52 protein-coding genes and 1 pseudogene (1 of these 53 cut by a window edge) are annotated in these 57,069 nt (G+C 64.0%); 13 read left to right on the top strand and 40 right to left on the bottom strand.

Annotation, left to right across the window (positions count from 1 at the left end):
• Positions 1-6: 6 nt before the first annotated feature.
• The 5 genes from prmA to LPW39_RS00515 form a co-directional block, all read right to left on the bottom strand.
• Positions 7-927, bottom strand: coding sequence for a 50S ribosomal protein L11 methyltransferase (gene prmA, locus LPW39_RS00535; protein WP_230770472.1), 921 nt, complete (start codon positions 925-927; stop codon positions 7-9).
• A gap of 75 nt (positions 928-1,002) precedes the next feature.
• Positions 1,003-2,358: an acetyl-CoA carboxylase biotin carboxylase subunit gene (gene accC, locus LPW39_RS00530; protein WP_230770471.1), complete on the bottom strand. Its 1,356-nt coding sequence runs from the start codon at positions 2,356-2,358 to the stop codon at positions 1,003-1,005.
• Positions 2,359-2,368: 10 nt separating this feature from the next.
• Positions 2,369-2,824: an acetyl-CoA carboxylase biotin carboxyl carrier protein gene (gene accB / locus LPW39_RS00525; RefSeq protein ID WP_230770470.1), complete on the bottom strand. Its 456-nt coding sequence runs from the start codon at positions 2,822-2,824 to the stop codon at positions 2,369-2,371.
• Between the two features lie 118 nt (positions 2,825-2,942).
• Complete coding sequence (locus LPW39_RS00520) at positions 2,943-3,521, bottom strand: TlpA family protein disulfide reductase (RefSeq protein ID WP_230770469.1); 579 nt, start codon at positions 3,519-3,521, stop codon at positions 2,943-2,945.
• A gap of 6 nt (positions 3,522-3,527) precedes the next feature.
• Positions 3,528-4,124, bottom strand: coding sequence for a hypothetical protein (locus tag LPW39_RS00515; protein WP_230770468.1), 597 nt, complete (start codon positions 4,122-4,124; stop codon positions 3,528-3,530).
• A 103-nt stretch (positions 4,125-4,227) separates the two neighbouring features.
• Here LPW39_RS00515 and mpl point away from each other — a divergent pair, with 103 nt between their 5' ends.
• Positions 4,228-5,631 carry a UDP-N-acetylmuramate:L-alanyl-gamma-D-glutamyl-meso-diaminopimelate ligase gene (mpl, locus tag LPW39_RS00510; protein WP_230770467.1) on the top strand — a complete coding sequence of 468 codons (1,404 nt, stop codon included), beginning with the start codon at positions 4,228-4,230 and terminating at the stop codon, positions 5,629-5,631.
• An 82-nt stretch (positions 5,632-5,713) separates the two neighbouring features.
• Here mpl and LPW39_RS00505 read toward each other — a convergent pair whose 3' ends face one another.
• From LPW39_RS00505 to rodA, 9 genes are all read right to left on the bottom strand, one after another.
• Entirely contained in the window at positions 5,714-7,240 is a 1,527-nt protein-coding gene (locus tag LPW39_RS00505; RefSeq protein ID WP_230770465.1) for a tripartite tricarboxylate transporter permease, read from the bottom strand.
• Positions 7,237-7,674, bottom strand: a complete 438-nt coding sequence (locus tag LPW39_RS00500; RefSeq protein WP_230770774.1) for a tripartite tricarboxylate transporter TctB family protein — start codon at positions 7,672-7,674, stop codon at positions 7,237-7,239. Before LPW39_RS00500 ends, LPW39_RS00505 begins: the two co-directional genes overlap by 4 nt.
• A 74-nt stretch (positions 7,675-7,748) precedes the next feature.
• Entirely contained in the window at positions 7,749-8,669 is a 921-nt protein-coding gene (locus LPW39_RS00495) for a tripartite tricarboxylate transporter substrate binding protein (protein WP_230770772.1), read from the bottom strand.
• Positions 8,670-8,905: 236 nt separating this feature from the next.
• Positions 8,906-10,393 carry a sensor histidine kinase gene (locus LPW39_RS00490; protein WP_230770463.1) on the bottom strand — a complete coding sequence of 496 codons (1,488 nt, stop codon included), beginning with the start codon at positions 10,391-10,393 and terminating at the stop codon, positions 8,906-8,908.
• Positions 10,390-11,097 (bottom strand): response regulator, encoded by a 708-nt coding sequence (locus tag LPW39_RS00485; protein ID WP_230770461.1) that lies wholly within the window; start codon positions 11,095-11,097, stop codon positions 10,390-10,392. The genes LPW39_RS00490 and LPW39_RS00485 overlap by 4 nt, the downstream gene beginning before the upstream one ends.
• A gap of 193 nt (positions 11,098-11,290) precedes the next feature.
• Positions 11,291-11,602, bottom strand: coding sequence for a hypothetical protein (locus LPW39_RS00480; protein ID WP_230770459.1), 312 nt, complete (start codon positions 11,600-11,602; stop codon positions 11,291-11,293).
• 59 nt (positions 11,603-11,661) lie between these two features.
• Positions 11,662-12,816, bottom strand: a complete 1,155-nt coding sequence (locus tag LPW39_RS00475; protein ID WP_230770458.1) for a 3-deoxy-7-phosphoheptulonate synthase — start codon at positions 12,814-12,816, stop codon at positions 11,662-11,664.
• A gap of 423 nt (positions 12,817-13,239) precedes the next feature.
• A complete protein-coding gene (gene tldD / locus LPW39_RS00470) occupies positions 13,240-14,730 on the bottom strand; it encodes a metalloprotease TldD (RefSeq protein WP_133856947.1) in 1,491 nt (496 codons plus the stop codon).
• Between the two features lie 146 nt (positions 14,731-14,876).
• The gene (gene rodA / locus LPW39_RS00465) at positions 14,877-16,049 is read right to left on the bottom strand and encodes a rod shape-determining protein RodA (protein WP_230770457.1); all 1,173 of its coding nucleotides are present in this window, start codon (positions 16,047-16,049) and stop codon (positions 14,877-14,879) included.
• A 151-nt stretch (positions 16,050-16,200) separates the two neighbouring features.
• On the opposite strand from rodA, the gene LPW39_RS00460 reads away from it, so the two are divergent.
• The 6 genes from LPW39_RS00460 (at position 16,201) to ruvC (ending at position 22,242) form a co-directional block, all read left to right on the top strand.
• Positions 16,201-16,791 carry a YqiA/YcfP family alpha/beta fold hydrolase gene (locus LPW39_RS00460; RefSeq protein WP_230770456.1) on the top strand — a complete coding sequence of 197 codons (591 nt, stop codon included), beginning with the start codon at positions 16,201-16,203 and terminating at the stop codon, positions 16,789-16,791.
• Between the two features lie 104 nt (positions 16,792-16,895).
• Positions 16,896-18,962, top strand: a complete 2,067-nt coding sequence (locus LPW39_RS00455; RefSeq protein ID WP_230770455.1) for a ribonuclease catalytic domain-containing protein — start codon at positions 16,896-16,898, stop codon at positions 18,960-18,962.
• A gap of 9 nt (positions 18,963-18,971) precedes the next feature.
• Entirely contained in the window at positions 18,972-19,844 is an 873-nt protein-coding gene (locus LPW39_RS00450; protein ID WP_133856951.1) for an energy transducer TonB, read from the top strand.
• Positions 19,845-19,978: 134 nt separating this feature from the next.
• Positions 19,979-20,824: a shikimate dehydrogenase gene (gene aroE, locus LPW39_RS00445; protein ID WP_230770454.1), complete on the top strand. Its 846-nt coding sequence runs from the start codon at positions 19,979-19,981 to the stop codon at positions 20,822-20,824.
• A gap of 47 nt (positions 20,825-20,871) precedes the next feature.
• Positions 20,872-21,660 carry a transglycosylase domain-containing protein gene (locus LPW39_RS00440; RefSeq protein WP_230770452.1) on the top strand — a complete coding sequence of 263 codons (789 nt, stop codon included), beginning with the start codon at positions 20,872-20,874 and terminating at the stop codon, positions 21,658-21,660.
• Positions 21,661-21,693: 33 nt separating this feature from the next.
• Positions 21,694-22,242 (top strand): crossover junction endodeoxyribonuclease RuvC, encoded by a 549-nt coding sequence (ruvC, locus tag LPW39_RS00435; RefSeq protein WP_230770451.1) that lies wholly within the window; start codon positions 21,694-21,696, stop codon positions 22,240-22,242.
• A gap of 259 nt (positions 22,243-22,501) precedes the next feature.
• On the opposite strand, the gene LPW39_RS00430 is transcribed toward ruvC, so the two are convergent.
• From LPW39_RS00430 to LPW39_RS00305, 26 genes and pseudogenes are all read right to left on the bottom strand, one after another.
• The gene (locus LPW39_RS00430) at positions 22,502-22,987 is read right to left on the bottom strand and encodes an RcnB family protein (protein WP_230770450.1); all 486 of its coding nucleotides are present in this window, start codon (positions 22,985-22,987) and stop codon (positions 22,502-22,504) included.
• A gap of 257 nt (positions 22,988-23,244) precedes the next feature.
• Complete coding sequence (locus tag LPW39_RS00425) at positions 23,245-23,421, bottom strand: hypothetical protein (RefSeq protein ID WP_021026173.1); 177 nt, start codon at positions 23,419-23,421, stop codon at positions 23,245-23,247.
• A gap of 14 nt (positions 23,422-23,435) precedes the next feature.
• The gene (lpxC, locus tag LPW39_RS00420; RefSeq protein WP_133856956.1) at positions 23,436-24,359 is read right to left on the bottom strand and encodes a UDP-3-O-acyl-N-acetylglucosamine deacetylase; all 924 of its coding nucleotides are present in this window, start codon (positions 24,357-24,359) and stop codon (positions 23,436-23,438) included.
• Positions 24,360-24,636: 277 nt separating this feature from the next.
• Positions 24,637-25,884, bottom strand: coding sequence for a cell division protein FtsZ (gene ftsZ / locus LPW39_RS00415; protein WP_021026171.1), 1,248 nt, complete (start codon positions 25,882-25,884; stop codon positions 24,637-24,639).
• Positions 25,885-26,049: 165 nt separating this feature from the next.
• Positions 26,050-27,279, bottom strand: a complete 1,230-nt coding sequence (gene ftsA / locus LPW39_RS00410; RefSeq protein WP_230770449.1) for a cell division protein FtsA — start codon at positions 27,277-27,279, stop codon at positions 26,050-26,052.
• A 59-nt stretch (positions 27,280-27,338) separates the two neighbouring features.
• On the bottom strand, positions 27,339-28,124 hold the full coding sequence (locus LPW39_RS00405; protein WP_230770447.1) for a cell division protein FtsQ/DivIB: 786 nt from the start codon (positions 28,122-28,124) through the stop codon (positions 27,339-27,341).
• Positions 28,125-28,154: 30 nt separating this feature from the next.
• Positions 28,155-29,129, bottom strand: a complete 975-nt coding sequence (locus LPW39_RS00400) for a D-alanine--D-alanine ligase (RefSeq protein WP_230770445.1) — start codon at positions 29,127-29,129, stop codon at positions 28,155-28,157.
• On the bottom strand, positions 29,126-30,559 hold the full coding sequence (gene murC, locus LPW39_RS00395; RefSeq protein ID WP_230770443.1) for a UDP-N-acetylmuramate--L-alanine ligase: 1,434 nt from the start codon (positions 30,557-30,559) through the stop codon (positions 29,126-29,128). Before murC ends, LPW39_RS00400 begins: the two co-directional genes overlap by 4 nt.
• Positions 30,556-31,620: an undecaprenyldiphospho-muramoylpentapeptide beta-N-acetylglucosaminyltransferase gene (murG, locus tag LPW39_RS00390; protein ID WP_230770441.1), complete on the bottom strand. Its 1,065-nt coding sequence runs from the start codon at positions 31,618-31,620 to the stop codon at positions 30,556-30,558. Before murG ends, murC begins: the two co-directional genes overlap by 4 nt.
• Positions 31,617-32,885 (bottom strand): putative lipid II flippase FtsW, encoded by a 1,269-nt coding sequence (ftsW, locus tag LPW39_RS00385; protein ID WP_021026165.1) that lies wholly within the window; start codon positions 32,883-32,885, stop codon positions 31,617-31,619. Before ftsW ends, murG begins: the two co-directional genes overlap by 4 nt.
• Positions 32,882-34,858 carry a UDP-N-acetylmuramoyl-L-alanine--D-glutamate ligase gene (gene murD / locus LPW39_RS00380; RefSeq protein ID WP_407928761.1) on the bottom strand — a complete coding sequence of 659 codons (1,977 nt, stop codon included), beginning with the start codon at positions 34,856-34,858 and terminating at the stop codon, positions 32,882-32,884. The genes ftsW and murD overlap by 4 nt, the downstream gene beginning before the upstream one ends.
• Positions 34,859-34,863: 5 nt before the next feature.
• Positions 34,864-36,042 carry a phospho-N-acetylmuramoyl-pentapeptide-transferase gene (gene mraY, locus LPW39_RS00375; RefSeq protein WP_230770440.1) on the bottom strand — a complete coding sequence of 393 codons (1,179 nt, stop codon included), beginning with the start codon at positions 36,040-36,042 and terminating at the stop codon, positions 34,864-34,866.
• Positions 36,036-37,451 carry a UDP-N-acetylmuramoyl-tripeptide--D-alanyl-D-alanine ligase gene (locus LPW39_RS00370; protein WP_230770768.1) on the bottom strand — a complete coding sequence of 472 codons (1,416 nt, stop codon included), beginning with the start codon at positions 37,449-37,451 and terminating at the stop codon, positions 36,036-36,038. Before LPW39_RS00370 ends, mraY begins: the two co-directional genes overlap by 7 nt.
• Before the next feature lie 2 nt (positions 37,452-37,453).
• The gene (locus LPW39_RS00365) at positions 37,454-38,989 is read right to left on the bottom strand and encodes a UDP-N-acetylmuramoyl-L-alanyl-D-glutamate--2,6-diaminopimelate ligase (protein ID WP_230770439.1); all 1,536 of its coding nucleotides are present in this window, start codon (positions 38,987-38,989) and stop codon (positions 37,454-37,456) included.
• Positions 38,986-40,731: a peptidoglycan D,D-transpeptidase FtsI family protein gene (locus LPW39_RS00360; RefSeq protein WP_230770438.1), complete on the bottom strand. Its 1,746-nt coding sequence runs from the start codon at positions 40,729-40,731 to the stop codon at positions 38,986-38,988. Before LPW39_RS00360 ends, LPW39_RS00365 begins: the two co-directional genes overlap by 4 nt.
• Positions 40,728-41,012 (bottom strand): cell division protein FtsL, encoded by a 285-nt coding sequence (ftsL, locus tag LPW39_RS00355; protein ID WP_133857029.1) that lies wholly within the window; start codon positions 41,010-41,012, stop codon positions 40,728-40,730. Before ftsL ends, LPW39_RS00360 begins: the two co-directional genes overlap by 4 nt.
• A 43-nt stretch (positions 41,013-41,055) precedes the next feature.
• Positions 41,056-41,985, bottom strand: a complete 930-nt coding sequence (gene rsmH / locus LPW39_RS00350; protein WP_407928768.1) for a 16S rRNA (cytosine(1402)-N(4))-methyltransferase RsmH — start codon at positions 41,983-41,985, stop codon at positions 41,056-41,058.
• Positions 41,986-41,992: 7 nt separating this feature from the next.
• A complete protein-coding gene (gene mraZ / locus LPW39_RS00345; RefSeq protein ID WP_230770437.1) occupies positions 41,993-42,418 on the bottom strand; it encodes a division/cell wall cluster transcriptional repressor MraZ in 426 nt (141 codons plus the stop codon).
• A gap of 388 nt (positions 42,419-42,806) precedes the next feature.
• The gene (hslU, locus tag LPW39_RS00340; RefSeq protein WP_230770436.1) at positions 42,807-44,123 is read right to left on the bottom strand and encodes an ATP-dependent protease ATPase subunit HslU; all 1,317 of its coding nucleotides are present in this window, start codon (positions 44,121-44,123) and stop codon (positions 42,807-42,809) included.
• A gap of 84 nt (positions 44,124-44,207) precedes the next feature.
• Positions 44,208-44,753, bottom strand: a complete 546-nt coding sequence (gene hslV, locus LPW39_RS00335) for an ATP-dependent protease subunit HslV (protein WP_116926500.1) — start codon at positions 44,751-44,753, stop codon at positions 44,208-44,210.
• Positions 44,754-44,861: 108 nt separating this feature from the next.
• Positions 44,862-46,529, bottom strand: coding sequence for a hypothetical protein (locus LPW39_RS00330; protein ID WP_230770435.1), 1,668 nt, complete (start codon positions 46,527-46,529; stop codon positions 44,862-44,864).
• A gap of 42 nt (positions 46,530-46,571) precedes the next feature.
• Positions 46,572-47,057 (bottom strand): annotated as a pseudogene (gene dksA, locus LPW39_RS00325) (RNA polymerase-binding protein DksA); the annotation flags it as partial.
• Positions 47,058-47,500: 443 nt separating this feature from the next.
• Positions 47,501-48,610, bottom strand: a complete 1,110-nt coding sequence (locus LPW39_RS00320) for a CobW family GTP-binding protein (RefSeq protein ID WP_133856971.1) — start codon at positions 48,608-48,610, stop codon at positions 47,501-47,503.
• Between the two features lie 320 nt (positions 48,611-48,930).
• The gene (locus tag LPW39_RS00315) at positions 48,931-49,686 is read right to left on the bottom strand and encodes an RNA pseudouridine synthase (protein WP_230770433.1); all 756 of its coding nucleotides are present in this window, start codon (positions 49,684-49,686) and stop codon (positions 48,931-48,933) included.
• Between the two features lie 140 nt (positions 49,687-49,826).
• Entirely contained in the window at positions 49,827-50,996 is a 1,170-nt protein-coding gene (locus tag LPW39_RS00310) for a HAMP domain-containing sensor histidine kinase (protein ID WP_230770432.1), read from the bottom strand.
• Positions 50,981-51,706 carry a response regulator gene (locus LPW39_RS00305; RefSeq protein ID WP_230770431.1) on the bottom strand — a complete coding sequence of 242 codons (726 nt, stop codon included), beginning with the start codon at positions 51,704-51,706 and terminating at the stop codon, positions 50,981-50,983. Before LPW39_RS00305 ends, LPW39_RS00310 begins: the two co-directional genes overlap by 16 nt.
• A 238-nt stretch (positions 51,707-51,944) precedes the next feature.
• Between LPW39_RS00305 and LPW39_RS00300 the strand changes: the two genes are divergently transcribed.
• The 6 genes in view from LPW39_RS00300 to LPW39_RS00275 are tightly spaced (at most 11 nt apart) and all read left to right on the top strand, a layout consistent with a single transcriptional unit that may run on beyond the window.
• The gene (locus LPW39_RS00300; protein WP_407928759.1) at positions 51,945-53,369 is read left to right on the top strand and encodes a TolC family protein; all 1,425 of its coding nucleotides are present in this window, start codon (positions 51,945-51,947) and stop codon (positions 53,367-53,369) included.
• Positions 53,366-54,511, top strand: coding sequence for an FtsX-like permease family protein (locus LPW39_RS00295; RefSeq protein ID WP_230770429.1), 1,146 nt, complete (start codon positions 53,366-53,368; stop codon positions 54,509-54,511). Before LPW39_RS00300 ends, LPW39_RS00295 begins: the two co-directional genes overlap by 4 nt.
• An 11-nt stretch (positions 54,512-54,522) precedes the next feature.
• Positions 54,523-55,251 carry an ABC transporter ATP-binding protein gene (locus tag LPW39_RS00290; RefSeq protein WP_230770428.1) on the top strand — a complete coding sequence of 243 codons (729 nt, stop codon included), beginning with the start codon at positions 54,523-54,525 and terminating at the stop codon, positions 55,249-55,251.
• Complete coding sequence (locus tag LPW39_RS00285; protein WP_230770427.1) at positions 55,248-56,177, top strand: efflux RND transporter periplasmic adaptor subunit; 930 nt, start codon at positions 55,248-55,250, stop codon at positions 56,175-56,177. The genes LPW39_RS00290 and LPW39_RS00285 overlap by 4 nt, the downstream gene beginning before the upstream one ends.
• Positions 56,170-56,880 (top strand): MtnX-like HAD-IB family phosphatase, encoded by a 711-nt coding sequence (locus LPW39_RS00280; RefSeq protein ID WP_230770426.1) that lies wholly within the window; start codon positions 56,170-56,172, stop codon positions 56,878-56,880. Before LPW39_RS00285 ends, LPW39_RS00280 begins: the two co-directional genes overlap by 8 nt.
• Positions 56,877-57,069 carry the start of an alpha/beta hydrolase gene (locus tag LPW39_RS00275; protein ID WP_407928758.1) on the top strand. Its footprint extends 743 nt past the window's final position, so only the first 193 of its 936 coding nucleotides appear in the window; it begins with the start codon at positions 56,877-56,879; the stop codon falls past the right edge of the window. Before LPW39_RS00280 ends, LPW39_RS00275 begins: the two co-directional genes overlap by 4 nt.

The following is a 57,069-nucleotide window of genomic DNA, read 5'->3' as shown; positions in this document are numbered from 1 at the left end:
AGAAGTTCAGCGGCCTGTCCCGGTGGCGGAATCTGCTGCGCGCCGTGCTGTCATCAGCACCCAACCGTCTTCGCTATCGGCCACGTCCAGTTGCAGATAAGGCGCATAGGCGGCCTTGAGCTCATCGGTCTGGCGCTCCAGAATACCGGCCAGCACCAGGTGACCGCCTTTGGCCACATGGGCGCACAGCAAGGGGGCCAGCACCTTCAGCGGCGTCGCCAGGATGTTGGCCAGCACCGTCTGGTATACGCCCTGTGCAGCATCGGGCAAGCCGGCGCGCAACTGCACATGGTTGGCCTGGGCGTTGTACTCGGTCGATTCCACCGCAGCGGTGTCAATGTCCACCGCGTCGATGTCCAGCGCGCCAAACTTGGCGGCGCCAATGGCCAGAATGCCGGAGCCGCAGCCGTAATCCAGCACGCGGCCCAGGTCCTGTCCCTCTGCACCGCGCTGCGCAATCCAGCGCAGGCACATGCGGGTGGTAGGGTGGGTGCCGGTGCCAAAGGCCAGGCCAGGGTCCAGGCGGATGCTGCGGGTAGCGGCCGCTGGCAGCTCATGCCAGGTGGGCACAATCCAGAAATCCGGGGTGATGTCCACCGGCGCGAACTGCGACTGCGTCAGACGCACCCAGTCCTGCTCGGCCACTTCGCGGATGCCCAGCAGGCTGCAGCCTGCAAAGAAATCCTGCAGCTGCAGCAGGCTCTGCGCCTCTTCGGCCGCAGCGCGCTGCGGGAACAGCGCCACAATGCGGCTGCGCTGCCAACCATCCTTGGGCGGCGGCATGCCGGGCTCGCCAAACAGTGCCTGCTCGGCATCGGTCTGGGCATCGGCATCTTCGACCGAGACGCTGAGCGCATCGAGCGCATCCAGCGCTTCGCTCACGCTCTCGACCCGGTCTTCCGGGCACATCAGGCACAGTTCGTACATGACAGGGTTTCCTTAATGCAAAAAGCTGGCATTCCCTTGGAAATGCCAGCATCTATCACGATGAAAGGGGACGCATCAACGCTTGCGCGCAGCCAGCCACTCTTCCAGATAGTGGATATTGGTGCCGCCAGCATTGAACTTGGCATCCACCATCAGCTCAGCGTGCAGCGGGATATTGGTCGAAATCCCTTCAACAGCCGTTTCCAGCAGCGCGGTGCGCATGCGGGCGATGGCTTGCTCGCGGGTGTCGCCGTAGACGATCAGCTTGCCAATCATCGAGTCGTAGTTCGGTGGCACGAAGTAGTTCGCATACACGTGCGAGTCCACGCGCACACCAGGGCCGCCAGGCATGTGCCAGGTGGTGACCCGGCCAGGCGACGGGGTGAACTTGTAGGCATCTTCGGCGTTGATCCGGCATTCGATCGCATGACCGCGCATCTGTGCGTTGATCTGGCGCTGCGTGAACGGCAGTTTCTCACCAGCGGCCACCATGATCTGGGTACCAACGATGTCCACACCAGTGATCCATTCGGTCACCGGGTGCTCGACCTGCACACGGGTGTTCATCTCGATGAAGTAGAACTCGCCGTTTTCGTACAGGAACTCGAAAGTACCCGCACCACGGTAGCCGATCTTCTTGCAGGCGGCCACGCAGCGGTCGCCGATCTTCTCGATCAGGCGGCGTGGAATGCCAGGGGCCGGCGCCTCTTCAATCACCTTCTGGTGGCGGCGCTGCATGGAGCAATCGCGCTCGCCCAGGTAGACGGCGTTCTTGAACTTGTCAGCCAGCACCTGGATTTCAATGTGGCGTGGGTTCTGCAGGTACTTTTCCATGTACACCGCAGGATTGCCGAACGCAGCACCGGCTTCGGCCTTGGTCATCTGCACCGCATTGACCAGTGCAGCCTCGGTGTGCACCACGCGCATGCCACGGCCACCGCCGCCGCCAGCGGCCTTGATGATCACCGGGTAGCCAATGGCCTTGGCAATGCGTCGGATCAGCGCCGGGTCGTCCGGCAGTTCACCGTCCGAACCAGGCACGCAGGGCACGCCAGCCTTGATCATTGCCTGCTTGGCAGACACCTTGTCACCCATGATGCGGATGGACTCGGGCGTCGGGCCGATGAACTGGAAGCCGCTCTTTTCCACGCGCTCGGCAAAGTCAGCGTTCTCGGAGAGGAAGCCGTAGCCAGGGTGGATCGCCTCGGCGTCGGTCACCTCGGCAGCCGAGATGATCGCAGGCATGTTCAGGTAGCTTTGGGCCGACGGAGCCGGGCCAATGCAGACGGCCTCGTCGGCCAGCTTCACATACTTGGCGTCGCGGTCTGCTTCGGAGTAGACCATCACGGCCTTGATGCCCAGCTCGCGGCAAGCGCGCTGCACACGCAGTGCGATCTCTCCGCGGTTGGCAACCAGAATTTTCTTGAACATGGGCGAGGCCTTATTCAATGATGAACAAAGGCTGACCAAACTCCACGGCCTGGCCGTTTTCGCCCAGGATCTGCTTGATCGTGCCGGACTTGTCGGCTTCGATCTCATTGAGGATCTTCATCGCTTCAATGATGCACACGGTGTCGCCTTCCTTGACCTGGCTGCCGACCTCGACAAAGGCCTTGGCGCCAGGTGCTGACGAGCGGTAGAACGTGCCCACCATCGGCGACTTGACCGTGTGGCCTTGCACCGCAGCGGGTGCAGCTTCTGCCGGCGCAGCGGCAGCAGCGGGTGCAGCTGCCACGGGGGCTGCAGCGGGCAACACAGGTGCAGCCATCACTTGCTGCACCACAGCGCCGCCACCCTTCACAATGCGAACCTTGCCTTCTGCTTCGGTGATTTCCAACTCCGAGACATTCGATTCGGACACGAGATCGATCAGGGTTTTCAGCTTGCGTAAATCCATGGGAGCTCCAACGGCTAGAAAATCAAACAGGGCGCAAATTTACTCCAATTTCGCCCTATTCGACTCAATATCTTTGATTTTTGATCAACGGCAACACTGCCGCCCCGGCTTGCACACCTTATAGACTTGCCCAATTTTGCAAGTCAGATGCAAGAAGTTGCCCCATTTTACGATGTTGAACGTCACCTTGCCTACCAAATACCACTGTGAACGGTAGGCCGCCCACAGAATTGCCCAGATCACGCGTCAGCTGCGTACCACTCATGCCCGCAATGCCAACCGGGAAGGCCAAGGGGCTGCGCTGCAGAAAACGCTGCACCGCAGCATCCTGGTCGACCGCCAGGCCGACCACCTGCCAACCCTTGGTGCGCTGCGCTTCGTAGAACTGGTTGAGCATGGGCAGCTCTTCGACACAAGGCGGGCACCAGGTGGCCCAAAAGTTCAGCAGCAGGGGCTTGCCCCGGAAGGCCTGCATGCGCACTTCGGCCTGCCCGCCGGGCGCGGCAAAGGCCTGGCTCCACAGCCCGTCCAACGCGGGGCTGCTGGGTTCGGCCAGGCGGTGGCGCCACCAGGCCCAACCCGCACCGGCGGCCAACGCGGCAGCCGCCACGCCACCGGTCAGTAAGCGACGGCGGCTGGCGTTCTGCGCTGGCAAGGTTTGCGCTGCATCAACAGGCGCGCGTTCAGGTGTCGGCATGGGGCATCACTCCGTGGGTTGGGTCAGGAGGCGGCGTACTGCCTCCAGCGAGCCGCGCGGGGTGCGGCCCTGGGCATCGGGCTTCAAGGCGCCTCGCAGGTCGTCCAGGTCATAAACCAGGTAGTGCACACCAATGCTTTCATGGAGCGGCTTGCACAAGCTGCTGATCGACAAGGCATCCACCGTCTCACCGTGGAAACCGTTGATTGACGATACCTCATAGCGCACGCCATGGTCAATCAGCGCAATCTCAGCCGATTTGGAGTCATCGCAGAACAACTGTATGTATATATCAGAGAGGCGCGTGGCCGTGCCATTCCAGACCGCCCCGGCCAGATAGGGCCGGAAGGCCTGCATGCGCTCCATCCACAGCACCGCCATCTCGCGCAAGGCGCGCAGCTCGGCGGGCTGGGTGTCGCCACAGAACAGCTCCAGGTACTCGCGCACCGCCGCTTCGAGCACGTCGTTGTCGGGCAGCGCCGTGCGGCCTGGCAGCCCCAGCTGCTTGACGGCGCGCTTCTTGGCCGGACCCCACTCCAGGCCTTCCTCCACCACCATGCGTGCGGCGGTATTCGCGATTTCCCAGCTTGCATCAGTCTTCATGCGTTCCATTGTGTCGGATTTACCCGGACCTCGCGGCACTTGCTTGCAATTACGGCCGCCAGGAGCGCGGGTTCTGCCTGGGCGCGCCGTAGAATCGACCTCCATGCACATTCATATTCTGGGTATCTGTGGCACCTTCATGGGTGGCGTGGCAGCACTGGCACGTGAGGCCGGGCACAAGGTGACGGGCTGCGACAGCGGCGTCTACCCCCCCATGAGCGACCAGCTCCGCGCGCTGGGTATCGAGCTGATAGAAGGCTTTGGCGCCGACCAGCTCGCGCTGCAGCCGGATATGTATGTGGTGGGCAATGTGGTCAGCCGCGCGCGCCTGGATGACGGCTCACCCAAGTTTCCGCTGATGGAAGCCATCCTCGACACGGGCGCCCCCTACACCAGCGGCCCCCAGTGGCTGGCCGAGCATGTGCTGCAGGGCCGCCATGTGCTGGCCGTGGCCGGCACCCATGGCAAGACCACCACTACCTCGATGCTGACCTGGATTCTGGAAGCCGCTGGCCTGCAGCCAGGCTTTCTGGTCGGCGGCGTACCGCTGGATTTTGGCGTCTCCGCCCGTCTGGGCGCCCCCACCCGGCCCGGCGATGGTGATCCGCGCCCCGTGTTTGTGATCGAAGCCGACGAATACGACACCGCCTTTTTCGACAAGCGCAGCAAGTTTGTGCACTACCGCCCCCGCACGGCGGTGCTGAACAATCTGGAGTTCGACCACGCCGACATCTTTGATGACCTGGCTGCCATTGAGCGCCAGTTCCACCATCTGGTGCGCACCGTGCCCGCCAGCGGCCGCGTGGTGGCCAATGGTGTTGAAGAGAGCCTCACCCGCGTGCTGCACCAAGGCTGCTGGAGCGAGGTCGTGCGCTTTGGCGCCGCCATCGACGATATGCGCGCCGAAGGCGACCCATCCAACTTTGAGGTGTTTTATAAAGATGCGCCCGCCGGCAGGGTGCATTGGGGCCTGAGCGGCGTGCACAACCAGATGAATGCGCTGGCCGCCATTGCCGCCGCCCAGCATGTGGGCGTGGCGCCCGCAGAGGCAGCCCAAGCCCTGTCGCGCTTCCAGAACGTCAAGCGCCGCATGGAATTGCGTGGCACCGCTGCCGGCATCCAGGTGTATGACGATTTTGCCCACCACCCCACGGCGATCCGCACCACCCTGGATGGCCTGCGCCAGCAGGTTGGCAAGCAAACCCGCATTCTTGCGGTGTTCGAGCCGCGCAGCAATACGATGAAGCTGGGCACGATGAAGTCGCAGCTGCCCTGGTCGCTGGAATCGGCCGACCTGGCCTTTTGCCACACCGCCGGCCTGGACTGGGACGCTGCGCAGGCGCTGGCCCCGATGGGCGCACGCGCGCAGACTGCGGGCGACATCGACAGCCTGATCGCCCAGGTGCTGCAGGCGGCCAAGGCCGGAGACGTCATTGTCTGCATGAGCAATGGCGGCTTTGGCGGTATCCACGACAAATTGCTGAAAGCGCTCGCCGCTCGCAACTGATCGGTCTGCACGACCGCCCTCCCCCAACAAAAAGGCGAGCCTCAGGTGCTCGCCTTTCTACTAATCGCGCACTGCGCAGCCATCAAGCGGCAGATGGCTCAGCCTGCTTGCGCTTGACCCACCAACGGTAGCCCATGGGCCCCAGCACCACAGCGGCAGCCAGCACCCAGAGGATGGTGCAGACCGTGCTGGCCCAGAGGATGGACACATCGCCATTGGTGATGGACAGCGCGCGCCGCAGGTTTTGCTCCATCATGGTGCCCAGCACAACACCCAACACCATCGGCGCCATCGGCACCTGGAGCTTGCGCAGCAGGTAGCCGATCACCCCGATGACTACCACCGCCACCAAATCAAAGGTAGTGGCACTGATGGCATAGACGCCAATGAAGCTGATGGCCAGAATGCCTGGGACCAGCAGCCAGCCCGGGATGGACAGCATCGCGGCAAACACCCGCACCATGGGGATGTTCATCACCAGCAGCATCACATTGGCAATCAGCAGCGAGGCTATCAACCCCCAGACCAGCGCGGGCTGCTGCTCAAACAGCACCGGGCCGGGCGTGATGTTGTAGAGCGTGAGCGCGCCCATCATCACGGCCGTCGTCCCCGAGCCGGGCACGCCCAAGGTGAGCATGGGGATGAAGGAGCCGGTAGCCGCACTGTTGTTGGCCGCCTCCGGTGCGGCCAGACCACGCATGTCCCCTTGGCCAAACTTGGCGTCCGGGTCTTTGTCTTCTATATAGCGCTTCTCATTGGCATAGGCCACGGCCGATGCCACACTGGCACCTGCGCCGGGCAGCACGCCCAGCACAAAACCGAGCAGGCTGCCACGCGCGGTGCTGCCCGAGGTAAAACGCAGCTCGCGCAGGTTGAAGAGCTTGCGCTGGCTGGGCGGCACTTCCACGCTTTGGCCCGACAGCTTGTTTTCCAGCATTTGCAGCATTTCAGCGACGGCAAACAAGCCAATGACTACCACGACAAAATCCAGGCCATCGGTCAGGTGCGGAATATCAAAGGTGTAGCGGTAAACGCCGGAATTGGCATCCACCCCGATGGTCGCAATCGACAGCCCGATGGCCGCCGCCAATAGCCCTTTGATCGGCTGCTCGCCCAGCAAGCTGGTGAGCGCACAGAAGGCGAACACCATCAGCACAAAGTACTCCGCCGGGCCAAATGCCAAGGCCCACTGCGCCAGAAAGGGCGCAAACGCGGCGATGCCGACAATTGCGATCAGCGAGCCGACAAAGGACGACCAGGCCGACAAGGACAAGGCCACACTCCCCAGACCCTGGCGTGCCAGCGGGTAGCCGTCCAGGGTGGTCATCACCGCAGCGGCTTCGCCGGGCACATTGATCAGAATCGAGGTGATCCGCCCCCCGTACTCGGCGCCGACATAGACGGCAGCCAGCAAGATCAAGGCGGTATCGGGCGGCAAGCCCATTGCAAAGGCGATTGGCACCAGCATGGCCACGCCATTGGTTGGGCCCAGGCCCGGCAATACACCGACGATGGTGCCAAAAAACGAGCCAATCAGCGCCACCAGCAGATTGGTGCCCGAGAAGGCAACGCCAAAACCCAGGGAGAGGTTATCCAGCATCGAACTCATAACAGGCCCTCCAGCCAGCCCAGCGGCAGCACCACGTCCAGCAAACGGTCAAACAGAACATAGAACAGCAGGCTCAGGCTGGCCCCGCCAATGCTGCATTGCAGCCAACTGCCACCAAAGAGGCGCCCCACGCAGGCAGCAACCACTGCCGTGGCCAAGACAAAACCAACAACCTGGAACAGCCAGGCATACACCAGCACCAGCAGCACCATCAGCGCAATGCGGCTGTTGGCGCCCGGAGGGTTGGGCGCTGCCGGGTTGCCGCCCTTCACGATCAGGCGCAGGCCGCACAGGCCAATCACAGCGGCCAGCAACAACGGAAAGGCGCGCGGGCCCACAGGCTCGTAGGCAAACGCTGCCTCCAAGCCGTGTCCAAACCACGCCAGAAAGGCCGCGAGCAGCAGTGCCGCAATGCCCAGGGTGCGATCATTCAGAACCATAGATATCTTTCTGCAAGAGTGGGAGGCGCAGCAGGCCAGGCCCGCCTGCGCCATGGCCGCTGCGGGCCCTACTTGATCAGGTCAAACGATGTGGCCAGCTCGGAGTAGTGCTGGGTGCGGGCCTTCACATAACTTTCAAGCTCGGCGCCGGTCTTGTTGAACGGCATGAGGCCCAGTTGCGCCTGCGCCTTGCTGAACTCAGGCGTTGCCATGGCTTTGTCAAAAGCCTGCTTCCACCACTGGTAGTCGGCATCCGATACCTTGGGCCCAACGTAGAAGCCCCGGATGATCGGCCATTCGATGTTGAAGCCCTGCTCAGCAGCGGTAGGCACATCGGCCAGCTTGCCGGGCAAGCGCTCGGAATGGAACACCGCCAGCACGCGAATGGGGGCACCGCCATCCAACATGGTCACGGCCTCGGCCGCATCGCCCATAAAGGCCTGAACATGGCCACCTCGCAGCGCAGTCACCGCTTCACCACCACCTTCAAAAGCGACAAAGCGCATTTTCTTGTAGTCCACACCGGCGGCGCGCGCCGTCAGCGCCGCCTTCATCCAGTCCTGGCTGCCAATGGAGCCGCCAGCGCCCAGCACAATCTTGCTGGGGTCTTCCTTGAAAGCAGCCATCAAGCCCTTCAGATCCTGGTGGGGAGAATCTGCCCGCACCACCGCCACGCCGTAATCCGCACCGACGGTCGCAAGCCAGCGCACATCATCGACGCTGTACTTGCCAAATTTGCCCTGGGCCAGGTTGAGCAGCGAGCCGCTGGAGAAGGCGGCAATCGCGCTGCCATCGGCTGGCCGCTGGGTAATGATGCTGTTGTAGGCCACCGCGCCAATGCCGCCGGGCATGTAGACAATGCGCATCGGCCGCTGCAGTGCTTTGGACTCGCGCATGAACGTCTGGGCCAGGCGGCAAGTCAGATCAAAGCCGCCACCGGGCTGGGCGGGGGCAATGCATTCCGGGCGGCGCGGCTCTGCCTGCGCCATCGCTGGCAACAGGGTGCTTGCAGCCAGGGCGGCGCTGATGAGGAGGCGCGCTGCCCGGCTTGATGAACGGCTTGAAAACATAGGCTTTGTCTCCTGTTATGGGGTGGGCGCTGGGATCAAAAGGTGGCTCAACCGAGACGGGGTGGGCACCTTTCACCAAACGCGAAACTTGGTCGGCTGAAAAGCTCAGCACCAAGGTAGACAAAGACTAAACACCTATCGCTTTCAATAGCCTTTCAATCCAGGGTTATTCCCAGGTCAGCATTCGTCCGCCGCATCCTGAAGCGGCAATGCAAACCCAGTTGCCCCTGTGCGTCGCAGCCATTGCTCAGCGTCAACTCAGCGCCATGCATCTGGGCAATGGTCTGCACAATGGCCAAGCCCAGGCCGGCGCCCTGCTGGCTCCTTCCCGCAGTGCCGCGCCGAAACCGGCTGCCCGCCTGTGCCCTGTCGTGGTCGCTCATGCCTCCACCGCTGTCGATGACCACCAAGTCCACAGAGGCCGCATCGCCCAGCACCTGCAAGGTGACCTGGCCGCCCGCCGGTGTGTAGCGAATGGCGTTATCCACCAAGTTGCTGATGGCCTCGCGCAGCAGCCACTCCAGTGCCTTCACGTGGCAGAGTTGGTGGTCTGCCGCTGCCCTCACATCCAGCCCCAGGTCAATCTGCTTGGCACGTGCCAGCGGCCACAGCGTTTTAACAACCTGCTCGGCCAGCGCCACCACATCGACATCGGCAAACTGCGACCGGATGCTGGCGGCCGCCCCGGCATCCCGCGCGCGAGCCAGTGCCAGCATTTGCTGGGTCAGGCGCTCGGCCCGGCCAAGCCCCTCCTGCATCGCATGCAAAGCAGCGCGCATCTGGGCCGGATCGCGTTCGCGCAGTGCATAGCCCATCTGGGTGCGCAACAAAGCCAGAGGCGTGCGCAGCTGGTGAGAGGCGTCATCCAGAAACTGCCGCTGGACAGCGGCACTGTGGGCATAGCGCTCCACCAAGTGGTTCAGCGACTGCACCAGAGGCCGCACCTCTGCAGGCAGGCTGACCGCATCGATGGGAGACAGGTCATCCCAGGCCCGCGCATCCAGGCGCTGACGCAGGCGCTTCAATGGCTTGAGCGCGCGCACCACTCCGGCGACCAGAAGCACCACGCTGATGCCGACCAAAAGCACATCACGCAGGATGGCGTGCGCCACCATGCGCCTTTCCACCAACGCGCGCTCCCGAAGGTTCTCGGCCACCTGCACGACGATGCGGCTCTGCGGATGGCCCGAGATCGCCGGCTGTGCAAGGCGGGCCCACGCGGCCACACGAATCGGCTCATTCAGGTACACCGCGTCATAGAACTGCGGCATATCGAGCTCCAGCTCACCATCGGGCAAAGGAAGTGCCGGGTTGCCGATCTCGACCAGGCCGTCCTCGGACGCGACCCGAAAGTAAACGCGGCCGTTGACCGTCAACTCGAAAAACTCCAGCAGCAAATATGGCTGCTCCACACTCAAGCCGCCGCTGGCCGTGGAGATGTTGTAGTTGATCGCGCGCAATGCGCCCGCCAGTGCGCGGTCGTAGGCCTCATCGACCTGGGTGCGCAAGCTGTAGGTGGACCAGAGCAGGCTGCCACCCATGCCCACCAGCAAACCCGGCACCAGCCACACCAGCAGCGCAGCTTTCAGCGAACGGCTGCCCCATTGTGCGAGCTCGCTGAGGTCGATCTTCGGCCAGCTCACGGAGACTGCAGTGCAAGGTCGGTGGTCACCTCGCTCGGCACTTCTTCGAGGCAGTAGCCCAGGCCGCGCAAGGTGACAATCTGAACGCCACGGCCAACCAGCTTCTTGCGCAGGCGGAATACCATCACCTCGATGACCTGGAGATTCACGTCCCGGTCGCCGATGAACACCCGGTCCAAAATGCTTTGTTTGCCCACTGGCTCGCCGCTGCGCTGGATCAGCGCCAGTAACACCGCATGCTCGCGGCGTGTCAGCGGCAAAGTGGCACCCTCCATGGAAAAGCGCTGTGCTGCCAGATCGAACTGCAAAGGCCCACAGGAGAGCCGAGGGTGTTCTCGGCCCCGACTGCGCCGCACCAAGGCTTGCAGGCGCGCTTCCAACTCGTCCAGCAAAAAGGGTTTGGCCAGAAAGTCATCCGCACCGTTTTTGAGCGTGCCTACGCGCTCGGCCAAAGAGTCGCGCGCAGTCAGCACAATCACCGGCGTGCGGTCATCACGCTCGCGCATGCGCTCCAGCACGGTGTGGCCATCAATGCCGGGCAGCCCCAGATCGAGCACTACCGCATCAAAGTCTTCCTGCTGCAGGCGCAGGTCTGCCATGAGCCCATCGCCTGCCCAGTCCACCACGATGCCGGACTGCTGCGCCAAGCTTCGGGCCAACCAGTGTGCCAGCTCTTGTTCATCCTCCACCAACAGGATCCGCATGCACCCACCCTCCAGAGCTGTCTTTCAGGTGCAGCCATCTTGCGAGCGACACCGTTTCCAATTCGCCATCCATAGCGAATGCTTAACAATGCATTCTCCACAATAGAAAAAACCCACTGTTTTACGAGTAGGTTTATGGGGGAGGCTTGGGCTAACCCACAGGGTCGCCCAGTAACAGCAGCAGAGGCTGCTTTCAGAACGACGCCGTCATCGCCTTGGTGTTCACCACCACCGTGGGGCGGCCTACCGCACCCACGCTGGCGCGGGCAAATTGGGCCAGCCACTGGGCATCACCCAGAAGTTGTGCACCAGCCGCCTTGGCGACGACAACCACCTTATCGACGATCAGCACTTTGCCGCTGGCGCGCAGCGGCTCGCAATCCATGCGCAGAAATTCCTGGTCCAGCCATCGGCGCCCGTCCTCGTTGGACATGGCTTCCGCACTGTCAAAGCCATGGACAAACTCTTGCCCATCCTCCAGCAGAACCCGTACTTCATTGCGCATGACAATCCCTTATTGGTGGTGCAAACGGGGCGGACGGCCGCCGCCCCAAAGCCGCCAGCTTACACCGTTGCAGCGGCGCGCTCCTCGGTGTTTGCGCGCACGCGGCGGGCCTGCACCGCTTCGGACAGCTCAGCCAAGGTCTCCAGCGAATCCTCCCAGCCCAGGCAGGCATCGGTGATGCTCTTGCCGTATTCCAGGCTGTCCGGATCATTCTTGCCCGGGGTGAACTTCTGCGCACCGGCTTGCAGGTGGCTCTCGATCATCACACCGAAGACACTGCGCGAGCCGCCTTCGATTTGCTGCGCGATATCGCGCGCCACCTCTTTTTGCTTCTCGTGCTGCTTGCTGCTGTTGGCATGGCTGCAGTCCACCATCAAGGTGGCGGGCAGGTGCGCGGCCTCCAGGTCCTTGCAGGCGGCGGCCACATGGACGGCGTCGTAGTTGGGCGTCTTACCGCCGCGCAGGATCACGTGGCAGTTGGTATTGCCCTTGGTGTGCACGATGGCGACCTGGCCGTTCTTGTGCACCGACAGGAAGTGGTGCGGGCGGCTGGCCGACTGGATCGCATCGGTGGCGATGCGGATATTGCCATCGGTGCCATTCTTGAAACCCACCGGTGCCGAGATGCCCGAGGCCAGCTCGCGGTGCACCTGGCTTTCGGTGGTGCGCGCGCCAATCGCGCCCCAGCTGATCAGGTCGCCAATGTACTGGGGCGAGATCATGTCCAGGAACTCGCTGCCGGCCGGCACGCCCTGGCGGTTGATCTCGATCAGCAGCTGGCGCGCAATGCGCAGGCCTTCGTCGATGCGGTAGCTCTCGTCGAGGTAGGGGTCGTTGATCAGACCCTTCCAGCCCACCGTCGTGCGGGGCTTTTCGAAGTAGACCCGCATGACGATCTCCAAAGTGCCCTCGTACTGCTTGCGCACGGCCTTGAGGCGGCGGGCGTATTCCAGCGCAGCTTGCGGATCATGGATCGAGCAGGGGCCGATGATGACCAGCAGGCGGTCATCCTTGCCGGACATGATGTTGTGGATGTTTTGGCGGGTGTTGCTGATCAGCGATTCAACGGGTGTTCCGTTGATGGGGAAGAAGCGAATCAGATGCTCGGGTGGCGGCAGCACAGTAATGTCCTTGATACGTTGGTCGTCGGTTTGGCTTGTTTTCTCGACACCGCGATACCAAGCATCGCTTGTGGGTTGGGCTAGCTGAGTCATCTGAGGATCCTGAATGTGTGGGTGGTTCATGCAACAAAAAACCGCCGGGCTTTTCAGCTTCGGCGGTTGTCTGGAGGTTTAGGTGCTCGCGCGCTCTTAGACCTCTCGTCCGCCTGGGACAGAGAACCAAAAGTAAAAGGTAAAAGCGCTACGTGCTTGCATGTTTTTCAATGTACCACATCCGCAAGCGGCGGAATTCATCATTTTGTACAAAACGCACAAAAATTGCAAAAAACAATATTTCAAAGTTGAAATCACATCATTGCTTTGCTAATTTGCTTCCATACACAGTTTTACTGCGTAACCGACAAAGGCACACCACGGAAATATGTCAAAAACAAACGCCTGCGCGGCAGAAACCGCGCAGGCGTTGAGTTGATTCCGGCTTTTAGCCGCCGCCTAAGCAGCGGCTATTTGGGAAGCTCAGGCGGTTCCGCCCACCGTCAAACCATCGATACGCATGGTCGGCTGGCCCACACCCACTGGCACGCTCTGGCCTTCCTTGCCGCAAGTGCCCACGCCGCTGTCCAGGCGCATGTCGTTGCCGATCATGCTGACATGCTTGAGGCACTCGGGGCCGCTGCCCACAATGGTAGCGCCCTTGACGGGGTACTGGATCTTGCCGTTCTCGACCCAATAGGCTTCGCTGGCCGAGAACACAAACTTGCCGCTGGTGATGTCAACCTGGCCGCCACCAAAATTGGTCGCATACAAGCCCTTTTGCATCGAGGCGATGATTTCCTGCGGATCCTTGTCGCCACCCAGCATGTAGGTGTTGGTCATGCGCGGCATGGGGATGTGGGCATAGCTCTCGCGGCGGCCATTGCCGGTAGGCTTGACCTTCATCAGGCGCGCATTCATTGCATCCTGGATATAGCCCTTCAAGATGCCATCCTCGATCAGCACATTGCGCTGGGTCGGCTGGCCCTCGTCGTCCACGTTGAGCGAGCCACGGCGGTCGGCGATGGTGCCATCGTCCAGCACCGTCACGCCCTTGGCGGCGACGCGCTGGCCGATCATGCCGCTGAAGGCACTCGAGCCCTTGCGGTTGAAGTCGCCCTCCAGGCCATGGCCTACCGCTTCATGCAGCAACACGCCGGGCCAGCCGGGGCCCAGAACCACGGTCATCACGCCGGCAGGCGCAGGGCGCGATTCCAGGTTGACCAAGGCCGCCTTGACGGCTTCGTCCACATACTGCTGCACCAGCTCATCGTCAAAATAAGCCAGACCGAAACGGCCACCGCCGCCAGCCGAGCCCACTTCGCGGCGGCTCTTGCTCTCGGCAATCACCGTGACCGACAGGCGCACCAGCGGGCGCACATCGGCCGCCAGGGTGCCATCGGCACGGGCGACCAGCACCACATCATGCTCGGCAGCCAGGCCGGCCATCACCTGCTTGACGCGCGGATCCTTGGCACGGGCCAGCTTTTCAACCTTTTCCAGCAAGGCCACCTTGGCGGTGCTGTCGAGGGTGGAGATCGGGTCGAGATCAGGGTAGAGCGAGCGGCTCAGCGCAATCTTCTTGCTCGGCACCCGCACCTGGCGCGACTGGCTTTGTGCGCCAATGCTGCGCACCGTGTGTGCGGCATCCAGCAGCGATGCCAGCGAGATGTCATCCGAATAGGCAAAGGCTGTCTTCTCCCCGGCGACGGCACGCACCCCCACGCCCTGGTCGATCGAGAAGGAGCCGGTCTTGACGATGCCCTCTTCTAGACTCCAGCCTTCGGCCCGGGTGTACTGGAAGTAGAGGTCTGCATCGTCCACCTTGTGGGCGCGGATATCCGCCAGCGCGCGCGCCAGATGGCTGTCATCCAGACCAAATGGCGTCAGCAGCAGGCTGCGCGCTATATCCAGTCGTTGTTCGGTAGAAGCCGCCAGCGGCTTGGCCACAGCAAGGTCAAAAGGTGCATTCATAGAGGCGATTTTAGGGCTTGCGCAATGGCCGTGGGCACATGCGTTGATTTGCGGCGGCCAGCAAACCCGCCGCGACCTATTGCGTATCTGTGGCTGGCGGGAGTGTTTTCAATGGCCGGACCCCTGCCAGCCCGCCCCAATGGGGCTCACAGCCGCGGCGCCTGCTCCCGCGCCAGCTGGCGCTGCGATCGGGCGACCGACATCAAAATCCCCAGCGCCAGCCCCAGGGTGACCATGGCCGTCCCCCCGTAGCTGACAAAGGGCAAGGGCACGCCCACCACGGGCAGAATGCCGCTGACCATGCCCATGTTGACGAAGGCATAGGTGAAAAAGATCATTGCCACCGCACCGGCCATCAGGCGGCCAAACAAGGTCGGCGCGCGCATTGCAATGGCCAGGCCGCGCCAGACCAGCAGCAGAAAGAAAAAGATCAGCAGCAGATTGCCGGCCAGGCCAAACTCTTCGGAAAACGCGGCAAAGATAAAGTCGGTGGTGCGCTCGGGGATGAACTCCAGGTGGGTCTGCGTGCCCGCCATGAAGCCCTTGCCCATCAAGCCGCCCGAGCCAATGGCGATCATCCCCTGGATGATGTGAAAGCCCTTGCCCAGCGGATCGCGGGTCGGGTCGAGCAAGGTGCAGACGCGCTGGCGCTGGTATTCATGCAGCACCACCAGGTCCATGCCGTCTTCGCAGAGGTGGTGGCCATAGATGGCGATCAGCAGCAACCCGATGGCGCCAATCAGCACCGGCGGGATGATCAGCTTCCAGGAGAGGCCGGCAAAATAGATCACCGCCAGGCCGGCGGCCATCACCAGAAGCGACGTACCCAGATCCGGCTGTTTCATGATCAGGCCGACCGGAATAATCAGAATCGCAAACGCCACCACAAAATCCGCTGATCGCAACGCTCCTTCGCGCCGCTGGAACCACCAGGCCAGCATCAGCGGCATCGCAATCTTCAGCAGCTCACTGGGCTGGATGACGATGCCCAGGTTCACCCAGCGCTGCGCGCCCTTCTTGGTGATGCCAAACAGGGCAACGGCAATCAGCAACGCAACGCCCAGACCATACAAAGGCAACGCAAAACTGGCCAGCCGGTGCGGCGGAATCTGGGAGACCACCAGCAAGATGCCCAGCGCCAGCAGCATGTTGCGGCCATGGTCAGAAAAACGGGTGCCGTGGTCGAATCCGGCGGAATACATGGCCGTCAGTCCGATGGCGGCCAGCATGCCAATAATGAAAATCAGTGGCCAGTCATAACCGCGCAGCATCGGCATCAGACGCTGGAACAGATTCGGTTTATCAAGAACTTCGGACATGGCCGCCATTATCCCTGCTTGGCACAGAACGCCCGCCAGCGCCAGCGGTAAAGACCGGTTTTACATGTGTCACCCGGGCCAAATTAATTCAACAAAACAACTAAGGTTGTCAACGCCTTAGCCGTGGCCGCCTGGGCGCTATCATTTGTGCATGACGACCACCCACTTGCTTTACCTCCACGGCTTTCGCTCCTCCCCGCAATCTGCCAAGGCCCAGCGCCTGCAGCGCCATATTGAAGACACCCGTTCGCATGTCGTATGGTCCGCGCCACAACTGCCCGCCTCGCCCCGGCAAGCGGCCGATCTGCTGCTGCAAACCACCCGCAGTTGGGCCGGCCTGCCGCCCGAGAGTGTGGCCGTGGTCGGCTCGTCACTAGGCGGCTTCTACGCCAGCTGGGTGGCCCAACAGCTGCGCTGCAAGAGCGTGATGATCAATCCCTCGACAACCCCCTGGGTCACCCTGGAGCAGCACCTGGGCGAGCAGACGGCCTGGCACAACCCCGAGGAATCCTTCTTCTTCCGCCCGGAGTACCTGGAAGAGCTGCAGGCGCTGAACGTCAACGGCCAACCCCCTGCCGCGCCGCAGCTGCTGATTGCCGCCATGGGCGACGAGGTGCTGCACTGGCAGGACATGGTCGCGCGCTACCCTGCCGCCCAGCTGCTGCTGGACGAGGGCAGTGACCATGCGCTGTCGAACTTCGAGAACTATCTGCCGCAGATCGACAAGTTTCTGGGCTGGTAAAACCAGCGCTGGCGGGCCTGCCTGCAGTGGGCCCGCCAGAACCCCCACGCAAAAAACCCTGCGGCCGCGCCCCGGCACCATCCAGCGTGGGAAAATGCGCGGCTATGTATGCACTGTTTGACGACGCTGGCAAATTTCTGGCCGGCCGTATCCTCTCCGAAGCTGAAAGTTCCGCGCAAATTGAATTGGACTCCGGGAAACGGGTCAAAGTCAAAGCAGCGAACATGCTTCTCAAATTTGACAAGCCCACGCCTGCGGAGCTGATCGCACAGGCGCAAGCCCTGTCGGACGACATCGACCCCCAGCTCGCCTGGGAGTTTGCGCCCGAGCAGGAGTTTGGCTTTGCCGACCTGGCACGCGACTACTTCTCCGAGAACGCCTCGATCACCGAACAGGTGGCCGCGCTCTTCAAATTGTTTGAGGCACCGCACTACTTCCGCCGCGCCGGCAAGGGCCGCTTCAAGAAGGCCCCGGCCGAGATCGTGCAGCAGGCGCTGGCCGCCATCGAGAAAAAGGCCCAGCTCCAGGCGCAGATCGACGGCTGGGCCGCCGAGCTCGTCAATGGGCAATGCCCCGCGCCGGTGCAGCAGCAGCTCTACAAGATCCTGTTCCGCCCGGACAAGAACGCCCCCGAATACAAAGCCGTGGTCGAGGCCAGCCGCAAGGCGCAGCTGGCACCGCTGGCCCTGCTGCAAAAGGCCGGCGCCATCGACTCGTCCTACCAGTTCCACTGGCAGCGCTTTCTGTTTGACAACTTCCCCAAGGGCACAGGCTTCCCGGCCGTCACCGCGCCGCTGCCGCCTGGTGATCTGCCGCTGGCCACGGTGGAGGCTTACTCCATCGACGATTCGGCCACCACCGAAATCGACGATGCGCTGTCGGTGCAGGGCCTGGGCTCTGGCCAGGTGATTGTCGGCGTGCACATTGCCGCGCCCGGTCTGGCGATCGAGCCCGGCTCGGCGCTCGACCACCTGGGCCGCAGCCGCTATTCCACCGTCTACATGCCGGGCTACAAGGTCACGATGCTGCCCGACGAAGTCGTGCAGATCTACACCCTGGATGAGGGCCGCGCGAATCCGGCGGTGTCGCTCTACGTCACCTATGACGAAGCAACGCTGGAAGTGCTGCACAAGGAAACGCGCCTGGAGCGCGTGCCCGTCGTCACCAACTTCCGCTACGACAAGCTCGACCACATCGCCACCGAAGCCTGGCTGAGCGATCCAGCGCTGCAGGTCGAAGACACGCCCCAGCCGCTGCTGGACAAGCGCGACGAGCTGAGCTTTCTCTACCGCCTCTCGCGCCACCTCAAGGCCGGCCGCGAAGTGGTGCGCGGCAAGCCCGAGAACTTCAACCGCCCGGACTACAACTTCCGCCTGCAAGGCAATGGCGACCAGGTACCCAACGGCAGCGAGACCGTGCAGATCTCCGTGCGCAAGCGCGGCGCGCCGCTCGATCTGATCGTGGCCGAGGCGGCCATCGTCGCCAACAGCAGCTGGGGCCAGTTGCTGGCCGACTATGGCGTGCCCGGCATCTACCGCAGCCAGGCCAGCCTGGCACCCGGCATCAAGGTGCGCATGTCCACCAAGGCCTTGCCGCACGCCGGCATCGGCGTCAAAAGCTATGTCTGGGCCACCTCGCCGCTGCGCCGCTATACCGACCTGGTCAACCAGTGGCAGATCATCGCCTGCGCGCGCCACGGCGCCACGGCCGCGCTGGTCGCCCCATTCAAGCCCAAGGATGCGGAGCTGTTCTCCATCATCAGCGGGTTCGATGCTGCCTACAGCGCTTACAACGGCTACCAGGCCGGCATGGAACGCTACTGGACCCTGAAGTACCTGGCCCAGAACCACATCAGTGACCTCACTGCAACAGTTATGAAGGAAGGCCCGGCAGGCAGCATGCTGGTGCGTGCAGATGAACTACCATTGGTGTTTCCCGTGCTGGGCGCGCAGAGTCTGCCGCGTGGTGCCCAGGTCCGGGTCAAGCTTGGCGAGATCGACGAGATCACGCTGGATGTGACCGGAACCGTGCTGGAGAGACTGGACGACGAACAGGCCAACCAGGCCGAGACAGAGTCGCCAGAAGATGAGGAGGAGGCTGTGGCCGGGCCCATCGCAATCGCGGTGGACGTGAGCGACGGTGAGGACGCGGCGACCACAAAAACCGATTAACCCGGAACCGTGAAGTTTTTCCAATTTCTTCGATCCCTGTCCACGCTGCAACTGGCGCTGGCTGTGTCTGTGCTGGTGCACGCTGCCATCTTGAGCATCCGCTTTGTCGACCCCCAGGCCTTTGACCGGGTGTTCGAGGACACCCCGCTCGAAGTGATTCTGGTCAACGCCAAGTCCAATGACGCGCCGCCTGACAAGGCCCAGGCCGTCGCCCAGGCCAATCTGGCCGGCGGCGGCGAATCGGCCAACAGCCAGGAGCGCGCCACCAGCCCCTTGCCCTACTCAGCCATCACCAACATGGGGGATGACTTTGAAGAGCGCCAGCGCCAGCTCGATGCCATGCAGGCCCAGCAGATGCAGCTGCTGGCTGACCTGCGCAACCAGCTGGCCCAGTACCAGCCGCCCGATACGCGCAAGGCCAGCGCCTCGCAGGCCGAGATCGAGCAGGAAGAAAAGCACAAGCAGCTGCTCAAGATGCTCGCCGAGATCGAAAAGCGCATCCACGAAGAAAACGCCCGCCCCAAGAAGCGCTACATCAGCCCCGCCACACGCGAAGAGGTGTTTGCCATCTACTACGACCAGCTGCGCCGCAAGGTCGAGGACCGGGGCACCAGCAACTTCCCCGAAGCCGGTGGCCGCAAGCTCTATGGCGAGCTGGTGATGATCATGACCGTCAACCATGACGGCCGGGTGCTGGGCACCGAGGTCTATAAAAGCTCGGGCAACCAGCAGCTGGACCGCCGGGCCGAGGCCATTGCCGTCAGCAGCGGGCCCTTTGGCCACTTTGGCCCGGCGCTGCGTGCCAAGGCCGACCAGATTGCCGTGGTCTCCAAGTTTCGTTTCACCCGCGAGCAGACATTGGAAACGGCCAATTTGCAGTAAAGTGGCAGGCGCCTTCACGGCATCCTGACAGGCGTCGATACGTCGCCACCAGGTGCCAGGCGCATGCCCCTTTTTCTGCGATGCGCGGCCAGCGCCCTCCCTGCGCAGCCGCCATGGCCCAGGCCCGTAACACCATGTCCCTTCCAGACCGCTATTGCGTGATGGGCAACCCGATTGCCCACAGCCGCTCCCCCCGCATCCACACGCTGTTTGCGCAGCTGACCGGCCAGGCCCTGGTCTATGAAGCCGAGCTGGTGGCGCTGGACGGTTTTGACGCGGCCCTGCGCCAGCTGGTGCAAACAGGCACCCGTGGCATGAATGTGACCGTGCCCTTCAAGCTGGACGCCGCACGCCTGGCCGACAGCCGCAGCGACCGCGTGCTGCGCGCAGGCGCAGCCAACACCCTGGTGGTGGATGCCGATGGCCGCGTTCATGCCGACAACACCGATGGCCTGGGCCTGGTGGCCGACATCGTGCGCAATGCCGGTGTGGCGCTGGCCGGCCAACGCGTGCTGCTGCTGGGTGCCGGCGGCGCCGCTGCCGGGGCCCTGGCACCGCTGATCGCCCAGGCACCGGCGCTGCTCGTGGTGTGCAACCGCACCCATGCCAAGGCCCAGGAGCTGGTGGCCCAGCATGCCGACCTGGTCGAGGGCTCGGCCACCCAATTGCTGGCGCTGAAAGCGGGCGCGCTTGAAGGCCCCTTCGATGTGGTGATCAATGCCACTGCCAGCAGCCTGCAAGGCGCCGCCATCCCGGTGGCGGGTCACTTGCTGCGCCCTGGCGCGCTGGCCTACGACATGATGTACGGCCCCGCTGCCCAGCCCTTTTTGCAGTGGGCTGCCCAGCACGGTGCGCAAGGCCGCGACGGCCTGGGCATGCTGGTGGAGCAGGCAGCCGAGGCCTTTGCACTGTGGCGCGGTGTGCGCCCTCCATCCCAGCCGGTGCTGGCGCAGCTGCGCAGCGAACTGGACGCCCACTGAGCGCAAGCGCCGATGCCCACCCACTTTCTTCCAGGTAGGCCCCATCCATGAAAGCGATTGCGCGCTGGATCGGATGGGCACTGCTGCTGGGCATTGCGCTGCAGCTGTTCTTCATCGCACGCATCGCGATGATGGCCAGCGTGGACCCGGCCTCCACCGCTTTCGAGCGCAGCGAAGCCTGGCGCCAGGTACGCCAGGATGGGCGCCTGCACTGGCGCCAGCAATGGCGGCCCTTGTCGCAGATATCGGAGAACCTGCAGCGCGCGGTGATCGCCTCCGAGGACGACGATTTTGTCAACCACGATGGCGTGCTCTGGGATGCGATTGAAAAGGCCCGCGCGCGCAATGCCAAGGCCATGGAGCGCGCCGAGCAGCGCCAGGAAAAAGCCGTGGCGCGTGCCCAGGCCCAGGCCGAACGGCGTGGCGAGGCTTTTGACCCCAGCTCGGTGCAAGCCGGCCCGCCGGTCCGGATCATGGGCGGCTCCACCATCACCCAGCAGCTGGCCAAGAACCTGCTGCTGTCGTCAGAGCGCAGCCTGCTGCGCAAAGGCCAGGAGCTGCTGCTGACCTATACCCTGGAGTTCCTGTTGAGCAAACAGCGCATTCTGGAGCTGTACCTGAACCATGCCGAATGGGGCGATGGCATCTTTGGCGCCGAAGCCGCCGCGCAGCGCTACTTTGGCAAATCGGCCGCCCAGCTGAGCGCGTATGAGGCAGCGCGCCTGGCCGTCATGCTGCCCAACCCCAAGGGCGCCGACAAGAACCCCAACTCCGCCTACCTGAACCGCCGCACCGCGACCATCGCGGCACGCATGCGCTATGCTGAGCTCCCCTGACCGGCGTCCCCTGCGCTACCCCTTTTGAACCGCATGAGAATCCTTGGTATCGATCCTGGCCTGCAGACCACCGGCTTTGGCGTCATCGACGTCGATGGCCAGCGCCTGTCCTATGTGGCCAGCGGCACCATCCGCACCACCACGCTGAACCTGGGCGACCTGCCCGGCCGCTTGAAGATGATCTTTGACGGCATCTGCGAAGTCAGCCAGCGCTACCAGCCCGACATGGCCTCGGTGGAAATCGTGTTCGTCAACGTCAACCCGCAATCGACCCTGCTGCTGGGCCAGGCCCGGGGTTGCGCGCTGACGGCGCTGGTGTCGCAAAACCTGCCAGTCGCCGAGTACACCGCGCTGCAGATGAAAAAGGCCGTGGTCGGCCATGGCCGTGCCGCCAAGAACCAGATCCAGGAGATGGTGCGCCGCCTGCTGCAGCTGCCCGGCCTGCCCGGCACCGATGCGGCCGATGCGCTGGGCCTGGCCATCACCCACGCCCATGCCGGCCTGGCGATGGCGCGCGTGGCCGAGGCCAGCCCTTTGCAACGCCGCCAGCACGCCATGTACAAGGCCGGGCGCAGCTACTAGGCCTGCACGAACCCGCCCGGGCCGGGCCACTGTCGCCTGGTGCACCACCACCTGCAGCGCGCAGGCAAAAAAAAACCTGTGCATCGCTAGCGTGCACAGGTCTGGCCGGCTACAGGCTCCTTATGCGTGGATCCGTGCGCTCCGTGAAGCAGCGCTCGGCATAAGGTGCAACCACCAAAGTAAGCTTTGGAGCGTGGCGCCATACAAAGGTTCGGTATGGCACCATGCAAACCCTCAATTATCGCGACTTCACAGCGCGTCAATAACCATTGATGACAATATTGGCGATCAACCCGCTGCCAATGGCGATAAGCAGGTAGTCACCCCCGTACTGGATCCACTGGTAGCCCCGCGGTGGCGCGCTGAGACGGTGGCCGCGCCAGTCGCCGACAACATAGTTGTAGCCCCGGTAAGGTGCAGGCACATAGCCGCCCCGGTACCAGTCGTTGCGCGGGCCAATGCCTCGGCCCCGGTCTGGCACGACCACAACCCGGGGAGGTGGGCGGTGATCGTGGCGATATTCACGGCGCTGCTGCTCGCGATAGCGGCGGTCACGCTCCCTTTCGCGTTCCCAGCGGCGGTGGTCGGCATGGTCACGGCGGTCATCGCGCTGGTAATGGCGCTCACCATGGCGGCCATCCGGCTGTGCCTGCGCAGGTGCACTGAAGGCCAGCGCACCGGCCAACGCCAGCGCCAGGCTGCCAAGACCCGCCAGGCGGCTGATACGGCTTCGGTGGTTGTTCATGACGGAATCCTTTCTGATGAACCAGCGTGCGCTGGTGCGAGCGGCAAGGTGCCCCCATGCAGATTTAACGCCTTTCGGCGCGCCACCGTTTACCCAGCGCGGGCTTGGCGCAGCAGCATGTGTCATTTGTAAAGTTGGGGAAGCGGCGCAAAAGCCGCATGGACAGAGGGCCGGACCGGTGCGCAGCATACCGGGGGCAGGCCTGGGTTTACCGCACTTTACCTGCCTGGCGGCCTGCCAAAGACCCGTCTGCGGCCTCAGACCATGCGGCCCACAAAGAGCACCGCAAAGAAGGCCAGGCCCGCAACCACGGTCCATTTGACCAGCAGCAGGGACCACTGGCGGTAGCGGCGCTGGCCCGTGCCCAGGTAGAAGCAAAAGCTGAGGGCTGCCATCAGCACCAGCAGCATGAAGATCCAGCGGAACAGCAGCATCGGGGCCAGCCGCCTTACCAGGCCAGCGCAGACTGTGCAAAGCCCTGCGGGGCTTCACGCACATGGTCGAAGGTGACGATGTCCCAGGCGTCCTGGCGCTGCATCAGCTCGCGCAGCAGCAGGTTGTTGAGGCCATGGCCCGAGCGGAAGGCGCTGTAGGCGGCCAGCAAGGGGTAACCGACGATGTACAGGTCACCGATGGCATCGAGGATCTTGTGTTTGACGAACTCGTCGTCATAGCGCAGGCCATCGCTGTTGAGCACCTTGTAGTCGTCCATCACGATGGCATTGTCCAGGCCACCACCCAGCGCCAAGCCGTTGGAGCGCAGCATTTCCACATCCTTGGTAAAACCAAAGGTGCGGGCGCGGGCGATATCGCGGCTGTAGTTGCCGATACCCAGGTCGAACTCAAAGGTCTGGCCGGTGGAATCCACCGCCGGGTGCGAGAAGTCGATCTCGAAGCGCAGCTTGTAGCCATGGTAGGGATCCAGGCGCGCCCATTTTTCGGCAGCGCCTTCCCCCTGGCGGATTTCGACCGGCTTGGTCAGGCGCAAGAAGCGCTTGGGCGCGTTTTGCAGCTCAATGCCAGCGCTTTGCAGCAAAAACACAAAGGAGGCGGACGAACCGTCGAGGATCGGGATCTCCTCGGCCGTCACATCGATATAGAGGTTGTCGATGCCCAGGCCGGCGCAGGCCGACATCACATGCTCCACCGTATGGATGCGCACATCGCCCTTGCCCAGGGTCGAGGCCATGCGGGTGTCCACCACGGCTTCGGCGTTGACGGGGATATCCACCGGCTCGGGCAGATCCACCCGGCGAAACACAATGCCGGTGTTGGGCTGTGCAGGGCGCAAGGTGAGCTCGACCCGCTGGCCGCTGTGCAGACCCACGCCCACGGCACGGGTTAAAGACTTGATGGTTCGTTGCTGGAGCATAACTTGTTGATTTTACGCCGTACGCCCGCTTGGGACGCGCAAAAATGCCAATCACCCAGATAGCGCAAGCCTTGTAGGACAAGCACTTGCCTTGTCGGCCAATCTGTGCACAAAGCCGACGGCGCAGTGGCTGCACCGGCGGGCGACAGGACAGCGAACAACCACGCAGCCCTCTAACAACAACGCGCTGAACCCCCGAAAGGTTTCAGCGCGTTGTATTCAAAGCCGGGTCCATCTCACCATCTGGACCGGCTTTTGCGAGAGCCCCGCAAGGCGATCAGTCAGCCTGCTTGCGCAGGAAGGCGGGGATCTCCAGGTCTTCCATGCCGCTCGAAGACATTGCATCGACGCGGGCCGAAGCCGCATTGCGGCCCGTGCGCCAGACCGATGGGGTCTTCTTGTCGGCAAAGTCGTTGGCAAAGGCATTGCCCATGGGCACCGCATTTTGCACACCCAGGCCCGAGACGGGGCTGTTGACCGACTGGGGCGTGTAGGCGATGTCGTCGGTACCGGTACGCAGACCCGCGCTGCCCTGGATGACCGAGATCGGCTGGCGCTTGGCCACGGGACGGGACAGGCCGGTGGCCAGCACGGTCACGCGGATTTCGTCGCCCAGGGTCTCGTCATAGGCCGCGCCGAAGATGACATGCGACTCTGGCGAGGCGTAGGCATTGATGGTGCTCATGGCCTGGCGCGATTCGGCCAGCTTCAGGCTGCCCTTGGTCGCGGTCACCAGCACCAGGATGCCCTTGGCGCCCGACAGATCGATGCCTTCCAGCAGCGGGCAAGCGACGGCTTGTTCCGCAGCGATGCGTGCACGGTCCGGGCCGCTGGCCGTTGCCGTACCCATCATCGCCTTGCCTGGCTCGCTCATCACGGTCTTCACGTCGGCAAAGTCGACGTTGATATAGCCGTGGTCGTTGATGATCTCGGAGATGCCGCCCACGGCGTTCTTCAGCACATCGTTGGCATGGGCAAAGGCCTGGTCCTGGGTGATGTCATCGCCCAGCACATCAAGCAGCTTTTCGTTGAGCACCACGATCAGCGAGTCGACATTGGCCTCGAGCTCGCTCAGACCGCCGTCGGCGTTGGACATGCGGCGCTTGCCTTCCCATTCGAAAGGCTTGGTCACCACGCCCACGGTCAGGATGCCCATCTCCTTGGCCACGCGTGCGATGACAGGGGCAGCGCCAGTGCCGGTGCCACCACCCATGCCTGCGGTGATGAACAGCATGTGCGAGCCCACGATCGCAGCGCGGATGTCTTCGATCGCGGATTCGGCAGCCTCGCGGCCGTTCTCAGGCTTGCTGCCCGCGCCCAGACCGGTTTCACCCAGCTGGATCACGCGGTGGGCATGGCAACGCTCCAGCGCTTGCGCATCGGTGTTGGCCGAAATGAATTCGACACCTTGCACGCTGTTGGCGATCATGTGCTCGACCGCGTTGCCACCACCGCCACCGACGCCGATCACCTTGATCTGGGTGCCTTGGTTGAATGTGTTGCCTTCATACATTTCGATGGTCATTGCCTGCTCCTCTCGCTCTCGCGTCAACATGAGAAAAATGGGTTACGAATAATTCACTCTTTAATGAACATTGGTTGCTTGGTGGCCCTTTAGGTCTCCAAGGGTCATACCCTTTGAGCCTTGAAGGGCTGCTTTGCGCCAGCCAACAAGTGGTGTCATGCATGGTTAAAAGTTCCCCACAATAAAGTCCTTCAAACGCCCAAATGCCGATTTCACCGAACCGGACTTCTGGGCCACCTTGTAGCCACGCATGCGGGCCATGCGGGCCTCTTCCAGCAGGCCCATGACGGTGGCGGCACGGGGCTGCGCGACCATCTCGGCCAGGGTGCCGGAATACTTGGGAATGCCGCGCCGCACGGGCTTGAGGAAGATGTCTTCCCCCAGCTCGACCATGCCCGGCATCACCGCGCTGCCGCCGGTGAGCACAATGCCCGACGACAGCACCTCCTCATAACCAGACTCGCGGATGACTTGCTGCACCAGCGAGAAAATTTCTTCGACGCGCGGCTCGATCACGCCGGCCAGCGCCTGCTTGCTCAACAGGCGCGGGCCCCGGTCACCCAGACCGGGCACATCCACCTGCGTATCGGGATCGGCCAGCAGCTGCTTGGCGCAGCCGCTCTCGACCTTGATGTCCTCGGCGTCCTTGGTCGGCGTGCGCAGCGCCATCGCGATGTCGCTGGTGATCAGGTCACCGGCAATCGGGATCACCGCCGTATGGCGGATCGCGCCACCGGTGAAGATCGACACATCGGTGGTGCCCGCGCCGATATCGACCACGGCCACACCCAGCTCGCGCTCGTCATCGGTCAGCACCGCCTGGCTGGAGGCCAGCGGGTTGAGCAGCAGCTGCTCCACCTCAAGGCCGCAGCGGCGCACGCATTTGATGATGTTCTCGGCTGCGCTTTGCGCACCGGTCACGATGTGGATCTTGGACTCCAGGCGCAGGCCGCTCATGCCGATAGGCTCGCGCACATCCTGGCCGTCGATCGCAAACTCCTGCGGCTCGACCAGCAGCAGGCGCTGGTCCGACGGGATGTTGATCGCCTTGGCAGTGTCCAGCACGCGTGCCACATCGGCAGCCGAGACTTCCTTGTCCTTGACGGCCACCATGCCGCTGGAATTGATGCCGCGGATATGGCTGCCGGTGATGCCGGTGTAGACCCGCTGGATGTTCAGGTCGGCCATCAATTCGGCCTCCTTGAGCGCCTGCTGGATGCTCTGCACCGTGGCATCGATATTCACCACCACACCGCGCTTGAGCCCATTGCTGGGGGCCACGCCCAGGCCTGCCAGCTTGAGTTCGCCATTGCCCAGCACCTCGGCCACCACCACCATGATCTTGGCGGTGCCGATGTCCAGGCCGACTACCACGTCTTTGCTATCTCGCGCCATAGTCAGTAGCCCTCGCTGATCAAGTGATTGGTATGGTTCATGTTTCGCATCTCTGTGTTTTATTTTTTGACTGCTGCCCGGCCCGATGCCGAGGTGCCCGTGGTCACCCCCTGCATGCGGACCGCGTAGCCCCCGGCGTGGCGCAGATCTGCCGACGTCAGCGATGCCACGCTGCGTCTGTAGGTACCGGTGACTTCAGGCAAAGATTCAACAAATTTACGTACCCGCTCGCTCAGTACCTCCTCCCGGCCCTGGCCCATCTCGATGACCGCGCCGGACTGCAAGGTGGCCTTCCAGCTGCCGCTGTTCGACTCGGCCAGCGCCACCAGCGCGTTGTCCAGCTTGGCGTAGATCGGCGCGAGCGCACGGAACATGGCCAGCACCTCTTGCGAGCGCCCGGCCGGGCCCGACAGGTGCGGCAGATGCAGCAGATCCGGGTCGGTGGAATCGCCTTCGAACATCAGGCCTTCGCTGTTGAGCAGGCGGGACTCGCCTTCGGCGCCCCAGATCGCGGCCGCGTCCTGCTCGGTGATCGTCACTGCCAAGGTGCTCGGAAACTCGCGCTTGATCCGCGCCTGGCGCACCCAGGGCGCCTGCTCGAAGATGCGGCGTGTCTCATCCAGGTCCATCGTGAAGAAATTGCCCTTCAAGGACGGCATCACATTGGCCTGCAGCGACACCGCGCTGTTGTGCTCCATCTCGCCCTGCACCACGATGCGTGCAATGCTCAGCGCCGGATGGTGGATGGCCCAGCGCACCCCTGCCAGCACCAGCAACGCGCCACAGCCGAGGAACAATGCCGTGGCCAGCATGTTCATCAGCTTGACGTCGAAGGGGACTGGCATGGTCTGCTCCATGGATCGCATCTCCTTGTCTTACAGCTCCGCACCCTGGGCCGCATCGCTCGATGCATGGGCCACCAGGTGCAAACACAGGTCTTCGTAGCTCATGCCGGTGGCACGGGCGGCCATGGGCACCAGCGAATGGCTGGTCATGCCCGGCGAGGTATTGATCTCCAGCAGGAACAGCTGCTGGTCCGAGGCGCGCACCATCACATCGGCACGCGACCAGCCCCGGCAGCCCAGGGTGCGGAATGCCTTCTCCGCCAGGTCGCGGATCGCCGCGTCCATCTCGTCTGGCAGCTCGCTGGGGCAGAAGTACTGGGTGGTGTCGGTGAAGTACTTGTTCTGGTAGTCGTAATTGCCGTCTGGCGCAACAATCCTGATCACCGGCAGTGCCTTGGCGCTGCGGCCCTGGCCCAGTACGGCGCAGGTCGTTTCCACGCCCTCGATGAACTGCTCGCACAGCACTTCGGGGTCGTAGCGGGAGGCCTGCGCATAGGCCTGGGCGCATTCTTCAGGGGTGCTGATCTTGGACAGGCCCAAGGTCGAGCCCTCGCGTGCGGGCTTGACGATCATCGGCGCGCCGAGCGCGGCCAGCGCATCGCGCGTGTCCTGCTCGCTGGCGGCCATGCGCCACTCGGGGGTGGACAGGCCTTCAAAGCGCCAGATGCGCTTGGTCATGATCTTGTCCATCGCGATGCTCGAGGCCATCACGCCGGGACCGGTGTAGGGGATGCCCAGCAGCTCCAGCGCGCCTTGCACCGTGCCGTCTTCGCCATGGCGGCCATGCAGCGCGATGAAGCAGCGCGCAAAGCCTTGCTTGCGCAGCTCGCCCAGGTCCTGCTGCGAAGGGTCAAACGCATGCGCGTCCACGCCCTTGGACTGCAGCGCAGCCAGCACGCCCTTGCCGGACATCAGCGACACCTCGCGCTCTGCCGAGCTCCCGCCCATCAGCACCGCGACCTTGCCCAAGGCCTTCACATCAATATTGTTCATGGTTTCACTCATACCGCGCTCCCTTGCGGCGCTACACGCTCTTGCCCATCGGCCAATGCCATCACCTTGGCAGCCACCGCACCAATCGATCCCGCGCCCATGCACAGCAGCACGTCGCCGTCCTGCGCCTGGTCCAGAATCTGCTGGGGCAGGCTGCTGATCTGCTCGACAAACACCGGCTCCACCTTGCCAGCCACACGCACCGCGCGTGCCAGCGCACGGCTGTCGGCCGCCACGATCGGTGTTTCACCGGCGGCATACACCTCGGCCAGCAGCACCGCATCAGCGCCGCCCAGCACCTGGACAAAGTCCTCAAAGCAATCCCGCGTGCGGGTGTAGCGGTGCGGCTGGAAGGCCAGCACCAGCCGGCGGGCCGGAAACGCGCCGCGCGCGGCCGCAATGGTGGCAGCCATTTCGACAGGGTGATGTCCGTAATCGTCAATAACCGTGAACTCGCCGCCGTTGGGCAGCCGGGCCTGGCCATAACGCTGAAAACGGCGCCCCACGCCCTTGAAGCCTTGCAGCGCCCGCTGCAGGGCCGCGTCGTCGATGCCGATGGCAGCCGCCACCCCGACCACCGACAGTGCATTGAGCACGTTGTGCTCGCCAGGCAGGTTCAGCACCACCTCCAGATCGGGCAAAGGCCGGGCCAGGCGGCGCTGTACGGTAAAGCGCATCTGGCCGTTGTCGGCCTGCAGGTTCACGGCGCGGATCTGGGCGTTCTCGCTCAGGCCGTAGGTCGTGACCTTGCAGGCCACGCGCTCGATGATGTCGCCCACGGCCGGGCTGTCGATGCAGACCACGGCATTGCCATAAAACGGCATGCGGTTGAGAAAATCGACAAAGGCCGTCTTGAGCCGGCCAAAGTCATGGCCATAGGTGTCCATATGGTCGGCATCGATGTTCGTGACCACCGCCATCACCGGCAGCAGGTTCAGGAACGAGGCATCAGACTCGTCCGCCTCGACCACGATGTACTCGCCACTGCCCAGGCGCGCATTGGCGCCGGCGCTGTTGAGCTTGCCGCCAATGACAAAGGTCGGGTCCAGGCCGGCCTCGGCCAGCACGCTGGTCACCAGGCTGGTGGTCGTCGTCTTGCCATGGGTGCCGGCAATCGCGATGCCCTTGCGCAGGCGCATCAGCTCGGCCAGCATCAGCGCGCGCGGCACCACCGGAATGCCCATGGCCCGGGCGGCCACGACTTCGGGGTTGTCGGCCTGCACGGCCGTCGATGTCACCACCGCCTGGGTCTGGGCGATATGCGCCGCATCATGGCCCACAAAGGTGGTGATGCCGGCATCGCGCAGATGCGCCATGGTGCTGCTGTCCGACAGGTCCGAGCCCGAGACGGCATAGCCCAGGTTGTGCAGCACTTCGGCAATGCCGCTCATGCCTGCACCGCCAATACCGACAAAATGAATGCGTTGGATGGCGTGTTTCATCGTGCCACCTCCTCGCAGGCATCCGCCACCACCTGGGCAGCTTCCAATTTCTGCATTTTCTTCGCCTTTTGGGCCATGTCCACCAGGCCCGTCCGCTGCATATTCTCTAGCATCTGAGCCAGGTTTTCCGGGGTCAAAGCGCTTTGTTGCACCAACCAGCCAGCGCCGGCATCCACCAGGAAGCGCGCATTGGCCGTCTGGTGGTCATCCACCGCCGCCGGAAACGGCACAAACACCGCCGCCGCACCCACGGCGGCCAGCTCGGTCACCGTGCTGGCGCCTGCGCGGCAGACGATGACATCGGCATCCGCATAGGCCTTGGCCGCATCGTCGATAAAGGGGGTCAGGCTGGCTTGCACGCCAGCAGCCGCGTAGTTGGCCTGCAGCGCATCGATCTGCTTGGCGCCGCTTTGGTGCGTGACCACGGGGCGGGTCTCGGGCGCCATCAGCGCCAGCGCCTGGGGTACCACCTCGTTCAAAGCCTTGGCACCCAGGCTGCCGCCCACCACCAGCAGCTGCAGCGGGCCGCTGCGGCCGGCAAAGCGCTGTGCCGGCTCGGGCTGCTGCAGGAACTCGGCGCGCAGCGGATTGCCCACCCACTGGCCACCGGCAATCGCATCCGGGAAGGCATTGAACACACGCTGGGCCATGCGGGCGAGCAGCTTGTTGGCCATGCCCGGCACCGAGTTCTGCTCATGCAGCACGATGGGCACACCCGCCAACTTGGCTGCCAGGCCACCGGGCACGGTGATATAGCCACCCATGCCGACGACCACATCGGGGCGGACCTTGCGCAGCACGGCGCGCGCCTGCTGCAAGGCCTTCAACAGGCGCAGCGGCATGCCGGCCAGGGACATCAGACCCTTGCCACGCACACCCGAGAACGCCACGCGCTCCAGTGCAAAGCCCTGGGGCGGCACGAGGCGCTCTTCCATGCTGTCGGGCGCGCCCAGCCAGTGCACCGTCCAGCCACGGCTGCGCAGCTCCTGGGCCACGGCCAGGCCGGGAAAGATATGGCCGCCGGTGCCGCCAGCCATGATCAGTGCCGTCTTGCCGCTCATGATCGCGCCCCCCCGGCACCCATGGCCTTGTTTTCGCAGTCAATGCGCAGCACGATGGCAATGGCCACCAGGTTCATCAAGATGGCAGAGCCCCCGAAACTCATCAGCGGCAAGGTCAGGCCCTTGGTGGGCAAGGCGCCCAGGTTCACACCGGCGTTGATGAAAGTCTGGAAGCCCAGCCAGATCGCAATGCCCTGCGCCACCAGGCCGGAGAAGATGCGGTCCATGCGGATCGCCTGGCGGCCGATCTCGACAATGCGGCGGATCATGAAGAAGAACAGACCCAGCAGCGCAATGATGCCCACCAGGCCCAGCTCCTCACCGATCACGGCCAGCAGGAAGTCGGTATGCGCCTCGGGCAGCCAGTGCAGCTTCTCGACGCTGCCACCCAGGCCCACGCCAAAGATCTCGCCCCGGCCAATCGCAATCAGCGAATGCGAGAGCTGGTAGCCCTTGCCCAGTGCATGCTTTTCGCTCCAGGGATCCAGGTAGGCAAAAATACGCTCGCGCCGCCATTCCGAGGTCATCACGATCAGCGCAAAGGCCGCTACCAGCACCAGCGCGATCAGAAAGAACATGCGGGCATTGACGCCACCCAGGAACAGAATGCCCATGGCGATCACGGCGATCACCATGAAGGCGCCCATGTCGGGCTCGGCCAGCAGCAGCGCACCGACAATGCCCACGGCCAGCCCCATCGGCAGCACGGCGCGGAAGAAGCGCTCCTTGACCTCCATCTTGCGCACCATGTAATCGGCGGCATACATGATGACCGCGATCTTGGCCAGCTCCGAGGGCTGGAAGTTCATGATGCCCAGCGACAGCCAGCGGCGCGCGCCATTGACCACCGTGCCCACATGCGGAATCAGCACCGCAATCAGCAGCAGGATCGACGCAATGAACAGCCAGGGCGCCCAGTGCTCCCAGACTTTCATCGGGATCTGGAAGGTGAGCACCGCCGCCACAAAGCCCAGGCCCACGCTCATCAGGTGGCGCTGGAAGAAGTAGTAATGCGCGATCTTGCCGAAGCGCGGGTTGTCCGGCATCGCGATCGAGGCCGAGAACACCATGACGATGCCCCAGGACAGAATGGCCACCACCAGCCAGATGAGCACCTGGTCGGCACCAAAGATATTGGTGGTGTTCGATGGCGTCTGGCGGTATTCATTGCCACCCACGCGCACCGGCAGGATATCGACAGGCTTTTCCCCGGCCGGCTTGAACCAGCCCGAGAACCTGCTGCGCAGTCCGGTGTCGGCGCTCATGGCTGCACCTCCAGGCTGGTACCGCGTTCCTCGGCCAGCGCCGCAACGGCCTGGCAGAAGACTTCGGCGCGGTGGCCGTAGTTTTGGAACATGTCAAAGCTGGCGCAGGCCGGCGACATCAGCACCGCGTCACCGGCAACCGCCTTCTGGCTGGCCAGCAGCACAGCATCGTCCATGCTGGGGGCGTGCAGCAGGGGCACGCCGGTGTCGGCCAATGCGGCTTCGATCAGCGGCGCATCGCGGCCAATCAGCACCACGGCACGCGCATAGCGCAGCACGGGCGCGGCCAGTGGCGAAAAGTCCTGGCCCTTGCCCTCACCGCCCAGGATCAGCACGATGCGGCGCTCGGCACCCAGGCCCATCAGCGCAGCCACGGTGGCGCCCACATTGGTGCCCTTGCTGTCGTCAAAATATTCCACATCGCTGACGATGCCGATGGGCTCGACACGGTGGCGCTCGCCCCGGTACTCGCGCAGGCCAAACAGCATCGGCGCAAAACCGGCGCCTGCCGCATGGCCCAGCGCCAGCGCGGCCAGCGCATTCATCGCGTTGTGGCGGCCCCGGATGCGCAGCGCATCGGCGGGCATCAAGCGCTGCAGGAACACATCGTCCGCTGCCGCCTGGTTGCGCTTGTTGCTGGCACTGTTGCCATCGTCCTGTGCACGTACCAGCCAGGCCATGCCGTTGACCACTTCCAGGCCGTAGTCACCCACTTGCGTGGGCAGATCCAGGCCAAAGCTGATGTGCGGGCGCAGTTGGGGGCGCTGCAGCTTGACACGCACAGGTGGCGGCAGCATGGCCATCACGGCCGGGTCGTCGCGGTTGAGCACCATCAACGCATCGCTGCCAAAAATCTTGGCCTTGGCGCCCGCATAGGCCGCCATGCTGCCATGCCAGTCCAGATGGTCCTGGCTGAGGTTGAGCACCGTCGCCGCCGTCGGGTTGAAGGCATGCGCATCTTCAAGCTGGAAGCTGGACAGCTCCAGCACCCAAGCCTGGGGCAGGCTCTGGGCATCGATGTGCTGCGACAGCGTATCGAGCAGGCTGGGGCCGATATTGCCGGCCACAGCGGTGCGCATGCCGGCATGCGCCAGCAATTGACCGGTGAGCGAGGTGACCGTGGTCTTGCCATTGGTCCCCGTGATGGCCAGCACCTTGGGCGCATAGCCATGCGCCTGGGCCAGCGACTGCAGGGCCAGGCTGAAAAGATCCAGCTCGCCGCTGACCGGCAAGCCAATGGCGCGCGCTGCATCAACGACGGGGGCCACGGTCTCGGGGCTCAGGCCGGGCGAGCGGTAGACCACGCGCACCGGTTGGCCATCGACCAGCGCGGCGGTCAAAGCGCCCGCGACAAAACGCACATCGGGCAGCTCGCTGCGCAGCTGTGCCAGCTGGGGCGGCGCATCGCGCGTGTCCGCTACCGTGACCTGGGCGCCGCAGCGGACGCACCAGCGTGCCATCGCCAGGCCGGAGGTGCCCAGACCCAGCACCAGCACCTGCTGGCCTTGCAGCGGATGCGCTTGCCCCTGCGGCCACTGGGCCGGCACTGGGGCATAGACCACTTCGGCCTCCTGGGGCTGCACATCGACCGCCGTGACCTCGCTGCTGGCCGCGTCAGACACACTGGGGTCAGCAAAAATCTGCGCGACAAAGGCAGCCGCATCCTTGGCGGCGGTCAGGGTCGACACATCGGGTACCGGGGCCATGTCCACTGCCGAGGCGTCGGCAGCTGGAGCCGCTGCAGCATCGGTGGCCACAACGGCTGCTTCATCGGCAGCCGCGTCCACAGGGGCTTCATCTTCAGGCAAGGGCTGCGCCAGCGCTGGCGCATCGGCGTCAGCGGCTGCCAGCTCAGACTGCAGCTCGGCAGGCTGCACCAGGTCGGCCGCAGCCTCGGGAGCTACCACGGGCGCCAGCGGCGCAGCCTCGGCCTCTGCCGAGGGATCAAGGGGGTGGAGGTGCTCGGTTGCCATGGTGCTCACCGCAGCTTCAGGGTAGACAGACCGATCAGACACAGCAGCATCGTGATGATCCAGAAACGCACGACGACCTGGGTTTCGCGCCAGCCGCTCTTTTCAAAGTGGTGGTGCAAGGGGGCCATCTTCAACAGGCGCCGGCCTTCGCCATAGCGCTTCTTGGTGTACTTGAACCAGACCACCTGCATCATCACGGACACGGCCTCGGCCACAAAGATGCCGCCCATGATGGCCAGCACAATCTCTTGCCGGACGATCACCGCAATCGTGCCCAGCGCACCGCCCAGGGCCAGCGCGCCCACATCGCCCATGAAGACCTGGGCTGGGTGGGTGTTGAACCACAGGAAAGCCAGGCCCGCGCCCGTCATCGCGCAGCAGAACACCAGCAACTCCCCGGTGCCGCCAATGTGCGGGAACAGCAGGTAGCGCGAGAAATTGACGCTGCCGGTCACATAGGCGAACACGCCCAGTGCCGAGCCGACCATGACCACCGGCATGATGGCTAGGCCATCGAGGCCATCGGTCAGGTTGACCGCGTTGCTGGCGCCGACGATGACCAGGTAGGTCATGATCACAAAGCCCAGCACGCCCAGCGGGTAGTTCACCTGCTTAAAGAAGGGCACCATCAGGCCGGCATTGGGCGGCAGATCCAGCGAGAAGCCCGACTGCACCCAGCTGACGAACAGGCTCCAGACCTCGGCATTGGTGTTTTCCGAGATGCAGAACACCAGGGCCAGCGCGGCAGCCAGGCCCAGCACCGACTGCCAGAAATACTTCTCGCGCGAGCGCATGCCTTCGGGGTCCTTATTGACCACCTTGCGCCAGTCATCGACCCAGCCAATGGCACCAAAACCCCAGGTGACGATCAGCACCACCCAGACAAAGCGGTTGGACAGGTCAAACCACAGCACGGTCGAGATGGTGATCGCCAACAGGATCAGCACGCCGCCCATTGTGGGCGTGCCGCTCTTGCTCAAATGGCTTTGCATCGCATAGCCTCGGATGGGCTGGCCGATCTTCAGCGCAGACAAGGTGCGGATCACCTTGGGGCCGGCCACCAGGCCAATCACCAGCGCCGTCATCGCCGCCATCACGGCGCGGAAGGTCAGGTACTGGAAGATGCGCAGAAAGCCGAATTCGGGCGACAGGCTTTGCAACCAGCTGGCGAGCACAATCAGCATGCGGCCTCCTCACGGGCGCTGGGCCCCTTGTCTGCGCACGACTGCATCGCCTGCACCACTTGCTCCATCTTCATGAACCGCGAACCTTTGACCAACACACTGCCCAATTGAGGCATCAATTTGCACACCGCATCCTGCAACGCAGGCATGCTCTCGAAATGCTGGGCCCCCTCACCGAAGGCCTCGGCGGCCGACTGGCTTTGGGCACCCAAAGTAAACAGCTGGGCGATGCCTTGCTGCTTGGCCAGCGCGCCGGCTTCGGCATGGAACCGGGGCCCTTGGTCGCCCACCTCGCCCATATCACCCAGCACCAGGAGCTGGGCAGCCGGCAGCTCGGCCAGCACCTGGATCGCGGCCTCTACCGAATCCGGGTTGGCGTTGTAGCTGTCGTCGACCACCGTCAGGCTGCGGCCCGCGACGGGCAACGCCAGCGCGCGCGAGCGGCCCTTGACCGGCTCGAACGCCGACAGGCCCTGGGCAATCGCGGCCAGCGGCACACCGGCGGCATGGGCCGACGCGGCAGCGGCCAGCGCATTGCGCACGTTGTGGCGGCCGGCAATCTGCAGCACCACGGGCGCTGTGCCATCGGGCAGGTGCAGCTGCAGCTGCCAGGCGCCATCGCGCCACAGCACATCGCTGGCATAGGCCTGGGCACCATCGGCCTGTTCGCCGAACAGGCAGGTCGCCCTGCCGGCAGCCAGTTCTTGCCACAAGGGGGTATAGACATCACCGGCAGGGAACACGGCCACGCCATCGGCCGGCAGCGCGGCCAGCACGCTGCCGTTTTCGCGGGCCACGGCTTCCACCGTGTGCATGAACTCCTGGTGCTCGCGCTGGGCGTTGTTGACCAGAGCCACCTGGGGCTGCGCCATCGCGGCCAGCACGGCGATTTCGCCAGGGTGGTTCATGCCCAGCTCGACCACGGCAGCGCAGTGCGCAGCCGTCAGGCCCAGCAGGGTCAGCGGCACGCCGATCTCGTTGTTCAGGTTGCCACGCGTGGCCCAGGCGGCATCGCCGGCATGGGCGCGCAGGATGCTCGCCAGCATCTGGGTGACCGTGGTCTTGCCATTGCTGCCCGTCACCGCAATCAGCGGCAGCGGGAACTGCGCACGCCAACCGGTGGCCAAGGCACCCAGCGCAGCCAGGGTATCGGGCACCACAATGCCGGGCAGGCCGGCCTCGGCGGGGTCGGCATGGCACAGCGCGGCCGCCGCACCTGATGCCTGGGCCTGGGCCAGAAACTGGTTGGCATCGAAGCGCTCACCCTTGAGCGCCACAAACAAATCACCGGCCTGCAAACTGCGCGAGTCCGAATGGACGCGCAGCAGCGGCACTGCACCATCTCCCACCAGTCGGGCCTGGGGGACAAGGGGCTGTATGAAGCCCAGCGCCTGGTGCAGGGTCATCATGCTCATAGTTGTTCTTTCCGCTTGGCCAGCGCAGCATGGGCCTGCGCGGCATCGAGAAAGGGCAGCTTCACGCCGGCCACTTCCTGGTAATCCTCATGGCCCTTGCCGGCCAGCAAAATCACATCCTGGCTGGACGCGCGCAGCACCACCTCTGCGATGGCGGCCGCGCGGTCGGCCTGTACATGCCAATGCGCATCGGGCGTCATGCCGCGCAAGATGTCGTCGATGATGGCCTGGGGCTGCTCGCCGCGCGGGTTGTCGCTGGTCACCACCACTTCGTCGGCACCCGCCTGGGCAATGCGGCCCATCAGCGGGCGCTTGCCAGCATCGCGGTTGCCGCCACAGCCAAACACACACCACAGCTGGCCGCCGCGCTGCACAGCCAGCGGGCGCAGCGCCTGCAAGGCCTTTTCCAGCGCATCGGGGGTGTGGGCGTAGTCGATGGCCACCAAGGGCGCACCCTCCTGGCTGACCTGTTCCATGCGGCCCGGCACGGCCGCCAGCACCGCGCAAGCCTCAGCCGCCTGCTGCAAGCTCGCACCCAGCACCCGCAGGCTGGCCATCACCTGCAGCAGGTTGAGCACGTTGTACTGGCCAATCACCTGGCTGTGCAGGGTCACGGCAGCGGCTTCGGCGCCGGCCTCTACGACCTCGAACACCAGGCCACGGTCGCCCGCGCGGATGGACTGGGCAGACAGACGGGCCTGGTTGGGCTTATCCACGGAAACGGTCCACAGATCCAGCGCACCACCGGCCAAGGATGCCACCAGTGCCGCACCCCGGGCGTCGTCCAGGTTGACCACGGCCGATTGCAGGCCGGACCAATGGAACAACGCCTCCTTGGCGGCCCAGTAGGCGTCCATGCTGCCGTGGTAGTCCAGGTGGTCCTGGGTGAAATTCGTAAAGATGGCCAACCGGATGCGTGTGCCCGCCAGGCGGTGCTCGGCAATGCCGATGGACGAGGCCTCGATCGCGCAAGCGCCGTAGCCGGCATCGGCAAAGCCCCGGAAGGCGCGCTGCAGCAGCACCGGATCGGGGGTGGTCATGCCGGTCACATCGAGCTGGTGCGGCGGAATGCCGACACCCAGGGTGCCGACCATGGCGCAGCCCCGGTGCTGCAGCACGCCGGCTTCGCAGAGATGGCTCACCGCCTGGGCCAGCCACCAGCTGATGCTGGTCTTGCCATTGGTGCCCGTCACGGCCAATACATCCAGCTGCTCGCTGGGCTGGCCAAACCAGGCGCTGGCGATCGGGCCAGTGGCGGCCTTCAAGCCCGGCATGGCCGCAACCGGCATGCCTTGCAGATCAAACTGATCCAAGCCAGCCTGCTCCACCAGGCAGGCGGCGGCGCCGCGCTGCACGGCCTGCGTCACATAGGCGCGGCCATCGTTGACGCCACCCGGCCAGGCGATGAAGGCATCGCCGGCCTGCACCTGGCGGCTGTCGGTTTGCAAGGTGCTGCTGGTCACACGCTCGCGCAGCCATTCAACGGCGGCGGCAGTGCTGTGGACGGTGGCCACGGTCGTGGTCGCGCTCATAGCGGCTCCTCCACATCGTTGGCCACGATCTGCGGCTTGACCGACATATCAGGCTGCACGCCCATCAGGCGCAGGGTTTGCTGCACCACTTCACTGAACACCGGGCCGGCGACGGTACCGCCGTAAAAGCTGCCCTGGCTGGGTTCATCGACCATCACGGCCACGATGATGCGTGGGTTCTCAATCGGTGCAATGCCGGTGAACCAGGCGCGGTACTTGCCTGCGGCATAGCCCCGGCCCTGCTGCTTGCGGGCCGTACCCGACTTGCCGCCGATGGAGTAGCCCACAGTCTGCGCCTTCTGGCCCGTACCGCCGGGGCCAGCGGCCATCCACAGCATGTGGCGCACCAACTCGGCAGTCTTCTTGGAGAACACCGGCGTGCCAGCGGGGCGGCCTGCGCGCTTGAGCATGGTCGCGGGAATCACATTGCCGTCGTTCGAGAACACGGTGTAGGAACGCGCCATCTGGAACAGCGAGGCCGAGAGGCCGTAGCCGTAGGAGATGGTGGCCTGCTCGACCGGCTTCCAGCTCTTCCAGGGACGCAGGCGGCCACTGGCCGCACCCGGGAACGCGATCTGGGGCTTTTGGCCGTAACCCAGCGCCGAGTGCACATTCCACATCTCTTGCGGCGTCATCTTCTGCGCTACCTTGAGCGCGCCCACGTTGCTGGACTTCTGGATCACGCCATCCACCGTCAGCGCGCCATAGTTGTGGGTGTCGCTGATGGTGAAGCCGCCAATCGCATAGCGCCCCGGGGCGGTGTCGATGATGGTGGTGTTCTTGACCCGGCCCAGCTCCAGCGCCGTGCCTACGGTAATGGGCTTCATCGTCGAGCCGGGTTCGAAAGTGTCGGTAATCGCGCGGTTGCGCAGCTGCTCGCCGGTCAGGCGCGAGCGGTTGTTCGGGTCATAGCTGGGGTAGTTGGCCAGCGCCAGCACTTCGCCGGTATGGGCATCCATCACCACCACGCTGCCGGCCTTGGCCTTGAAGGCCGCTACCTGGTCGCGCAGCTTCTGGTAGGCGAAGAACTGCACCTTGCTGTCGATGGACAGCTGGATGTCCTGGCCCTCTTGCGGCGGCGTCTCCACACCCACACCCTCCACAATGCGGCCTAGGCGGTCCTTGATCACGCGGCGCGAGCCGGCTTTGCCGCCCAGCTCGGTGTTGAAGGCCAGCTCCATGCCTTCCTGGCCCTGGTCTTCCACATTGGTAAAGCCCACAACGTGGGCTGCAGACTCACCTTCGGGGTACTGGCGCTTGTATTCCTTGCGCAGGTAGATGCCCTTGACATCCAGCGCCTTGATCTTCTGCCCGATGTCCCAATCGAGCTGGCGCTTGATCCAGACAAAGGACTTGTCCTCATCGGCCAGCTTCGCATCGAGCTGCGCCTGGGGCATGCCCATCAGCTTGGCGATCTCGGCAATCTTGCCCTTGGTCGCCGGGTCGTCCTGGTCCACATCTTCGGGAATCGCCCAGATGCTGGCAGCGGGCACGCTGGAGGCCAGAATCAGGCCATTGCGGTCCAGGATGCGGCCCCGGTTCGCAGGCAGCTCGATGGTGCGGGCAAAGCGCACTTCACCCTGGCGCAGAAAGAAATCATTGCCGATGACCTGCACATAAGCGGCGCGGCCAATCAGGCCGGTAAACGCCAGCGCCAGGCCAATCATGATGAAGCGGCTGCGCCACATCGGCGTGCGCTCGGCCAGCAAGGGGCTGGTGGAGTAGCGCATGTCCTTGCTCATGGCGCCACCGATCCGTTGCCTGGCTCAGGCACATACACTGTGACGGCTGGCGTGGCTGTCTGCATGCCCCACTTTTCGCGGGCGAGCTGCTCCAGCCGCAGCGGCGTGGCCTGGGCCCGCTTTTCCACCTGCAGGCGCTGGTGGTCTGTCTCCAGCTGGCGCGACTCGGCCAGCGCGCGGTCCAGTTCGGTGAACAGCTTGCGCGATTCATACTGCGACTGCACCAGCGCCATCGCGCTGACGATCGTCACCATGAGCAGCAGAATGTTCAGGCGCAACAGCACAGCCGCCTCCTGCTGCAGATGCCGGGCAAGCTGCGGGTCGTCATGCAGCCACCTCGGTACGTTCGGCCACGCGCATCACCGCACTGCGGGCGCGTGGGTTGGCAGACACCTCCGCCTCGCTGGGCTTGATGCGGTCCAGCGCCTTGAGCAGCATCGGCTTGGGCGCTGCAAAGGGTGCGCGACGATCGAACACCTCTTTGGAATGCTTGGCGATGAACTGCTTGACGATGCGGTCTTCCAGCGAGTGGAAGCTGATCACCACCAGACGGCCGCCGGGTGCCAGCACCCGCAGGCTGGCCTCTAGCGCCTGCTCGAGCTCTTCGAGCTCGGCATTAATGAAAATCCGAAGAGCCTGGAATGTCCGCGTGGCTGGATTTTGCCCAGCCTCGCGGGTCTTGACTGTGCCAGCCACGAGCTCGGCCAGATCGGCAGTGGTGGCGACTGGCGAGCCAGCCTCCCGCCGCGCAACAATCGCCTTTGCAATGGGCCCAGCAAACCGTTCTTCACCGAAGTCACGAATCACCTCCGCTATTTGCTGTGTTTCCGCCTCTTGCAACCACTCGGCCACACTCTGGCCTCGGGTGGTGTCCATGCGCATGTCGAGCGGGCCATCGAAGCGGAAACTGAAGCCGCGCTCGGGACTGTCGATCTGCGGGGAGCTGACTCCCAGATCCAGCAGCACGCCTGCCACCGATGCGGCAGGCAGCTGCGCCATGTGGCTGAAGCCCTCATGGCGAATGGAAAAACGGGCGTCCGCAATCTTGCCGGCCTCGGCAATCGCCTCGACGTCCTTGTCAAAAGCAATGAGCCGGCCCTCGGCCGGCAACTTGGACAGCACCAGGCGGGAGTGCCCGCCTCTGCCGAAAGTCCCATCGACAAAGACCGGGTCCATGTCGACGCTGGCCTCCAACAAGGCATCGACGGCTTCGTTCAGCAGGACGGTAGTGTGCAGGTAGTTCTTGGTTTCCACATGCACCTCAGAATGCAAAGTTATCCAGGGCATCGGGCGGCAGATTCTGCAGGGCTTCAGCCTCCTGCTTCTCGTACGTCGCCTTGTCCCACAATTCAAAATGGCTGCCCATCCCCATCAGAATCGCATCCTTGGAGATGTTGGCAGCAGCACGCAGCTCGGGAGATACCAGCACGCGGCCGGTGCCATCCATTTCCACATCCATCGCGCTACCCAGAAAAATCCGCTTGAGCACCTGCTCACCCATCTTGACCTGCGCCATCCGCGCGCTGAAAACCGCCCAGGCATCCTGCGGGAAGATCATCAGGCAGCCATGGGGATGGCGGGTAATGGTGAGGGTCGGGCCCGGCTTCGTCAGCGCGTCACGATGCCGGGTCGGTATGGACAACCGACCTTTCGCATCAAGACTGAGTGAGGAAGCTCCTTGAAACACGGTGTGGTCTCTGGTTCGGGGTTTCGGAGGACAGGCAAGTGCACTTTTTCCCACAAAACTGCACTTTTCCCCACTGTATCAGGAATTCCAGAGCGCGCCACATTTCACGACAATGATTTGCAATGAAAATACAAGTAAATCAATAACTTATAACGCACACCACGAAAAAACGTTCATAAAAATCTTCTTATTTGATAGGCACTTACAATCGCCTCTATATCCAGACTCTTAGCAAAATCGGCGCTATCAGGGATTACCATCTCCCAGGCTTTTGTTACAAAACTAGACGTTCTCCTACAAGCCCAGTTGCGGCGGCTGGACGAAAAGCAAGTGCCCGCCAACCAGGGCGGGCACTTGCACAAAACTGCGCCACAAAGCGCAATCTGGGTTAGAGAATGTAACGAGACAGATCCTCGTTCTGGCTCAGGGATCCCAGGCGCTGGTCGACATAGGCGGCGTCAATCACCACCGCCTGTCCACCGAGCTTGGTGGCATCAAAGCTGATCTCTTCGAGCAGCCGCTCCATCACCGTGGCGAGGCGGCGGGCACCGATGTTTTCGGTGCGCTCATTGACGTCAAAGGCAATGCGCGCCAAACGGGTGATGCCCTCGGCTTCAAACTGCAGCTTCACGCCTTCGGTGGCCAGCAGCGCTTCGTACTGCTTGATCAGGGATGCATGGGTTTGCGTCAGGATGGCCTCGAAATCCTGCACCGACAGCGAGCCCAGCTCGACGCGGATCGGAAACCGCCCCTGCAGCTCGGGGATCAGGTCACTGGGTTTGGCCAGATGGAACGCGCCCGACGCAATGAACAGGATGTGGTCGGTCTTCACAATGCCGTACTTGGTCGACACGGCCGTGCCTTCGACCAGCGGCAGCAGATCCCGCTGCACGCCCTGGCGGGAAACATCGCTGCCGCTGGTTTCCTGGCGCGTCGCCACCTTGTCGATCTCGTCAATGAAGACAATGCCGTTCTGCTCCAGGTTCTCGATCGCGCGGGATTTGACATCTTCCTCGTTCACCAGCTTGGCCGCTTCCTCATCGGTGATCAGTTGCAGCGCTTCGCTGATCTTGAGCTTGCGCACCTTGCGCTTTTCCTGGCCCATCTGGCTGAACATGCCGCGCAGCTGCTCGGCCATCTCTTCCATCCCCTGGGGACCCATGATCTCCAGCTGGGGCTTGGCTTCAGCCACCTCGATGTCGATTTCCTTGTCATTGAGCTCGCCCTGGCGCAGCTTCTTGCGGAACACCTGGCGCGTACTGGTATCGGGTGCGGCTTCGCCGGTGCGGGCGGGCGGCAGCAGCACATCCAGAATGCGCTCTTCAGCAGCATCCTCGGCACGCACGCGCAGCTTCTTCACATCCGATGCACGGGTCTGCTTGACGGCCACCTCGGCCAGGTCGCGGATGATGGCATCCACATCCTTGCCTACATAGCCCACCTCGGTGAACTTGGTCGCCTCGACCTTGATGAAGGGCGCATCGGCCAGTTTGGCCAGGCGGCGCGCAATCTCGGTCTTGCCTACGCCGGTGGGGCCGATCATCAGGATGTTCTTGGGCGTGATCTCCTGGCGCAGGCCGTCAGCGACCTGCTGGCGGCGCCAGCGGTTGCGCAGCGCGATAGCGACGGCCCGCTTGGCATTGGCCTGGCCGACGATGTGGTTGTCGAGTTCAGAAACGATTTCCTGGGGTGTCATCGAGGACATAGTGCAAAAATCCGGTTGGCACCCGCCTAGCAACGGGTACAGCTGTCGATCAGTGGGGAAATGGCGGGGCTGCAAGCGGGGCGCTTACAAGGTCTCAATGGTGTGGTGCATATTGGTGTAAATGCAGAGCTCACCGGCAATGCCCAGCGATTTGCGCACCACCTCTTCGGCCGACAGATCGGTGTTGTTCAGCAGCGCCTTGGCGGCCGAATGCGCATAGGCGCCGCCCGATCCGATGGCCACAATGCCCTGCTCGGGCTCCAGCACATCGCCATTGCCGGTGATGATCAGCGAGGCCGAGTGATCGGCCACTGCCAGCATCGCTTCCAGACGGCGCAGCACGCGGTCGGTGCGCCAGTCCTTGGTCAGCTCAATGGCTGCACGGGTCAGCTGGCCCTGGTGCTTGTCCAGCTTGGCCTCGAAGCGCTCGAACAAGGTAAAGGCATCGGCCGTGGCGCCGGCAAAGCCCGCCAGGACCTTGCCGCCATAGAGCTTGCGCACCTTGCGCGCAGTGCCCTTGACCACAATATTGCCCAGGGTGACCTGGCCATCGCCGCCGATAGCGACCTGGATGCCTTGCGGGGTTTCGCGCCGCACGCTGAGGATGGTTGTGCCGTGATACTGTTCCATAGTCCTGCCTATATAGAGCCTGGCCCGGCTTTTCCAAGAAGGCCGCCGCGCTGCAGGCAGAAAAAAACGCACCCAGGGGTGCGTTTGTCGGCGGGCATTGCCATCCAATCAATTTTCCCGCTGGTTGACGATGGAGTGCTCGTTGATGCCGATCAGGTTGAAGAACACGGCATTCAGGCGGTGCAGGTTGCCAAAGCGCACCAACACGTTCTTCTGCTGGCATTCGGCCACCCAGTTGAGCACCGAGCCGGCCGCGACAAAATCGATGCGCATGAGGCGGTCGCAGCGCACCGTGAACGGCATGCCAGGCTCGACCATTGGCGTGAACCCATCGAGCTGGCGGGCCACATCGCCCTCCACAATCCCTTCGAGCACGGCCTGCGGGCTGTCGGCCACCACGGGCTTTCTTTCGGGAGGATCCAGCGCCAGCGACATATCTGGTGCAGCAGGTGCGCCGGTACGCGCACTGTCGCTGCTTGTCTCCGCGCGTGGCGGCACCCAGGAAGGCGGTGATACTTCATAGGTGATGCAGTAATCGAGCGCTGCAGCTTCGAAATCCTGCTCCAGCTGCAGCAAACGCAAAAAGGCCATGCGCAGCGACCAGCGGTCCTGGGCCACCGCGTTGTCACCCACCGGCGTCTGTGCTTCCAGCACCGACAGCAAATGGTCTGCGCCGACAAACACCAGGCGTGCATCGGGCTTGTCCGCCCACATCTTGAACTGCGCCAGCAGCCCGGCCACCACCTCGTCGCGGACCTCGGTCACCCGGGACCAGTTCAGGGTCCAGGGTGGCGCAAAGCGCTTGAGGTTGCCTTGCAGCCCACTGAGTGCAGCGGTACTGAGCACTGGCGGCGCCTGCCAGTTGAGCAGCCGCACGTCTTCGGCGGGGGCATCACCGGTCTGCAAGGCCTTGGCACCCAGCTCCTGCGGCATCGAGAACCAGACAGGCGCGGAGCGGCCATATTTGCTGGCAAATTCAATCGCGTGGAAATCAAACTTGGTCTGGTCACCTGTGGCGCGGTACAGGTCAAACAGGGTCAGCCAGATCGTCAGCTGCCCCATCAGATCGCCACGGCGCTGCTGCACCAAGGCCAACAGGGAGGCCTCCGCACCAGCGGCATCGCCATTGGCGAACAGCACCGCTGCTTCTTCCAGATCGGTATCGTGGATAAACCGGCCAGACTCGACCTGGGCATCAAAAGCGGCAGCAGGTAAGGCTGCTGGAGCGGCCTGCGGTACCGCCGCCACAGCGGGAGCCGCAGCCGCCTCGGCCTGCGCCGCCAAGGAGGCAGAACCAGAGGCAACGGGAACCGGCGCGCTGGTCGGTGCAACCTCGCCGGGCGCGGTGGGATTCGCAGCAGGCACGCTCGCGCCATCGCCAGACCACCACTGCTTGGACATCTGCCGCTCGATCTGGTTGATTTTCTCGATGGTGTGCGAGGGGTGGGCGGGCTTGCCGGCGGCCAGGGCAGCGGCATCGGGTGCCGCACCGCCTTCGAGCATGGCGGCCGAGCTGGCAGCACCCTGCCCATCGGCGCTGCTGGATTTGTTGGCCTCGCGCCGGATCTTGCGCAGCTGGTCAAACTCCAGCTTGCGCACAAAATCATTGCGGCGCTTGCGCTCCATGATTTCCTTGAGCGCCTGCTTGGAGAACTGCGCCTCCGGGTTCTCTGGCTCCGGCGTCTTGTCCAACTCCGACCACTGCGTGGTCGGTTTGGTTACAAAGCGCACCACTTTGGACAACAAACCCTTGTTTGGCTTGTGAGCCTCACTCATGGTTACTCCCTCCCCTTGTGTGTCCGGTGCGCTGCCTCAGCCTCAATCACCAAACATTTTTTGTTTCAATTCACGGCGCTGCTGCGCTTCCAGCGACAAGGTTGCCGTAGGACGGGCCAGCAGACGGCCCACTCCAATAGGCTCGCCCGTCTCATCGCAGTAGCCATAGTCGCCCGCATCAATGCGGCTGATCGACTGGTCGATCTTCTTCAAGAGCTTACGCTCACGGTCACGCGTGCGCAAGACGAGCGCATGCTCTTCCTCAATGGTAGCGCGGTCTGCCGGATCGGGCACGACCACGGTATCTTCCCGCAGGTTTTCCGTCGTGGCATCGGCATTGAGGTGGATACCGGTCTTCAGCTCCACCAGCTTCTTGCGAAAGAACGCCAGTTGGACTTCGTTCATGTATTCGCTCTCCGGCATGGACAGCACCTCATCGTCAGTGAGGGTGTCTACCGTCTTGGACTTCCAAGCATTGGCCAGCTTGGCGTCGCGTTTAGGGATGGTTTGCGTAGTGGTAGGCATAGTTCTCTCGACTGGCTAGCGCAGTTCTTACATGCGACGGATGTCCGTCTCGTTACAAAAGGTGCGAAGCCCGACAGGCTCCGCCCCCTGATCAACTTGCCCGAATCCCAGCGGGACCCAGGCACATCTTGAAGTCGGGCCGGTGCCCGCAACTCCGTCATCTTGCAGGCCCACGCTGCCAGTCACTGGCAGCGTACAGCTCGCTTGCACAAGCCTCCTTCTCCTTCAGCACCGTGCCCAACAGGCCAAAGCCCCTCGAAACACCGCACTCTCTCCTCGATACCTTATGGACGAACCACGGAAACCGTATCTCGCCGCTGGCCTGCTTTGCTGCATTTCGGGCCGCGATTGTATATGGCATCGCTGCACAGCAACAAGGGGATGCTGCCCCGGCGCAACGCGGGGTTTCCCCGGGGTACGCACCCGGAGCCGCCCCGTCTCGGCCATCAGGCCTCAACCACGCACTGGTCCAGGCCCTGGCGCAGGATGTCCTGCGGCAAATCAATACCAATGAAGACCATCTTGCTCTGGCGGCGCTCGTCGGCAGCCCACTCAGGACCCAGATCGCTGCCCATCAGCTGGTGCACGCCCTGGAAAATCACCTTGCGGTCGGTGCCCTTCATGGCCAGAACACCCTTGTAGCGCAGCATGCGCGGGCCATAAATGTTGACAATGGCGCCCAGAAAGTCTTCCAGCTTGGCGGGGTCAAAGGCCTTGTCCACGCGGTAGACGAAGCTCTTGACGTCGTCGTCATGGTGGTGGTGGTGCGGGTGGTTGCAGTGCTCGCCATGTTCGTGGTCGTGACCATGGTCGTGCCCGCAGTTTTCATCGTGCACATGGCCGTGGTCATGGTCGTGGCCGCAATGCTCGTCATGCACATGCTCGTGGTCATGGCCCTCTTCCTTGAGAAAGTCCGGGTCGATGTTGAGCGTGGCATTCAGATTGAAGCCGCGCAGATCGAACACGTCCTTCAGCGGCACATCGCCAAAATGCACGGCACGGATCGGTGCGCGCGGGTTCATGTGCTTGAGACGGTGGACCAGCGCGTCCTTGTCGGCCTCGCTCACCAGATCGGTCTTGGACAGGAAGATCTGGTCGGCAAAGCCGACCTGGCGGCGTGCTTCCTGGCGCGTGTCGAGCTGCTGGCCGGCATGCTTGGCGTCCACCAGGGTGATGATGGAGTCGATCAAATAGGTTTCGGCGATCTCTTCATCCATGAAGAAGGTCTGCGCCACCGGGCCGGGATCGGCCAGGCCCGTGGTTTCGATCACGATGCGCTCGAAATCCACCAGGCCCTTGCGGCGCTTGGCCGCCAGCAGCTGCAGCGCTTCGCGCAGGTCTTCCCGGATGGTGCAGCAGATGCAGCCATTGCTCATCTGCAGAATCTGCTCCTTGGATTCCGTCTTGAGAATGTCGGTGTCGATGTTTTCTTCACCGAACTCGTTCTCGATCACGGCAATCTTCATGCCGTGCGACTCATGCAGCACGCGCTTGAGCAGCGTGGTTTTGCCCGAGCCCAAAAAGCCGGTAAGGATGGTGACTGGAATGAGTGACATAGGACCCCTGATAGTTACACATAAGGCAGCGCTCGCAAGCCGCGCCACGCGCCAGACTTGCCCGCCCACCGGCCCATCGCGCAAGCACAGGCCTTTGTATCAAACATCGTTATGTGGGGCCATGCGAGGCAATATCAAGGCAGCTGCAGGTAAATTCTGTGGCTATACCAAGAGCGGGCTATTGTGGCATGTTTTGCAGGCAGGGCATTTTCGGGGCTTGGCCTGCATCAAACCCAAGCCAGATCGCCGCAATACGCTATCAAATTGATACCAAAACCGCGCCAAGCTATAGACCTATCTCCTCCGACCGCTGGGGCGCCTTAAAAACGCTCGTAGCCCTGCAGATAGCGCCATTGGCCCTGGGGCAGCTTGCTCAGAGAGATCCGGCCAATGCGCAGCCGCTTCAGCGACACCAGCTCGAGCCCCAGTGCAGCACAGATGGCGGGCAGCCACTCGGGCGCCACGCGCTTGAGCGCAAAGCGCAGATGGGTCTCGTTCTGCCAGCTGGCCTTCAGCGGCGGCAGGCGGTCGCCATCCACATACAGGCCATTGGCCAGCAGGGCCAGGCCATCCTCGATCATCTCGCCTTGCACCTCGGCCAGGCATTCCTGCTCCAGCAAATCCGCCTCTTCGGTCAGGTGGCGGATGATGCGCGGATCCTGGCTGTAGACCACCAAACCGCTGGCAGCGCGAGGAATGGGCAGCAAAAACTGCTGGTGGCGAAAATGGCGCGGCAAGGGCCGGACGGGCTGTGGGGTGTCCACCTCGGCCAGGTGCTCGGGCGTCAGCAGGTCCAGCGCGCTGAGGCCTGTGCGGCCGGGCTCCAGCGCCCGCAGGCTGTAGCCCGCAGGCTTGTGCAGCACAAGGGTCACGGGCTGGATCGGGCGCAGATCGGCGCCAGTCTGCAATGCCACGGTCTGGCTGGGCAACACGCGGGCGCCCGGGGTGTCCTGGATCTGGCCATCCACCGTCACAAAGCCGGCATCGATATAGTGCTCGGCCTCGGCGCGCGAGCAACCGATGTCGCTCGCCAGGCGCTTGGACAGGCGAATGGCTTGGGGGTCTTGGGCTTGCATGGGCAGCAACTCTGCGGCGTGGCACGGTACCGCACCATCCGCTCCTTCAAAAATAGCAAAAGCCCTGCAGTTGCAGAGCACAGACGCCATTTTAGTCGCCGGTCGCAGTTTGCGCCTGGCCAGCGCTCTACGGCCTCGCCTCAGGCTGGTGCAAAACGCAGCCGGAACCGCGCGCCGCCCCGGGCTGAGCTTTCTGCGTGCGCCACCCCACCCTGCAGCTCGGTCAGCGCCTGCACGATGGACAGCCCCAGGCCCGAACCCTCCCGCTTGCGCCGGCCGGGTGCCATCGCAAAGCGCCGGAAAGGGTTGTTGCGCAGCTCCTGCGGCAGACCGGGCCCGGCATCGCTGACCAGCAACTCGATCCAGATATGCCCTTGTGCATCGCGCATGTTGCGCACCTCCACCTCCAGCCAGTGGCCGCTGGCCGCATGGCGCAGCGCGTTGCCCACCAGGTTGGCAATGATCTGGCGCATGCGCAAAGGATCGGCGCGGATGGCGCTGATGGCATCGTCCTCAGGCAGCACCTGCGACAACGCCATCTCGGCCAGTTGCAGCTGGGGCTGAAGCTCCTGCAGGCTCTCGCGCACCAGCGCGCCCAGGCTCAGGCGCTCCTTGCGCAGCGACATCTCACCGGCCTCGGCCATCGCCAGGGTATGCAGATCGTCGATCAGGCGGCCCAGGTGCTCGGTCTGCGCCAGCAGCAGCCGAAACTCCAGCTCGCTGGGCGCGATGACGCCATCGCACATCGCATGCAGATGCGTCTTGAGCACCGACAGTGGCGTGCGCAGCTCATGCGAGATGGACGCGGCCGAGGCCTGGCGCTCGGCATTGAGCTTTTGCAGCGCATCGATCATCGCGTTGAAGGTGTGCACCACCTCCTTGAGCTCACCGTGCGCGCCCTCTTCAACCACGCGTGTCGAGCTGAAATCCCCGTGCGCCACGCGTTGCGCCACTTCCACCATCGACGCCAGCGGCCGCGTGATGTAGCGCGACACAAAGAAGCCCATCGCCAGGCCAAACGGCAGGCAGACCAGCAGCCCGATGAACAGCGACACCTGTTCGCCAAAGAACACCTCGCCACGCCAGTACTCGCCATAGATCTGCATGGCACGCGGGCTGTTGTCCAGATCGCGCTCGATCAGGTCATCGAGCTCTGCCCTCACCGATGTGGGGAGACTTTGGTAGAACTGGTTGTACTGCAAGGCATTGAAGGCCCAGGCGCAGGCACTGAGCAACGCAATGGTGCTGAGCAGGGTGCCGGCAATCCAAAAGCCAAAGCGGACCCAGATGCGGCTCAGTCCCCGGGCCATAGACGGTATCCAATGCTGCGCACAGTCTCGATCAGCTCCTCCTGGCCAGCCAGCTGCAATTTGCGGCGCAGCTTGGACAGGTGCGAGTCGATCACCCGCTCCAACGCATCGCTCTCGGGCAGGCAGTGCTCGATCAGCTGCGCGCGTGAGAAGCAGCGCCGGGGCTGCGAGGCCAGCAAGGCCAGCAGGCGGAATTCAGTCAAAGTCAGCGGCAGTGGTGTGGCCTGGCCGTGCATGTCATATACCCGCGCACTGTGCTCGGCAGAGTTGATCTCGAGTGCGCCCACGCGGATCGGCGCCATCGGGGCGGCGGCGGCCTTGGGCTGGCTGCGGCGCAGCACGGCACGCACGCGCGCCACCACCTCGGCCGGGTTGAAGGGCTTGACCACATAGTCGTCCGCACCCAGGCGCAAGGCCACCAGCTTGTCCACATCATCGGCCAGTGCCGTCACCATGATCACCGGGGTCTGGCCCTGGTCGCGGATAAAGCGCAGCACATCAACACCGTCCATGCCCGGCAGGTGGATGTCCAGCAGCACCAGGTCGGGCTGGTTTTGGCGAAAAAGCTGCACAGCCTGCTCGCCATCGCGCGCAAACAGGCTGCGCATGCCATCGCGCTCCAGGTAGGCGACCAGGATGGTCGCAATACCGGGCTCATCCTCCACGACGAGCACCAGCGGAGCGGCCACAGGTGGCGTAGGTTGTTTCATGGCGGACTGCATCCCAAGTAGGTTCCAGCGGCGCCCTACACAGGCGCCCCAAAGCGGTTGAAACGAGCCATTATGACCTTGCCAACCGCCTGCTGCACGCTCAGGCGGCCTCCATGTTTCCTCCATCATTTGTGCAAGCTTGCGCAAGCTTGCCAGGGTTGAATGGGTCGCTTAACTGCCCGGCCTCTGCGGTCAGGCCTCCACGGTCAATACCGGCCAAGAACCGACTCCATTGCACGTGAAACCCTTGTTCTGCAAAACATTGCTGGCACTGGCACCGGCCGCCTTGCTGGCCGGTTGCATGACGCCGCCGCAAGCCCAGCTCAACCCCGACACCCCTGCCCAATGGCGCCAGGCCGGCGCCAGTGCGCCCCATGCGCGTGCCGTCAAGGCCGCCGATCTGGCCGCCTGGTGGACGCTGCTGGGCGACCCGGCCCTGGACAAGCTGGTGGAGCAGGCGCTGGCCCAGAACCTGGATCTGGCCCAAGCCCAAGGCCGGCTGCAGGCGCAGCGCATTCTGCTGGGCACGGCGACCGCTGCCTACAGGCCAGGATTCACCGCCGGTGTGCGCACCTTGCAGGATGTGGCGGCACTTGATTCCTACTTCCATGCCAGCCTCGACATGAGCTGGAACCTCGGCCTGTTTGGCGCTTATGAAGCCACCGAGCTCGATGGCCAGGGCCAGTTGCTCGATGCCCAGGCACAGCTGCAAGCTGCCAGGATTCAGCTGGTCTCCAATGTGGTGCAGCGCTATCTGGAAATCTGCGTGGCGCAGCAGCAACGCTTGGCGCTGGGCCAGCAACTGCAGCTGGATGCGCGCCGCCTGCAACTTCAGCAAGTGCGGGTGCAGCAGCGCATGGGCAGCGCCGAGCAGGTGCAGCAAGCCAGCCTGGAACTGAACCGCAGCCGTGGCCAGGAGGCCGAACTGCTGCAACACCAGGCACGCGCCGCGCATGCGCTGGCCGCACTGCTGGGCCGCAGCGAGCCCGAGGCAGCCTGGCTGGCCGCCTCCAGCAGCCCCCATATCCCCAGCGCCGCAGCGCTGAACCTGCAGGTGCTGCCCGCCGAGCTGCTGCGCAGCCGCCCCGCCATCCTGGCGGCCGAAGCTGCTGTGCAGCGCGCCGCAGCAGCGGTAGGCCTGTCGAACTCCGCACTCTACCCCCGCTTTGCGCTGGGCGGCTCGCTGCTCTACTCCTACAACCTGACGCAGAACCGCCGCTCCAGCTCCAACCATGTGCCTACGCTCGGCCCGGTGATCGATATTCCGCTGTTCGACTGGGGCCGCCGGCGCGCGCAGGCCGATGCCGACGAGCTGCAAATGGACAACGCCATCAAGGCCTACCGCCAAAGCGTGCTCGACGGCGTGGCCGATGTCGAAACCGCGCTGGCCAGCCTGGGCGCGCAGCAGCAGCGCCAGCAGTCGCTCGATGCCCAGACACCACTGTTGCGCAGCCGCGCCCAGCAGCTGCAGCGCCGCCAGCAGCTGGGACTGGCCAGCGAACTGGACACATTGGAGCCGCGCCGCCAGCTGCTGCTGCATGAAAGCCAGCAAAGCGTTGCCCAAGCCGCGCAGACGCTGGCCTTTGTGGCGCTGTTCCAAGCGCTGGGTGGCGCTCCGCTGCCACCGCAATCGCCCTCAGCCACACCAGGGGCCACGCCATGATTGCCCTGGCGCGCAAAACCCTGGTCTATGAATGGCGCCGCTTTGTCCCCTCGATCTTCGCGGTGGGCTTTGCCGGTGTGCTGCTGGTCATGCAGGCTGCGCTGGTGCTGGGTATCTTCAGCTCGGCGGCGATCTACATCACCGCCAGCTCGGCCGATCTCTGGGTGGGCTACCCCGGCACCCAAAGCGTGAACTTTGGCCGCAACATCGGCCCCGATGTCGAGATGCGCATGCGCATGGACCCGGACATCCGCGCTGTGGAGCCCTTTGTCTGGGTCGATGGCGACTGGCGCTCCAGCCAGGGCGCAGCCCAGGCTGCCGGCGCCGTGTCGGTCTACCTCTCGGGCATCTCCACCGCCAGCACCGCGATGATGTTCGACCGGGTCATTGCGCCCTGGCAGCGCAAGCTGCTGCGCGAGCCCGGCGCCGTCATCGTCGACCGCGCCGATCTGGACAGCCTGGCCACCGATGAAGGTGGCAGCGCCTGGATCAACAACCACCGCGTGCACGTAGTGGCCGCTGTCGATGGCCTGCGTGGCCTGGGCGGCGTCAATGTGCTGGCCTCGCTGGAGAGCGCGCACCAGATCGCCGGCAGCGCGCCCAGCCAGGGCAGCACCTACCTGCTGGCCCGCGTGCGCAAAGGGGTGGACAACCACGCCGTGCAGCAGCGCCTGAGCAGCGAGGCGCGCAGCTTTGGCCCGCACGAGGTCTGGACTGCCGACAGCTTTGCCCACCGCTCCCAGCGCTACTGGATGCTCGACACCGGCGCCGGTGCCGGCGTGCTGTTCATGGCCATCGTCGTCTGCCTGGTGGGCGCAGTCGTCACCAGCCAGTCGCTCAAGAGCGTGGTCGCCGGCTCGGTGCGTGAATACGCCGTGCTCAATGCGCTGGGCGTCAGCCGCGCGGCTCTGGGCCGGGTCGTGGTGGAACAGGCCTGCTGGATCGGTGCTGCCGGCCTGCTGCTGACCAGCATCGCCAGCGTGGCATTGGTCTCGCTGGCCCAGGTCTACCGCGTGCCCGTCGCGCTCAACATGCAAGCGGTGCTGGCCTGCGCCGCACTGGTGGCCACCCTGGCGCTGCTGTCCGGCCTGGGCGCCATGCGCGTGCTGCTGCGCACCGACCCGGCCACCTTGCTGCGCTGAAGGACACCACCATGCCCAACAACATGCCCCCCTCACCCAGCCTGCAGGCCGTCGGATTGCGCAAGACCTATGTCTCGGGCTCCATCCGCATCCATGTGCTGCAGGACCTGTCGGTAGATTTGTACGCCGGCGAGCTGACCCTCATTTCCGGCCCTTCGGGCTGCGGCAAAAGCACCTTGCTGTCGCTGATGTCGGGCCTGCTCACCCCCGATGACGGCCAGACGATAGCGCTGGGCCAGAACCTGACGACGATGCCCACCCGCGAGATGGAGCGCTTCCGGCTGCTGCACACCGGCTTTGTGTTCCAGGGCTTCAACCTGTTCCCGGCGCTGACGGCGCTGGAGCAGGTGCAGTTGCCGCTGGGCTACCTGGGCATACGGCGCGCCAACACCTTGAAACGGGCGCAGGACGCGCTCGAAGAGGTCGGCCTGTCCCACCGCGCGCATATGCGGCCTGCCGAGCTGTCGGGCGGCGAAAAGCAGCGCGTGGCCATTGCCCGGGCGCTGGCCAAGGCGCCCCAGCTGCTGTTTGCCGACGAGCCCACCAGCGCGCTGGATGCCGAAAGCGGACAGCGCGTGATCGACATCCTCCACCGCGTCGCACGCAGCCATGGCACCACGGTGCTCTGCGTCAGCCACGACCCGCGCCTGGTGGGGCATGCCGACCGTGTACTGAGTATGGAAGACGGTGCCGTGTACAGCGACCGGCGCCAAAACACCATGATGGAGAACCCAACTTGACCAAGATCCACGCCACCCCTTTGCCCATGCCGCATCCCTGGCAGGTGCTGGGCCTGCTTTGCTTGGCGCTGGGCGGGCTGGCAGGCTGCACACCGGCGGCTGACAGCCCACCCACTGCCAGCGCCAGCCAGCAGCACCAAAGCCCAGTGGCTGTGGCCCGGGGCAAGATCGAGGTCGACGGCGGCCTGCTGGATCTGGCCAGCGCCATCGATGGCACGGTGCAGCAGATCGTCGTGCGCGAAGGCCAGCAGGTGCAGGCCGGCCAGCTGCTGCTCAAGATCCATGACGAAGACCTGCGTGCCGAGCTGGCCGTGGCCCAGTCCTCCTACCAACTCGCCCAAGCCAGGCACAAGGCCCTGACCACCAAGCTGCCGCTGTTGCAGGCCCAGCTCAAGCGCCTGCAGGCCGCCGCCCGCGATGGCGCCGCCGACCTGCAGGAGGTGGACAACGCCCAGGCCGCGCTGCGCAATGCGCAATCCGAGGCCGAGGTGGCCCAGGCCGAAGTGAAACTGGCCCAGAGCAAGACCCAGCAGCTGCGCGAGCGCCAGCGCCTGTATGCCTTGCATGCACCGGAGGCCGCCACCGTAGTGCATCTGCGCGCCCAGACCGGCAGCCAGGTGCACACCAGCCAGGCGGCCGTGCGCCTGCTGCCGCTGCGCCCGCTGCGCATCCGCGCCGAGCTCAACGAGAGCTTTGCCGGCACGGTACAGAAGGGCATGCGCGCCAGCGTCGTGCTGGACAACGACAGCAGCACCCCGCTGCCCGAGGCCCGGGTGCTGCGCATCAACCCCATGTACGGGCCTTCAACCCTGCAGGACGACGCCCAGCGCGGCCCCTTGCGCGTGGTCGAGTGCGTGCTCGAGTTCGAGACCGCACCTGGCCATGTGCGCGTGGGCCAAAACGTGAGAGTGAGCTTCCATGAATAAATACATGCTTGCGCAGGCGCCTGCCTGCCCCAACACCACTGGCTGGATGATCCAGTCCGACTTTGACGGCACGGTCAGCCTGGTCGATGTCACCGACAGCCTGCTGCAGCGCTTTGGCCTGCCTGGCTGGACGGCCTTGGAGGACGCCTGGGAGCGCGGCGACATCGGCTCGCGCGCCTGCATGCAAGGCCAGGTTGCACTGCTGGACATGGACCAGCAGGCGCTGGACGCCCACCTCGACGGCATCGCCATCGACCCCGGCTTTCCCGGCTTTGTGCAGGCGGCGCAGGCGCTGGGCCTACGGGTGCAGGTGGTCAGCGACGGCATCGACTACGCGATCCAGCGCGTGCTGGCACGCCACGGCCTGGGCCACCTGGAGGTGATTGCCAACCGCCTGGTGCAGCACGATACCCGCCGCTGGGCACTGGAATCCCCCTGGGCCAGCCAGCGCTGCAAGCGCGCCAGCGGCAACTGCAAGTGCGAGCGCCTGGCGACGCAGCAAGCCATGGCCAGCCGGGTCCTGTATGTGGGCGACAGCACCTCCGATTTCTGCGTCTCGCACGAGGCCGACTATGTGCTTGCCAAGTACCGGTTGATCGACCACTGCGTGCGGCATGGCATTGCCCATGCGCCCTTTGTCAGCTTCAGCGACGCGACACCGTGGCTGCTGCAGTTCATGCAGCAGCAGGAGGTATTGGCATGAACGCCAATGACGCACTCGGAAGGCACCTGGCCGGCCAACCGCAAGAAAGAGCGGCGGAAGCGGCCTTGCAGACCTTGTGCCTGACGCCCCACGAATTCGTCATGCCCGGCTTCGGCGCTGCAGCACGCACCGGCGTGCTGCTGGTGCACGGCCTGACCGGCACCCCGGCCGAAATGCGCTTGCTGGCCA

The sequence above is a fragment of the Comamonas koreensis genome, from assembly GCF_021026195.1.
GTDB lineage: Bacteria > Pseudomonadota > Gammaproteobacteria > Burkholderiales > Burkholderiaceae_C > Comamonas > Comamonas koreensis.
The sequence above is the reverse complement of the archived record's forward strand: the minus strand, read 5'-3'. Positions and strand labels throughout refer to the sequence as shown.

What these genes read in the sequence shown, in the direction of transcription:
- LPW39_RS00295 (WP_230770429.1), top strand. Translation starts at nt 53,366, where the DNA reads ATGATTGCCCTGGCGCGCAAAACCCTGGTCTATGAATGGCGCCGCTTT.
- ruvC (WP_230770451.1), top strand. Translation starts at nt 21,694, where the DNA reads ATGAGAATCCTTGGTATCGATCCTGGCCTGCAGACCACCGGCTTTGGC.
- LPW39_RS00425 (WP_021026173.1), bottom strand. Translation starts at nt 23,421, where the DNA reads ATGCTGCTGTTCCGCTGGATCTTCATGCTGCTGGTGCTGATGGCAGCC.
- LPW39_RS00305 (WP_230770431.1), bottom strand. Translation starts at nt 51,706, where the DNA reads ATGAAACAACCTACGCCACCTGTGGCCGCTCCGCTGGTGCTCGTCGTG.
- murG (WP_230770441.1), bottom strand. Translation starts at nt 31,620, where the DNA reads ATGAGCGGCAAGACGGCACTGATCATGGCTGGCGGCACCGGCGGCCAT.
- tldD (WP_133856947.1), bottom strand. Translation starts at nt 14,730, where the DNA reads ATGAATGCACCTTTTGACCTTGCTGTGGCCAAGCCGCTGGCGGCTTCT.
- mraY (WP_230770440.1), bottom strand. Translation starts at nt 36,042, where the DNA reads ATGCTGATTGTGCTCGCCAGCTGGTTGCAAAGCCTGTCGCCCGAATTC.
- hslV (WP_116926500.1), bottom strand. Translation starts at nt 44,753, where the DNA reads ATGGAACAGTATCACGGCACAACCATCCTCAGCGTGCGGCGCGAAACC.
- LPW39_RS00475 (WP_230770458.1), bottom strand. Translation starts at nt 12,816, where the DNA reads ATGACTCAGCTAGCCCAACCCACAAGCGATGCTTGGTATCGCGGTGTC.
- LPW39_RS00290 (WP_230770428.1), top strand. Translation starts at nt 54,523, where the DNA reads ATGCCCAACAACATGCCCCCCTCACCCAGCCTGCAGGCCGTCGGATTG.
- prmA (WP_230770472.1), bottom strand. Translation starts at nt 927, where the DNA reads ATGTACGAACTGTGCCTGATGTGCCCGGAAGACCGGGTCGAGAGCGTG.
- rodA (WP_230770457.1), bottom strand. Translation starts at nt 16,049, where the DNA reads ATGTCCGAAGTTCTTGATAAACCGAATCTGTTCCAGCGTCTGATGCCG.
- lpxC (WP_133856956.1), bottom strand. Translation starts at nt 24,359, where the DNA reads ATGCTCCAGCAACGAACCATCAAGTCTTTAACCCGTGCCGTGGGCGTG.
- LPW39_RS00400 (WP_230770445.1), bottom strand. Translation starts at nt 29,129, where the DNA reads ATGAGTGAAACCATGAACAATATTGATGTGAAGGCCTTGGGCAAGGTC.
- LPW39_RS00360 (WP_230770438.1), bottom strand. Translation starts at nt 40,731, where the DNA reads ATGAGCAAGGACATGCGCTACTCCACCAGCCCCTTGCTGGCCGAGCGC.
- LPW39_RS00440 (WP_230770452.1), top strand. Translation starts at nt 20,872, where the DNA reads ATGAAAGCGATTGCGCGCTGGATCGGATGGGCACTGCTGCTGGGCATT.
- LPW39_RS00405 (WP_230770447.1), bottom strand. Translation starts at nt 28,124, where the DNA reads ATGCCAGTCCCCTTCGACGTCAAGCTGATGAACATGCTGGCCACGGCA.
- LPW39_RS00485 (WP_230770461.1), bottom strand. Translation starts at nt 11,097, where the DNA reads ATGCGGATCCTGTTGGTGGAGGATGAACAAGAGCTGGCACACTGGTTG.
- hslU (WP_230770436.1), bottom strand. Translation starts at nt 44,123, where the DNA reads ATGTCCTCGATGACACCCCAGGAAATCGTTTCTGAACTCGACAACCAC.
- murC (WP_230770443.1), bottom strand. Translation starts at nt 30,559, where the DNA reads ATGAAACACGCCATCCAACGCATTCATTTTGTCGGTATTGGCGGTGCA.
- LPW39_RS00320 (WP_133856971.1), bottom strand. Translation starts at nt 48,610, where the DNA reads ATGTCACTCATTCCAGTCACCATCCTTACCGGCTTTTTGGGCTCGGGC.
- LPW39_RS00370 (WP_230770768.1), bottom strand. Translation starts at nt 37,451, where the DNA reads ATGATGACCCTGCACCAGGCGCTGGGCTTCATACAGCCCCTTGTCCCC.
- LPW39_RS00515 (WP_230770468.1), bottom strand. Translation starts at nt 4,124, where the DNA reads ATGAAGACTGATGCAAGCTGGGAAATCGCGAATACCGCCGCACGCATG.
- accC (WP_230770471.1), bottom strand. Translation starts at nt 2,358, where the DNA reads ATGTTCAAGAAAATTCTGGTTGCCAACCGCGGAGAGATCGCACTGCGT.
- LPW39_RS00520 (WP_230770469.1), bottom strand. Translation starts at nt 3,521, where the DNA reads ATGCCGACACCTGAACGCGCGCCTGTTGATGCAGCGCAAACCTTGCCA.
- LPW39_RS00455 (WP_230770455.1), top strand. Translation starts at nt 16,896, where the DNA reads ATGTATGCACTGTTTGACGACGCTGGCAAATTTCTGGCCGGCCGTATC.
- LPW39_RS00480 (WP_230770459.1), bottom strand. Translation starts at nt 11,602, where the DNA reads ATGCGCAATGAAGTACGGGTTCTGCTGGAGGATGGGCAAGAGTTTGTC.
- LPW39_RS00495 (WP_230770772.1), bottom strand. Translation starts at nt 8,669, where the DNA reads ATGGCGCAGGCAGAGCCGCGCCGCCCGGAATGCATTGCCCCCGCCCAG.
- LPW39_RS00330 (WP_230770435.1), bottom strand. Translation starts at nt 46,529, where the DNA reads ATGAGTGAGGCTCACAAGCCAAACAAGGGTTTGTTGTCCAAAGTGGTG.
- ftsA (WP_230770449.1), bottom strand. Translation starts at nt 27,279, where the DNA reads ATGGCGCGAGATAGCAAAGACGTGGTAGTCGGCCTGGACATCGGCACC.
- ftsZ (WP_021026171.1), bottom strand. Translation starts at nt 25,884, where the DNA reads ATGACCATCGAAATGTATGAAGGCAACACATTCAACCAAGGCACCCAG.
- LPW39_RS00430 (WP_230770450.1), bottom strand. Translation starts at nt 22,987, where the DNA reads ATGAACAACCACCGAAGCCGTATCAGCCGCCTGGCGGGTCTTGGCAGC.
- mpl (WP_230770467.1), top strand. Translation starts at nt 4,228, where the DNA reads ATGCACATTCATATTCTGGGTATCTGTGGCACCTTCATGGGTGGCGTG.
- aroE (WP_230770454.1), top strand. Translation starts at nt 19,979, where the DNA reads ATGTCCCTTCCAGACCGCTATTGCGTGATGGGCAACCCGATTGCCCAC.
- LPW39_RS00460 (WP_230770456.1), top strand. Translation starts at nt 16,201, where the DNA reads ATGACGACCACCCACTTGCTTTACCTCCACGGCTTTCGCTCCTCCCCG.
- LPW39_RS00505 (WP_230770465.1), bottom strand. Translation starts at nt 7,240, where the DNA reads ATGAGTTCGATGCTGGATAACCTCTCCCTGGGTTTTGGCGTTGCCTTC.
- accB (WP_230770470.1), bottom strand. Translation starts at nt 2,824, where the DNA reads ATGGATTTACGCAAGCTGAAAACCCTGATCGATCTCGTGTCCGAATCG.
- LPW39_RS00310 (WP_230770432.1), bottom strand. Translation starts at nt 50,996, where the DNA reads ATGGCCCGGGGACTGAGCCGCATCTGGGTCCGCTTTGGCTTTTGGATT.
- LPW39_RS00365 (WP_230770439.1), bottom strand. Translation starts at nt 38,989, where the DNA reads ATGAGCGCGACCACGACCGTGGCCACCGTCCACAGCACTGCCGCCGCC.
- ftsW (WP_021026165.1), bottom strand. Translation starts at nt 32,885, where the DNA reads ATGAGCGCCGACACCGGACTGCGCAGCAGGTTCTCGGGCTGGTTCAAG.
- murD (WP_407928761.1), bottom strand. Translation starts at nt 34,858, where the DNA reads ATGGCAACCGAGCACCTCCACCCCCTTGATCCCTCGGCAGAGGCCGAG.
- LPW39_RS00315 (WP_230770433.1), bottom strand. Translation starts at nt 49,686, where the DNA reads ATGCAAGCCCAAGACCCCCAAGCCATTCGCCTGTCCAAGCGCCTGGCG.
- LPW39_RS00280 (WP_230770426.1), top strand. Translation starts at nt 56,170, where the DNA reads ATGAATAAATACATGCTTGCGCAGGCGCCTGCCTGCCCCAACACCACT.